Annotated in this window: 52 protein-coding genes and 3 pseudogenes (2 of these 55 cut by a window edge); 46 read left to right on the top strand and 9 right to left on the bottom strand. The window is 41.6% G+C overall.

Annotated elements, in window-relative coordinates:
- The 20 genes from gmd to DSOL_RS09720 all read left to right on the top strand — a co-directional run.
- Positions 1–313 carry the final stretch of a GDP-mannose 4,6-dehydratase gene (gmd, locus tag DSOL_RS09815; protein ID WP_075364689.1) on the top strand. 725 nt of this gene lie to the left of the window's left edge, so the window shows 313 of its 1,038 coding nt (coding positions 726–1,038); its start codon lies beyond the left edge, outside the window; the stop codon is at positions 311–313.
- Positions 313–1,089 (top strand): ABC transporter permease, encoded by a 777-nt coding sequence (locus tag DSOL_RS09810; RefSeq protein ID WP_075364688.1) that lies wholly within the window; start codon positions 313–315, stop codon positions 1,087–1,089. The genes gmd and DSOL_RS09810 overlap by 1 nt, the downstream gene beginning before the upstream one ends.
- An 11-nt stretch (positions 1,090–1,100) precedes the next feature.
- On the top strand, positions 1,101–2,360 hold the full coding sequence (locus DSOL_RS09805) for an ABC transporter ATP-binding protein (protein ID WP_075364687.1): 1,260 nt from the start codon (positions 1,101–1,103) through the stop codon (positions 2,358–2,360).
- Between the two features lie 108 nt (positions 2,361–2,468).
- Complete coding sequence (locus DSOL_RS09800; RefSeq protein ID WP_075364686.1) at positions 2,469–3,851, top strand: class I SAM-dependent methyltransferase; 1,383 nt, start codon at positions 2,469–2,471, stop codon at positions 3,849–3,851.
- The gene (locus tag DSOL_RS09795) at positions 3,848–5,065 is read left to right on the top strand and encodes a glycosyltransferase family 4 protein (RefSeq protein ID WP_075364685.1); all 1,218 of its coding nucleotides are present in this window, start codon (positions 3,848–3,850) and stop codon (positions 5,063–5,065) included. Before DSOL_RS09800 ends, DSOL_RS09795 begins: the two co-directional genes overlap by 4 nt.
- The gene (locus tag DSOL_RS09790; RefSeq protein WP_075364684.1) at positions 5,062–6,129 is read left to right on the top strand and encodes a glycosyltransferase; all 1,068 of its coding nucleotides are present in this window, start codon (positions 5,062–5,064) and stop codon (positions 6,127–6,129) included. Before DSOL_RS09795 ends, DSOL_RS09790 begins: the two co-directional genes overlap by 4 nt.
- A gap of 14 nt (positions 6,130–6,143) precedes the next feature.
- Positions 6,144–7,394, top strand: coding sequence for a glycosyltransferase family 4 protein (locus tag DSOL_RS09785; protein WP_075364683.1), 1,251 nt, complete (start codon positions 6,144–6,146; stop codon positions 7,392–7,394).
- The gene (locus DSOL_RS09780; RefSeq protein ID WP_075364682.1) at positions 7,391–8,467 is read left to right on the top strand and encodes a glycosyltransferase family 4 protein; all 1,077 of its coding nucleotides are present in this window, start codon (positions 7,391–7,393) and stop codon (positions 8,465–8,467) included. Before DSOL_RS09785 ends, DSOL_RS09780 begins: the two co-directional genes overlap by 4 nt.
- 109 nt (positions 8,468–8,576) lie before the next feature.
- Positions 8,577–9,083, top strand: coding sequence for a COG1470 family protein (locus DSOL_RS09775; RefSeq protein WP_075364681.1), 507 nt, complete (start codon positions 8,577–8,579; stop codon positions 9,081–9,083).
- An 82-nt stretch (positions 9,084–9,165) separates the two neighbouring features.
- The gene (locus DSOL_RS09770; RefSeq protein WP_075364680.1) at positions 9,166–11,382 is read left to right on the top strand and encodes a hypothetical protein; all 2,217 of its coding nucleotides are present in this window, start codon (positions 9,166–9,168) and stop codon (positions 11,380–11,382) included.
- A gap of 168 nt (positions 11,383–11,550) precedes the next feature.
- On the top strand, positions 11,551–14,028 hold the full coding sequence (locus DSOL_RS09765) for a LamG domain-containing protein (protein ID WP_075364679.1): 2,478 nt from the start codon (positions 11,551–11,553) through the stop codon (positions 14,026–14,028).
- 48 nt (positions 14,029–14,076) lie between these two features.
- A complete protein-coding gene (gene rfbF / locus DSOL_RS09760; RefSeq protein WP_075364678.1) occupies positions 14,077–14,850 on the top strand; it encodes a glucose-1-phosphate cytidylyltransferase in 774 nt (257 codons plus the stop codon).
- A gap of 10 nt (positions 14,851–14,860) precedes the next feature.
- A complete protein-coding gene (gene rfbG, locus DSOL_RS09755; RefSeq protein WP_075364677.1) occupies positions 14,861–15,910 on the top strand; it encodes a CDP-glucose 4,6-dehydratase in 1,050 nt (349 codons plus the stop codon).
- Between the two features lie 10 nt (positions 15,911–15,920).
- Positions 15,921–17,258, top strand: coding sequence for a lipopolysaccharide biosynthesis protein RfbH (gene rfbH, locus DSOL_RS09750; RefSeq protein ID WP_075364676.1), 1,338 nt, complete (start codon positions 15,921–15,923; stop codon positions 17,256–17,258).
- Positions 17,259–17,681, top strand: coding sequence for a GtrA family protein (locus DSOL_RS09745; RefSeq protein ID WP_075364675.1), 423 nt, complete (start codon positions 17,259–17,261; stop codon positions 17,679–17,681).
- 81 nt (positions 17,682–17,762) lie between these two features.
- Positions 17,763–18,728: a glycosyltransferase family 2 protein gene (locus tag DSOL_RS09740; RefSeq protein ID WP_075364674.1), complete on the top strand. Its 966-nt coding sequence runs from the start codon at positions 17,763–17,765 to the stop codon at positions 18,726–18,728.
- A gap of 229 nt (positions 18,729–18,957) precedes the next feature.
- A complete protein-coding gene (locus DSOL_RS09735) occupies positions 18,958–20,568 on the top strand; it encodes an aldolase catalytic domain-containing protein (protein WP_075364673.1) in 1,611 nt (536 codons plus the stop codon).
- 312 nt (positions 20,569–20,880) lie between these two features.
- Positions 20,881–22,686, top strand: a complete 1,806-nt coding sequence (locus DSOL_RS09730) for a thiamine pyrophosphate-binding protein (protein ID WP_075364672.1) — start codon at positions 20,881–20,883, stop codon at positions 22,684–22,686.
- Between the two features lie 4 nt (positions 22,687–22,690).
- Complete coding sequence (locus DSOL_RS09725) at positions 22,691–23,353, top strand: SDR family NAD(P)-dependent oxidoreductase (RefSeq protein WP_075364671.1); 663 nt, start codon at positions 22,691–22,693, stop codon at positions 23,351–23,353.
- The gene (locus DSOL_RS09720) at positions 23,350–24,390 is read left to right on the top strand and encodes an AroB-related putative sugar phosphate phospholyase (cyclizing) (protein ID WP_075364670.1); all 1,041 of its coding nucleotides are present in this window, start codon (positions 23,350–23,352) and stop codon (positions 24,388–24,390) included. Before DSOL_RS09725 ends, DSOL_RS09720 begins: the two co-directional genes overlap by 4 nt.
- Before the next feature lie 43 nt (positions 24,391–24,433).
- On the opposite strand, the gene DSOL_RS09715 is transcribed toward DSOL_RS09720, so the two are convergent.
- Positions 24,434–26,188, bottom strand: coding sequence for an IS1634 family transposase (locus DSOL_RS09715; protein ID WP_075364669.1), 1,755 nt, complete (start codon positions 26,186–26,188; stop codon positions 24,434–24,436).
- A 257-nt stretch (positions 26,189–26,445) separates the two neighbouring features.
- Between DSOL_RS09715 and DSOL_RS09710 the strand changes: the two genes are divergently transcribed.
- On the top strand, positions 26,446–26,904 hold the full coding sequence (locus DSOL_RS09710) for an NAD-dependent epimerase/dehydratase family protein (protein WP_075364668.1): 459 nt from the start codon (positions 26,446–26,448) through the stop codon (positions 26,902–26,904).
- Positions 26,905–26,909: 5 nt separating this feature from the next.
- Here DSOL_RS09710 and DSOL_RS29985 read toward each other — a convergent pair.
- Positions 26,910–27,122: pseudogene (locus DSOL_RS29985) on the bottom strand (IS4 family transposase); the annotation flags it as partial.
- A 5-nt stretch (positions 27,123–27,127) separates the two neighbouring features.
- Here DSOL_RS29985 and DSOL_RS09705 point away from each other — a divergent pair.
- Positions 27,128–27,589, top strand: coding sequence for an NAD-dependent epimerase/dehydratase family protein (locus DSOL_RS09705; RefSeq protein ID WP_075364667.1), 462 nt, complete (start codon positions 27,128–27,130; stop codon positions 27,587–27,589).
- Between the two features lie 360 nt (positions 27,590–27,949).
- On the opposite strand, the pseudogene DSOL_RS29980 reads toward DSOL_RS09705, so the two are convergent.
- Positions 27,950–28,287: pseudogene (locus DSOL_RS29980) on the bottom strand (IS4 family transposase); the annotation flags it as partial.
- 144 nt (positions 28,288–28,431) lie between these two features.
- Complete coding sequence (locus DSOL_RS27920) at positions 28,432–28,644, bottom strand: hypothetical protein (protein ID WP_075364666.1); 213 nt, start codon at positions 28,642–28,644, stop codon at positions 28,432–28,434.
- On the opposite strand from DSOL_RS27920, the pseudogene DSOL_RS28800 reads away from it, so the two are divergent.
- From DSOL_RS28800 to DSOL_RS09610, 18 genes and pseudogenes are all read left to right on the top strand, one after another.
- Positions 28,559–28,741: pseudogene (locus tag DSOL_RS28800) on the top strand (transposase); the annotation flags it as partial. The gene DSOL_RS27920 and the pseudogene DSOL_RS28800 sit on opposite strands and share 86 nt — an antisense overlap.
- 242 nt (positions 28,742–28,983) lie before the next feature.
- A complete protein-coding gene (locus tag DSOL_RS09690) occupies positions 28,984–30,693 on the top strand; it encodes a Wzt carbohydrate-binding domain-containing protein (protein WP_075364664.1) in 1,710 nt (569 codons plus the stop codon).
- A gap of 79 nt (positions 30,694–30,772) precedes the next feature.
- Positions 30,773–31,000, top strand: coding sequence for a hypothetical protein (locus tag DSOL_RS09685; protein WP_075364663.1), 228 nt, complete (start codon positions 30,773–30,775; stop codon positions 30,998–31,000).
- Positions 31,001–31,232: 232 nt separating this feature from the next.
- Positions 31,233–32,393, top strand: a complete 1,161-nt coding sequence (locus DSOL_RS09680) for a glycosyltransferase (RefSeq protein WP_083642409.1) — start codon at positions 31,233–31,235, stop codon at positions 32,391–32,393.
- A gap of 19 nt (positions 32,394–32,412) precedes the next feature.
- Positions 32,413–33,786 carry a sugar phosphate nucleotidyltransferase gene (locus DSOL_RS09675; protein ID WP_075364662.1) on the top strand — a complete coding sequence of 458 codons (1,374 nt, stop codon included), beginning with the start codon at positions 32,413–32,415 and terminating at the stop codon, positions 33,784–33,786.
- 61 nt (positions 33,787–33,847) lie between these two features.
- Entirely contained in the window at positions 33,848–34,396 is a 549-nt protein-coding gene (gene cysC / locus DSOL_RS09670; protein WP_083642407.1) for an adenylyl-sulfate kinase, read from the top strand.
- Positions 34,397–34,441: 45 nt separating this feature from the next.
- Positions 34,442–34,660 carry a transcriptional regulator gene (locus DSOL_RS09665; protein ID WP_075364661.1) on the top strand — a complete coding sequence of 73 codons (219 nt, stop codon included), beginning with the start codon at positions 34,442–34,444 and terminating at the stop codon, positions 34,658–34,660.
- Between the two features lie 97 nt (positions 34,661–34,757).
- Complete coding sequence (locus DSOL_RS09660; protein ID WP_235838759.1) at positions 34,758–36,614, top strand: O-antigen ligase family protein; 1,857 nt, start codon at positions 34,758–34,760, stop codon at positions 36,612–36,614.
- Positions 36,615–37,223: 609 nt separating this feature from the next.
- Positions 37,224–37,799 carry a Uma2 family endonuclease gene (locus tag DSOL_RS09655; RefSeq protein ID WP_075364660.1) on the top strand — a complete coding sequence of 192 codons (576 nt, stop codon included), beginning with the start codon at positions 37,224–37,226 and terminating at the stop codon, positions 37,797–37,799.
- 300 nt (positions 37,800–38,099) lie between these two features.
- Positions 38,100–39,575 (top strand): degradosome RNA helicase CshA, encoded by a 1,476-nt coding sequence (cshA, locus tag DSOL_RS09650; RefSeq protein ID WP_075364659.1) that lies wholly within the window; start codon positions 38,100–38,102, stop codon positions 39,573–39,575.
- A gap of 134 nt (positions 39,576–39,709) precedes the next feature.
- Positions 39,710–40,021: a M domain protein gene (locus DSOL_RS09645; RefSeq protein ID WP_075364658.1), complete on the top strand. Its 312-nt coding sequence runs from the start codon at positions 39,710–39,712 to the stop codon at positions 40,019–40,021.
- A gap of 187 nt (positions 40,022–40,208) precedes the next feature.
- On the top strand, positions 40,209–41,825 hold the full coding sequence (locus DSOL_RS09640; RefSeq protein WP_075364657.1) for a S41 family peptidase: 1,617 nt from the start codon (positions 40,209–40,211) through the stop codon (positions 41,823–41,825).
- Between the two features lie 48 nt (positions 41,826–41,873).
- A complete protein-coding gene (locus tag DSOL_RS09635; RefSeq protein WP_075364656.1) occupies positions 41,874–42,200 on the top strand; it encodes a hypothetical protein in 327 nt (108 codons plus the stop codon).
- 147 nt (positions 42,201–42,347) lie between these two features.
- Entirely contained in the window at positions 42,348–43,544 is a 1,197-nt protein-coding gene (locus DSOL_RS09630) for a TolC family protein (protein WP_075364655.1), read from the top strand.
- A 24-nt stretch (positions 43,545–43,568) separates the two neighbouring features.
- A complete protein-coding gene (locus tag DSOL_RS09625; RefSeq protein ID WP_075364654.1) occupies positions 43,569–44,723 on the top strand; it encodes a TolC family protein in 1,155 nt (384 codons plus the stop codon).
- A 190-nt stretch (positions 44,724–44,913) separates the two neighbouring features.
- Entirely contained in the window at positions 44,914–46,128 is a 1,215-nt protein-coding gene (locus DSOL_RS09620) for an efflux RND transporter periplasmic adaptor subunit (RefSeq protein WP_075364653.1), read from the top strand.
- Positions 46,125–49,265, top strand: a complete 3,141-nt coding sequence (locus DSOL_RS09615; protein WP_075364652.1) for an efflux RND transporter permease subunit — start codon at positions 46,125–46,127, stop codon at positions 49,263–49,265. The genes DSOL_RS09620 and DSOL_RS09615 overlap by 4 nt, the downstream gene beginning before the upstream one ends.
- A 50-nt stretch (positions 49,266–49,315) precedes the next feature.
- Positions 49,316–49,861, top strand: a complete 546-nt coding sequence (locus DSOL_RS09610; RefSeq protein ID WP_075364651.1) for a TetR/AcrR family transcriptional regulator — start codon at positions 49,316–49,318, stop codon at positions 49,859–49,861.
- A 79-nt stretch (positions 49,862–49,940) separates the two neighbouring features.
- Here the strand turns inward: DSOL_RS09610 and DSOL_RS09605 are convergent, their stop codons facing one another.
- A complete protein-coding gene (locus tag DSOL_RS09605; protein ID WP_075364650.1) occupies positions 49,941–50,285 on the bottom strand; it encodes a hypothetical protein in 345 nt (114 codons plus the stop codon).
- 162 nt (positions 50,286–50,447) lie between these two features.
- On the opposite strand from DSOL_RS09605, the gene DSOL_RS09600 reads away from it, so the two are divergent.
- A complete protein-coding gene (locus tag DSOL_RS09600) occupies positions 50,448–51,395 on the top strand; it encodes a cell wall hydrolase (RefSeq protein ID WP_075364649.1) in 948 nt (315 codons plus the stop codon).
- 318 nt (positions 51,396–51,713) lie between these two features.
- Here the strand turns inward: DSOL_RS09600 and DSOL_RS09595 are convergent, their stop codons facing one another.
- Positions 51,714–52,649, bottom strand: a complete 936-nt coding sequence (locus DSOL_RS09595) for a metallophosphoesterase (protein ID WP_075364648.1) — start codon at positions 52,647–52,649, stop codon at positions 51,714–51,716.
- Between the two features lie 102 nt (positions 52,650–52,751).
- Between DSOL_RS09595 and DSOL_RS09590 the strand changes: the two genes are divergently transcribed.
- The 5 genes from DSOL_RS09590 (at position 52,752) to DSOL_RS09570 (ending at position 56,278) form a co-directional block, all read left to right on the top strand.
- Positions 52,752–53,600, top strand: coding sequence for a hypothetical protein (locus DSOL_RS09590; protein WP_075364647.1), 849 nt, complete (start codon positions 52,752–52,754; stop codon positions 53,598–53,600).
- Between the two features lie 81 nt (positions 53,601–53,681).
- Entirely contained in the window at positions 53,682–53,861 is a 180-nt protein-coding gene (locus tag DSOL_RS09585) for a hypothetical protein (protein ID WP_075364646.1), read from the top strand.
- Positions 53,862–53,990: 129 nt separating this feature from the next.
- The gene (locus tag DSOL_RS09580; protein WP_083642403.1) at positions 53,991–54,806 is read left to right on the top strand and encodes a basic amino acid ABC transporter substrate-binding protein; all 816 of its coding nucleotides are present in this window, start codon (positions 53,991–53,993) and stop codon (positions 54,804–54,806) included.
- Positions 54,807–54,894: 88 nt separating this feature from the next.
- Positions 54,895–55,569 carry an amino acid ABC transporter permease gene (locus DSOL_RS09575; protein WP_075364644.1) on the top strand — a complete coding sequence of 225 codons (675 nt, stop codon included), beginning with the start codon at positions 54,895–54,897 and terminating at the stop codon, positions 55,567–55,569.
- On the top strand, positions 55,556–56,278 hold the full coding sequence (locus DSOL_RS09570; RefSeq protein ID WP_075364643.1) for an amino acid ABC transporter ATP-binding protein: 723 nt from the start codon (positions 55,556–55,558) through the stop codon (positions 56,276–56,278). Before DSOL_RS09575 ends, DSOL_RS09570 begins: the two co-directional genes overlap by 14 nt.
- Before the next feature lie 88 nt (positions 56,279–56,366).
- Here the strand turns inward: DSOL_RS09570 and DSOL_RS09565 are convergent, their stop codons facing one another.
- The 3 genes from DSOL_RS09565 to DSOL_RS09555 form a co-directional block, all read right to left on the bottom strand.
- Entirely contained in the window at positions 56,367–56,678 is a 312-nt protein-coding gene (locus tag DSOL_RS09565; RefSeq protein ID WP_075364642.1) for a hypothetical protein, read from the bottom strand.
- A complete protein-coding gene (locus tag DSOL_RS09560; protein ID WP_235838756.1) occupies positions 56,653–57,339 on the bottom strand; it encodes a hypothetical protein in 687 nt (228 codons plus the stop codon). The genes DSOL_RS09565 and DSOL_RS09560 overlap by 26 nt, the downstream gene beginning before the upstream one ends.
- Positions 57,340–57,503: 164 nt before the next feature.
- On the bottom strand, positions 57,504–57,671 hold the 3' end of the coding sequence (locus DSOL_RS09555) for a YlbF/YmcA family competence regulator (RefSeq protein WP_075364641.1). 321 nt of this gene lie beyond the right edge of the window; the window shows 168 of its 489 coding nt (coding positions 322–489); the start codon falls outside the window, past its right edge; it ends in the stop codon at positions 57,504–57,506.

Below are 57,671 nucleotides of genomic sequence, written 5' to 3'. Positions count from 1 at the left end.
ATCGGGAGAGACTCACTCGGTACGTGAATTTGTAGAACTGGCCTTTCGACATGCCGGGATTGAGCTGGAATGGAGCGGAGAGGGCATAGAGGAAAAGGGAATAGACAAGAACTCTGGGAAGACTTTGGTGGCAGTTGACCAGAGATTCTTTAGACCAGCAGAAGTGGAAATACTCCTTGGTAATCCTTCCAAAGCGCAAAGCGTTTTAAAATGGGAACGGGCTGTAGGATTTGAGGAGTTAGTTCGCATGATGACGGAGGGGGATTTAGCGCGAGTGAGCGGGGAAGTGGCTGGAAACGGAGTCGACGCCTGATGGGATCGGTTTTTAATGAAATCTATGCTTACCGGGAACTGTACAAGAATATGGTGAAGCGGGATCTGCGTACTCGCTACAAAGCTTCATTTCTTGGGTTTATGTGGACCTTTATCAATCCTTTACTACAATTGGTTGTTTATTCGGTTATGTTTTCAACAATTATGCGCATGAATATAGACAAATATCCGATGTTTTTGTTCGTAGTACTCTTGCCCTGGCTCTTTTTTGCTAATACGACACAGGAAGCAACTAATCTTATCATTAGCAATAGTAATATTGTGAAAAAAGTCTACTTTCCTCGGGAAATTCTCCCACTTGCCTCAGCTACAGCGGGATTAGTGAATCTAGGATTGAGTTATATTATTGCTTTAGCAGCATTGCTACTGTTTCGAATTCCACTTCGGCCAAGTCTTATTTCCCTCCCTTTAGTTATGGGATTAGAGTTTATCTTCACCTTGGGCGTGAGTTTCATTGTTTCTGCAGTTAATGTTTATTTCCGGGATACTGAGCACATTTGGGGTATATTACTGATGGCATGGTTCTATCTGACTCCAATTGTTTATTCGGTAAATATTATCCCAGCTCACTACTTAAAGTATATTTTTTTTAATCCTTTAGTTACCCTGACTGAGGCTTACCGAGATATTCTATATTACGGTGTATTTCCCTATTTTCCTGGTTTGTTGATGTTTGCGCTATTATCTCTCTTTGTTTTAGTCTTTGGATATCTTGTTTTTAAACGACTGGCGAAAGGCTTTGCCGAACAGATATAGGAGTAATATAGATGGAATTTGCAATTGAAGTTACGGACATATGGAAAAAGTTTAGACTGTATAATGACCGAGCTCCCACGTTAAAGGAAAAAGTTCTTTTCACCAAACGGAGCAAACATGAGGATCTATGGGTCCTAAAAGGTGTTAATCTTTGCGTTGAAAAGGGAAAAACAATTGGATTGATTGGGCAGAATGGTTCAGGCAAGAGCACTCTTTTGAAACTTATGACACGGATAATTTACCCTGACCAAGGAGGTATTCGGGTTCGAGGGAAGGTCTCAAGCCTACTTGAGTTGGGAGCTGGCTTTCATCCGGATTTTAGCGGTATGGAAAATATCTATATGAATGCTGCAATTTTTGGACTAACAAAAAAAGAGATTGATGGAAAAATAGATGAAATTATCAGCTTTTCTGAATTGGAGGAATTCATAGATAGCCCTGTTCGAACTTATTCGTCGGGTATGTACATGCGGCTTGCTTTCTCCATTGCCATTAACGTGGAGCCTGATATTCTGTTGATTGACGAGATCCTGGCCGTAGGGGATGAAAACTTTCAGAAAAAGTGCTTTAACAAGATGAAGTCTTTTAAATCCCGTGGCACAACAATCGTGATTGTTTCTCACGGTCTTGGCTCACTGGAGATGCTCTGCGACGAGATTGCATGGTTGCACGAAGGAACGTTAGTTCGCCGAGGTATTCCGGCTGAGGTAGTGGGCGAATATCGGGCGATCATGTCTGGTGAAGAGAATCAGCGGGTAGAGGCAGAGAATCATCAACAGGAGGAGCGGGTCAGTGAAGAAGGAAATGGGGAAAATCTGGTATCCACGCAGGGGGGGAATGGAAAACGCTGGGGTGATGGTTCGGTGGAGATTGTAGATGTCGTTATCTTGGACCACTTAGGCCAGCGGAAATTTACTTTTGAATGTGGTGAGTCTTGTGTTATTGAGATGCACTGTAATAAGCATCGACCAGTAGCCAGCCTAGTATTCGGTATAGCAATCTATCGTAGAGACGATCTCTGGTGCTATGGAACAAATACTTTTATCGATAGGCATACTGTTGATGTTGAAGGATTGGATGAAGAGATCATCGTTAGGGTCAGCATTGATAAATTAAACCTGATGGAGGGCGAGTACTACCTCAATGTGGCTACTCATGACGAATATGCGAGTCCTTATGACTATCAAACGAACCGAGTGAGATTTTCAATATACTCGAACATAAAGGATTCAGGAGTATGTAGACTTGAGCATCAATGGTCCATCATCTAGATGTGATAATGAGCTGGAACAAAATATGCATATAAAGTATGGACAGGATTAATTCGATTATATTCACTAGGATGCAACTACCGAAAATTATCGTTTAGGAGTGTTAACATGGACGAGAAACTTTCCATATCCGTTCCAGAATCAATTAACACAGAAGATATTATGAGAGAGATTCGTGACAGGCTGGCAAATGAGGAGACTCAATTAAAGGTTTCCTCGCTTAGTACCCTTAAGAATTTTGATCAGATTAGGGGCGCTTCATGCGAGCCCGTGGATAATAATTTAGAACTTCTTAACGAATGTGTCAGGGAGAATAATCAGAATTGGGATGTAAACCCAGTATGGCCGATCACTTCACACCGTAAGGTAATCGGTCCTATAATGGTTTTTGGTAAGCGGATTGTGAGAAAGTTGCTAAGCTGGTATGTTGCAAGACCTTGGCAACAGCAGTTTGTATTCAACTCATCTGTTACCCGCTCTATAAACGAACTGGTAAAATTGATCACTTCTTATAATTCAAAGTTAAATGATGAATCGCAGGCCTTGGATTATGAACATTTAGTTAAGCGGGTAACGGGACTGGAAATGATATTAGAGGATGAAAGAGAAGACAAAAAACTTAGTAACATTCTGGAGAAGACTGATCGATTCGAAGACGCTTTACAGGGGTTTGCTAAGGAGAAGCAGCGTCTTGGAAGTGAAGTCGTGGGTCTGAATGATGAGCTTTTATTCCTTTCCGAAAAGATCCGCCGGTTAGAGCGGTCTCTTAAAGATCAAGTTATTCCATCTATTGGGCTGGACGGGGAAAAGATAGCTTCATTTGGTGCTGTAGAGTTTGATTACTTTATGTTTGAACAACGCTTTAGGGGCTCATGCGTGGAAATAAAGGAACGTCAAAGGGTTTATCTAGACTTCTTTAAGGGTCGTCATGAAGTCTTAGATATCGGTTGCGGGCGGGGAGAATTCCTAGAATTGATGCGTGAAAACGGGATCAGGGCGACTGGGGTAGATTCCAATCCGGATATGGTGGCCTTTGCCCGCAGTCTTGGGGCAGATGTCGTGCTGGGTGAGGCCAAAACCTATCTTAAAGAAATGAATAGCGGGATTGATGGAATTTTTTCGGCACAACTTATTGAACATCTTAGTCCTGCTGAAATGCTGGATCTGATTAGAGTCTGTTACGACAAGCTTGATCAGGGGGGAGTTCTTGTTTTAGAAACAGTCAATCCAACATGCTTATCTATTTTTGCTGAGAGCTTTTACATGGATTTATCCCATATAAGACCAGTTCATCCGGCTACATTAGCCTTTGTTTTAAAGGAAGAAGGATTTGTAAACATCCAAACACTTTATTTATCGCCATTTGCTGACACGGAAAAGATACCCAACTTGCCAATTGAAGGGGCAGATGAGTTTAACGCTGGGATTGAAAGACTTAATTCTCGCTTATTTAGTTATAGAGACTACGCGATTATTGGAGTAAAGCGATGAATAAGGATTTGCGCATAGCCTTTGTAACACCTTGGTATGGCCCTGACATTCCGGGAGGGGCAGAGGCAGAGCTACGAGGATTGGCAGAAAGGTTATCACAGTATGGAGAAGGCGTAGTAATTGAAGTTCTAACAACCTGTGTTAAAGAGTTTATGAGCGATTGGAGTGAAAATTATCATAAACCAAGTAGCGAGGTTATACGGGGGGTTAAAGTAACAAGATTTCCTGTCAGAAAGCGCGATACTCTAGAATTTGACAAAGTCAATTTTAAACTAATGAGTAAGTTAACATTAACAAATATTGAAGAACAAAAATTTTTCAGTGAAATGATTCGTAGTCCAGAAATGGAGAAATATATTTCATTGAACTGTAACCACTTTGATTTATTTATTTTTATTCCATATATGTTTGGTACAACTTTTTGGGGGATTCAGGCTTGCCCTGAGCGCTCTATTATAATTCCTTGCTTACATGAAGAGTCATATGCCTATATGGGTTTGGTTAAGGAAATGTTTTCCTTGGTGAAGGGTATCGTCTTTCTTGCTCAACCTGAAAAAGAGTTGGCCCTTAAGCTTTACGATATATCGCGAACTGAAACTGAGGTCTTGGGTGGAGGCGTCGATACTAATTATAAAGGATATCCCGATGAATTTCGTAGAAAATTTGGAATTGATGGACCGATAGTTTTATACGCTGGGCGAAAAGACAAGGGTAAGAACGTTGACGGCTTACTTAAGTCCTATTATACATTTAAACAAAGGTATCCCTTTGATAACTCTCGTTTAATACTTATTGGCGGAGGAGATATTGAGGTACCTCAAGAGTTAAGAAAACATGTTGTTGATTTGGGGTTCGTATCTCAACAGGATAAGTATGATGCATATGAGGCTGCAGCAGTATTGTGTCAGCCGTCCGTGAATGAAAGTTTTTCGATTGTTATTATGGAAAGCTGGTTTTCGGGTACGCCCGTTATTGTTAATGGGAGATGCGCTGTTACAAAAGACTTTTGCACTACTGCCAATGGAGGTCTTTATTATGACAACGATTTTGAATTTTCAGAAGCCCTATGGTGGTTGCTCAATAACCAGAAGGCTGGGAAAAAACTAGGAACGCAAGGAAGAGATTTTGTTTTAGAACATTTCACATGGAATGCAATAATCAGTCGCTACCTAGAATTCTTTCGTAAAGTAAGTGACAGAGGGGATGGAGTATGACGAATGGTCGGATAATTCAGGTATTACCAACCATATCTTATGGGGATGCTGTCAGCAATCATGTCCTCCAAATCAGGGATATATGCAGGCAAAGCGGGTGGAATACAGCCATTTATGCTGAGAATATTGATCCCCGTATAGCTGAAGTGGAAAGAATAGGGAACCTGAGCCGTGACATGAGACGTCAAGACATTATTGTTTATCACATGTCTACCGGGTCAAGTGTGACGGAGTTAGTGGCATCTCTTCCGGTTGATCGGAAAGTGATGATCTATCATAATGTTACACCTACTGAATATTTTACTCGCTATAATTATAATATGGCAACCCTTGTATCCCAAGGAAGAGAGCAACTGAAAAAGGTGAGTTCCGCTTTTCGATTGGCTCTTGCAGATTCCGAATTTAATAGAGCCGAGTTAGAAGCGGCAGGATTCCGAAAAACAGGCGTATTGCCCCTTTGGCTCCATGATGACAAATATGAATCTGAGCCAGATGCGGCGATTTTAGAAAGGTACTTGGATGGTAGAACAAACATTCTCTTTGTTGGAAGAATCGTTCCGAACAAAAAACAAGAAGATCTCATTAAGTCGTTTTATTATTATAAGAAGTTATTTAATCCTTCAGCGCGACTTCTTATAGTTGGGTCTTGGAATGGGATGGAGGAGTACTTACGCGACTTACACAAATTTGCAAGCTATCTGGAGTTGGAAGATGTGGTTTTTACAGGACATGTCAGCGATAGTGAACTTTTGGCATATTATAAGGTAGCTCATATATTTTTGTCACAGAGTGAGCACGAAGGCTTTTGTGTTCCTTTGCTGGAAAGTATGCGTTTTGGTGTACCGATATTAGCTTATTCTGTTGCAGCGATACCAGACACTCTTGGAACTGCTGGACTGAAATTCTCAGAGAAGGATTATCCATCGATTGCCGCCCTAATGGACATTGTGAGTAAACGCAAAGATATTTATATCAAGTTAATTGAATCTCAAAAAGAGAGATTGAAAAGTTTCGACGAGAGTCATATTACGAACAAGTTCTGGCAGTACATAAATTCTCTTTAAGGCAAGGGTGAAGTATGAAACGGATAGCCATCGTGGTACAAAGATATGGGTTAGAGGTTAATGGGGGTTCCGAGCTCTATTGCAGGCAGATAGCGGAGCGACTAGTGAAATTTTATGAGGTAGAAGTTCTAACGACGTGTGCTATTGACTACGTTACCTGGAGAAACGAATACTCCCAAGGTGCGGAGGTTATGAACAGGGTAACTGTCAGGCGTTTTAAGACAGATCGTGAGCGCGTGCCGAGCGACTTTGACAGGTCTTCAAGGAAAATTTTCTCATCAAAGAGTATGTTTTCTGAGGGTCTTGCTTGGCAGCAAGAGCAAGGACCAGTTTCCACAGATCTGCTTCACTATCTTGAAGAACATAAGGGCTCATATTACGTGGTGATTTTCATGACATACCTTTATGCCACGACTTATTTTGGTCTGCACATTGCTCCGGAGAGGAGTATACTCATTCCAACAGCGCATGATGAGCCTCCTATTCATCTTAATATTTTCAATAGTCTCTTTCATTTACCACGAGTGATTCTTTTCCTAACCGAAGAGGAAAAAAAGTTTGTCCAGACTAAGTTTAAAAATAGTTATATTTCTTCGCTCACTGTGGGCTTAGGAGTTGAGTGTCCGTCAAAGAAAATATTGCCCAATTTCCGGAAAAAGTATGGAATTGCAGATCGTTTTGTGTTATACGTTGGACGCATCGACGAGTCAAAGGGTTGTGGTCAGCTCTTCGATTTTTTTCTTAGATACGTAAATGAAGGTAATAGAAAAGGCCTGAAGCTCGTTTTGATAGGAAAGCCCGTGTTCAAAATTCCTAAAGATCCACGAATTATCAGTCTGGGTTTTTTGAGTGATGAAGATAAGTTTGCAGCTATAGAAAGTGCTGATTTAATCGTTAACCCTTCCCAATACGAAAGTCTATCTATGATTCTTTTGGAGGCATTTTCCATGGATACTCCCGTTTTGGTTAATGGCAATTGCGAGGTTCTTAAGGGTCATTGTCTGAGGAGTAATGGTGGTCTGTTCTATGAAAATTACGTTGAGTTTTGCGAGACATTAGACTATTTACTAGATCATGATAGGATAAGGTTAGGTATGGGACAGAATGGTCGCCAATATGTTGAGCGGAACTATCAATGGGCGGTAATTGAGGATAAGTTTCGGAGTGCTATAGAGGTTGTGGGGTCGTCTGAAAATAAACGTCTTTGTCGTACTGATCGAGAAGAAGTGGGTAATGACGGTTTAGAAAGGGAAGCAGCTTTATGAAGATAGCAATTGATATGAGGGCTCTTCCTAAGTCAGGCATTGGGAACTACAGTCAGGCCCTTCTGAAAAAGCTCCCAATCATGTTCTCAGGAGTCGAGACCGCGGCGGTTTCAGATGAAGTTACTATCAGTAGACGAAAGTTCCACGGTTATTCAACGCGTTTACAACGTCTATGGTGGGAACAAGTAGATCTACCACGATTCCTTAAAGACAATAAAGTTGACATTCTACACAATCCAATGAACTTTGGATTACCAATAAGACAGGTTATAAAGTCTGTCGTTACGATTCACGACGTAATACCTTTAGTCTTTAAGGATATATATCTCGGTACGAATGTTGAACGTACCTATTACCGTTTAGCCTTGCAGATAGCCTTAAACCGATCCGCTAGAATAATTACGGATTCTATCTTCTCTAGGGATGAAATAGTAAAGTACATGTCTGTGCCCAGAGAAAAGATAAAGGTTATTTACTTGGCATGTGGAGAAGAGTTTGTACCTGTACGTGATCCGATATTACAGAGGATTCCGGCACAAAAGTTCGGACTTCACCGGCCATTTGTTTTAACAATAGGTGGCAATGAGCCCAGAAAGAATGTGGATCGACTTGTGAAGGTTTTCCAACACTTAAGCAAGAACCCGGGAGTAGATCTTGCGGTGATTGGCGGGAGTTGGAGAGGGACAAAGTTAAGTGAGAACATTAGAGGTGCCAACAATATTTTCTTTCTTGGCCCGGTTGACCAGCAGGAATTAGTCTCTCTGTACAGTATGGCTGAATTATTTGTCTTCCCTTCACTTTATGAAGGATTTGGACTCCCAGTTCTGGAAGCTATGGCCTGTGGGACTCCGGTGGCAGCTTCTAATACTTCTTCAATTCCAGAGGTTGCAGGAGATGCGGCAATGCTCTTTGACCCACAGGATGAAGAGGAAATGTCAAAGATAGTTACTGGTATTTTGGAAAGTCGCGAAACGAGGGAGGAATTAAGCCTTAAAGGACTGGAAAGAGCCAAGATGTTTACATGGGAGAATACGCTCATGAGAACTATGGAAATTTATAAAGAAGTTATGTAGGAGGAAGGCCACTAGTATGCGGAGGTAATCTGGATCATAACTCAGGTGTACGTAAATAAATTTTGTCGACAGAATAAATTGGACCGACTAGTTAAGGCGGGATCACTGAATGAATAAAAAAATTGAAGGATTAGCACTTTGGCTTTTGCCGATTATAATCCTAGCTATGTTAGTAGTTAATGCTCGGATTATGAGCGGTCATTACTTGACACTTAATGGACTTGAAAAATCAAATAAGGTGTATGGCGAACAAATTTTGATAAAAGAAGCAATGAAAACTGGCATCCATGCTACATCCGGTCAATTGCTAAAAATTGATGTTACAACGGTAAACACCGGTAATTTCATCTGGTCCCACGACGGACCAAATCCTGTGCATCTCTCGTATCAAATCCTAGATCACAATAAGCAACTGGTACGAAGTGACGGTCTGAGAACAACTCTTCCTTATGATCTACGCCCCGGACAACGGGTCACAGTGCCAATGAACCTGAAAGCGCCAGATGAGGTGGGGGATTACGTTGTACAGTTAGATATGGTTCAGGAAGGTGAGGCTTGGTTTGGAGAGAAAGGCTCAAAGCCATTAGTGTTACTATTGGAGGTTGCTAAGACCTGAATCCTTAGCTTACTAAGGCTTGATAATCGTTTTGTGTTTTAATTTTTAATTGTTCTGCTTGGTAGAAGGAGAGAAATATGTAATGCAACGGATAAAAAATAATGATAACCAAATGAATTCAGTTTTAATGTATACCAGTGCTATCCTACTAACTTTAGTCATTTTGGTTGGAGTTATGAAGTTATGGCATGCAAATTTAACAGTGCCATTTAACTACGGTGGAGATGGTATTTTTACTCAAGCGTACATCAAAGGAATTGTTGATAACGGGTGGTTTTTAAATAACCGATTTTTTGGTGCTCCTTTCGGAGCAAACATGTTTGACTACCCCAGTTCAGATGGATTAACGTTACTTTGGGTAAAATTCTTGTCCTTTTTCACCCAACAAGTTGGACTTATAGTAAACTCTTCTTTTATTCTAACGTTTATTATGACTACGATTACAAGTCTCTATGTGTTTCGGAAATTTGGTATTTCTAGGACAGTCGCAGTTGGTATTAGCCTACTTTACAGTTTTCTACCATACCATTTCTTTAGAGGCGAAGGGCATTTCTTCTTATCTTTTTATTTTCAGGTTCCGCTACTTATAATGATTGCACTTTGGATTATTAACGGTGAATTTGCGTCGTATTCCGCCATACCGATAAGAATTAGGGATTTGTGTCGACAAAGAAAGTTTGTCTTGAGTGCTCTGATCTGCCTAGTTTCATCGTGTATAGGCGTTTATTATGCTTTTTTTGCTTGCTTTTTTCTATTTGTGGCTGGATTTGATGCATTTGTTAGAGATAAGAGAATCTCTCATATTGTTGCTACAGTGATATTGCTATGTGTCATGGGTTCCGGCGTTGTATTAAATATTGCTCCTAATCTTATTTATGTTCACAACCATGGGACTAATGCAGAAGTTGCCCACAAAAGTCCGGAGGACTCGGAAATTTATGGATTGAAAATAACTCAAATGCTGTTGCCTGTGTCAGGTCATAGAATTGGCTTCTTGGCGAAGGATAAAGCTTTATATGATGCAAGTGCTCCCCTGGTTAATGAAAACGATTCTGCTACCTTAGGCGTTATTGGCAGTATTGGATTTGTTATTCTCATAGCGATGGCGATTTTCGGTAGCTTCTTGCCAGTTAGTCGAGATATTCTGGTAATAAGACAACTTGCTGTGCTAAACTTGTCAGGGATTCTACTGGCAACCATTGGCGGATTTGGAACGATGTTTGCACTGATCATTTCACCGGAAATCAGAGGGTATAACAGAATCGTTGTATTTATTGCATTCTTATCACTTTTTGCTGTAGGGGTGCTCGTTGACAAACTTGTTAACTTAGCTAGCCAATATAGAAGACTTAGATGGGTGAGGTTCATATTGCCTGTTTTCATTTTAGCAGTTGGAATATATGATCAAACGACTGTCCATTATATACCTGATTATAATGGCGTCAGATCTAGTTATGAAAATGATGCAAGATTCATTAGTCAGATCGAACATTCCGTTCCTAAGGATTCTATGATCTTTCAACTACCGTATGTTCCCTTTCCGGAAAATCCACTAGTCAATAACATGGCCGATTATGATCTGTTTCGTGGGTATTTGCACTCACAAGATCTAAGCTGGAGTTACGGAACAATGAAAGGACGGGCGGGAGATAAATGGTATAAAGATGTTAGTCAACAGCCGTTGGATGAGATGCTGAAAACGATATCCTTAAGCGGATTTAATGGCATCTACATTGACCGATATGGTTACAAGGATCAGGCAAATAAGATGATTGCTGATATCTCCCAGCACTTGGATGAACAGCCGATTTACAGTAATAATCAAAGGTTAGTGTTTTTCAATCTAATTAAATTCAATAACTCATTAAAGTTGGGCTATACACCACAACAATATGAAGTGGCGCAAGATAATGCACTTCACCCATTACTTATGTCTTGGAAAGGGGGATTTTCTGGGTTGGAAGATACTACTTCAGCCAACTGGCGTTGGTGCTCTTCTACAGGTCAATCGGAACTAAATAATCCCTCGGACAAACCTAAACAGGTTGAAATTCAGATGTCAATAGCTACAGGTTATCCGGAAAAGTCGAATCTCTACATTAGTGGAACTGATTTTTCGGATAAGTTAATAGTGAGCAACCAGTCTACATTATATACCAAGATCATCAATGTTCCACCGGGGAATTATATACTTAAATTCTCAAGTGACGCGAAGAGAGTCGATGCACCCCAAGATCCAAGATATTTGGTATTTAGGGTTGAAAATTTCAAGTCTACAATTCTTCCTCAAAAGTATTAGTTGTCGCATGGTTTACTTCTATAAATATAAGGAGCTTGTATCAGATGGGTAGGACATTACGACTCTATAGGAAATTTTATCGGGAATCTATTGCTGAAAAAGCTATTGTAAATAAATCAAGAAGCAATAAATGACGAGTTATAGTTTTTATTGAGAAGGGAAAGTGTTATGAAAATAAAAATGTATGAAGTAGTCAAACAGCATAAATACATAGTTCTTGCAACTTTATTTTTCTTAATTGTTGTTTTCCCGATGTTTATAAGTGGATATATGTTTGATGATGCTATAAATTCATATACGCTAGGAGGTATGATTGAGTCTAATCTAACATTAACGCAACATACTTTAAAATATATGAGTAGTTGGATTCACAATGGGCGATTCTTTCCGCTTGCCTTTTATGGCTATGGGTTATTCGTATTAATACAAAATCTTGTGGCTTATAAAATTTTTTTATTTCTTTTAAATCTTATAGACATCAGTCTGTTTTTATATTTAATATTTTTGTTAACAAAAAATAAAGTCATGGTAAACTTATCTTATTTAACAATACCACTATTCTACTCTTTCCATATAGGGTTTGATCCTGTATTGGGTTTTGGTGGATTATTGCAACTGGTTTTTCTATACATTTTGATTTCACTGATTTTTCTTAAATTTTATTTAGATTCTAGAAAATTTCTTTATCTTTTATTAAGTGTTCTGTTCTATTGTTTTAGTCTAGCGACTTATGAAATTACATATTTGTTTTTTCTATTCCATGCAGTGGTAATTTGGTTTAATTATAAGCAGCAACATCCCCCCAAAAAAAACACATTGCTTTATATTTCCCCTTTTCTGGGTAGTGCTGTTCTATTTGCAGGACTTTCGTTATTGTTGAGATATATTTTTAAAGTCCCGATTATTGGTTCTAATTCTCCGTATACCATAAATATCAAGATAGCTCCTATGTTAGCTACCTATGCCAAGCAACTCGTAGGTACTTTGCCATTATCATACAGAATCCTTGATCCAGACAAGCTTTTTTCTCCAAGCTATTCAATTTTTATTAAATTAATTTTACTAGCCCTTCCAATTGTATTCATATTTTTATTGGGTTTATGTAATGGTAAGAATTCCATGACTAGGGATGAGAAATTACCTTTGCAGTCTACCATCGTGTTAGGGTTATTAATGTTGATTTTGCCAGGTGTGTTAGTTTCGTTTTCAGCAAAATATCAGGGGTACATGGGGTGGGGACGACCATACCTTCCGGTATTTATACAAATTTTTGGTTTGGATTTAATTTTGATTTCTAGTGGTTTGTACTTCAGACACAGATTTGCTAAGTGGTTGAAGTTTTTGGACGATGGCTTATTCCCTAAGGCAATTCGATATCTTTCACTAGCATTGGTAGCTATACTGTGTTTTTTCACCGTTTCTTCAAATTATAGCATTGTCCAAAGGTCAAATCAGTTTTGGTTATATCCGCGAAAGACATTAGAATACGCGTTGGATAATGGATTGCTAAATGGTTTACCTTCGGATTCTGTAATTCTAGTCGATAGTAATAATCCATGGGATAGTACAGCATTTTTTCTAATGCATTCTGGAATCAAGGGACAGAAGGTACTGAGCAAAGGTAACTACGTGAGTAGTGGTAGTCTGGAACCTCAGCCGTTTAGCATTTACCAGGATTCAGAAAGTAGCAATAAATTGCCGTTTTCTACGAAACACGTCTATTATTTAAGGTATGATAGTAAGCAATTGGGAACTGGTTATGTTATCTTAGCTCCTCTTGATGACCTGAAAATTAATGACAATAGAATCATTTCGGCCTTTGCTAGTGTAGCTAAGATTTTTTATTGGTCGCCAGATTCCGCTAGTACTCTGTCGCAGGTGTCTGGTGTGATTGAATATAATGATAATAATGTGAGGCAATTTTTGCTCAAACGATCCGAGTTGAAGGATTCAAAATATGGTAATGATTTCATTATCAGTAGAGTTGAAAACTTGGGCGGAATGATCGATCTTAACTCAGTTAATGTTAATAGCATCAGTAGTTCGACGAGAAAATCCGAATATTGGAATTTAGTACCACAGAATCAGTTGTTATTTAAGGATCATCAAGTTCCTCAATTCCATGTTGGTTTTAAGAATGGGTTTGTAAAAGATGGTGCCGAGTTTTCACCTGTTGAATTAGCGAGTAGCTTTTCTGTTGAAGTATTGGTCAAGCCATACGCCACACAGGTTCCATATGCAGGGATCATTGGAAATCATCCCGGAGAGAAATATTATAGTGGTTTTGTGATTCAGCAGAACAGTCAATCGGCAAATAATTATCAGTTCGGTTTTGGTGACGGAAATAAATGGATGAAGGAAACGGATTTTAAGTTAACTCCGAACCAATGGAGCTATGTTGCTGTAATTGTTAATCAACATACGCAAGAAATTGTTGTGTATGTGAATGGTACGTTAGCAGGCAAACAAGTCCTTGAGGGACAAATTAATAATAGCCATCAACCATTATTTGTCGGGAATTTTATAGGAGGAGATCGGGCTTTTAATGGACTAATCAAAGAGGTTAAAATTACAAATGGTGTACTTACAAGGGAAGAAATTCAAATTAATAGTGAATTGGTAGAACAGAATAGAGAGGGTTTATAGGAAATGTTGAGTTGATTCTATGGAAAATAAAGAAATGAGGATAAAAAGATGAAAGTCGTAATTCTTGCCGGCGGTTTCGGCACACGAATTTCCGAAGAAAGTCATTTGAAACCAAAGCCCATGATTGAAATTGGGGAAATGCCAATTTTATGGCATATCATGAAGACTTACTCATTTTACGACTTCAATGAATTTGTTATCTGCTGCGGCTACAAAGCCTATATGATTAAGGAGTATTTTGCGGATTATTACCTACATAGAAGTGATATTACATTAGATTTTTCGGATGAAAACAAAATGGAGGTACATAATAACTTTGCTGAACCCTGGAAGGTAACCCTGGTTGACACAGGTCTTAACACGATGACTGGCGGTCGCGTGAAAAGAATTCAAAAGTACATTGGCGAGGAACCGTTTATGCTTACCTATGGCGACGGTATTTGTGACATTAATATCAATAAATTGGTTGAGTTCCATAAATCACATGGAAAAATTGCAACAATGACAGCGATTAATGTTGGTCAGCGTTTTGGCGTGCTGGATATCGACAAGGATAACACTATTCACGCCTTTCGGGAAAAACAGAAGGACGATGGCAGTGTAATTAATGGCGGTTTTATGGTTTTAGAACCTAAAATTTTTGATTATATTGAAGGCGACTGGACAGTATTCGAAAAAGAGCCGCTTGAAACTGTTGCAAAGTATGGAGAATTAAAAGCTTATAAGCACGATGGCTTCTGGCAGTGTATGGATACTCAGCGTGACAAGCACCAGCTGGAAGAATTATGGGCTAGCGGACAAGCCCCTTGGAAAATATGGTAAGGTGATAAAAATGAATTTAAGCTTTTATAAGGGCAAAAAGGTATTTGTAACAGGACACACAGGGTTTAAGGGTTCATGGTTGTGCCGCATGTTAGTAAAAGCTGGTGCGATTGTCACAGGGTATGCACTAGAGCTACCCACCATTACAAATCTCTTCTCACTTTGCGGTGTTCAGAATAAAATGACTTCTAACATTGGGGATGTACGTGATTTAGCCACCCTCAAATCCGCTTTTGAACAAGCACAACCGGAAATTGTGCTGCATCTCGCGGCGCAGCCCATTGTACGCGACAGTTATAGGGATCCTCGTAACACTTATGAAATCAACGTCATGGGTACGGTCAATATTTTGGAATGCATTAGGACATCTAACTGCGTCAAATCCTTTCTAAACGTCACCACGGACAAAGTGTACCACAATAATGAATGGGCATGGGGTTATCGGGAAAATGAGCCTTTGGACGGTTTTGATCCATATTCCAATTCGAAATCCTGCTCAGAGCTTGTAACCCATAGCTATAAGAACTCCTTTTTTGCTGACGGTCAAGTGGCCATTTCAACCGCCCGAGCTGGAAATGTTGTTGGTGGCGGTGATTTTGCGAATGACCGTATTATCCCAGACTGTATTCGAGCAGCAGAAAAAAAAGAGCCTATTATTGTTCGCAATCCCCATTCTACCCGTCCCTACCAGCATGTGCTAGAACCCCTTTATGCGTATCTGATGATCGTGGCCAGACAATTTGAGGATGGAAGATACGCGGATTATTACAATGTTGGTCCAGATGACTGTGACTGCATTACTACAGGAGCCCTTGTGGACCTATTCTGTAAAAAATGGGGAGAAGGACAAGCATGGGAAAATAAATTCGTCGGCGGTCCCCATGAGGCGAACTTCCTCAAGTTGGACTGCTCCAAGCTGAAAACCACCTTCGGTTGGCAACCACGCTGGGGCGTTGCCGATGCCATTAATAAAACTGTGGACTGGACCAAAGTATACCTAGCAAAAGGCGATATTCCCGCAATCATGGACGAACAGATTGAGGAATTTTTAGCCAGATAGGAGATAAATAATGTTTGAGAATATGACAGAGCAACAGGCGAAGGATCAGATTCTAAATATGGTTTCTAATTATTGTGATACCTACCACAATCAGAACAAGGACTTTTATGAGGGTAAGCGTATCCCATACGCATCCCGAGTTTATGACCACGAAGAGATGGTCAATCTCGTCGACAGCTCACTTGAATTCTGGCTGACTGCCGGTCGCTACACCGATGAATTCGAGCGGAATTTCGCCACGTATTTAGGTGTAAAGACTTGTGCACTGGTAAACTCGGGTTCCTCTGCCAATCTAATTGCTTTTATGGCGCTGACCTCTCCACTACTAGGCGACCGTGCGGTCAAGCGCGGTGATGAGGTTATCACAGTGGCAGCCGGTTTCCCGACGACGGTGGCACCGATTATCCAATTTGGAGCGATTCCTGTTTTTGTCGATGTGACCGTTCCGCAATATAATATTGATGTTTCCATGTTGGAAAAAGCTCTGTCAGACAAAACTAAAGCGGTTATGATTGCTCACACCCTCGGCAACCCCTTTGACTTATCAGCAGTTAAGGCCTTCTGTGACAAGCATAAGTTATGGCTGGTTGAGGACAATTGCGACGCTTTGGGTTCTATATACAGAATCAATGGGCAGGACAAACTTACAGGCTCCATCGGTGACATTGGAACCTCCAGCTTTTATCCGCCTCACCATATGACCATGGGAGAAGGCGGCGCGGTCTATTCCAATGATCCACTGCTTGGCAAAATTATTAAATCCTTCCGTGATTGGGGACGAGACTGTGTTTGCCCCTCCGGTCAAGATAACCTGTGTGGACATCGTTTTGACAAGCAGTATGGAGAGCTTCCGCTAGGCTATGACCACAAATATGTTTATTCCCACTTTGGCTATAATCTAAAGGCGACCGATATGCAGGCGGCCGTGGGCGTTGCCCAGTTGAAAAAATTCCCGTCATTTGTAGAACGCAGACGCCATAATTTTGACCGACTAAAAGCTGCTTTAGTGGAAGTTAGTGATAAACTGATACTCCCTGAGCCTTGCGAAAATTCCATTCCAAGCTGGTTCGGTTTACTGATTACGTGTAAAGCTGGCGTTAACCGTAACGCAGTGGTTCAGTACGTGGAAGATCATGGCGTCCAGACAAGAATGCTTTTTGCCGGCAATCTAATCAAGCACCCATGTTTTAATGAAATGCGCGCCACAGGTAAAGGATATCGAGTCGTAGGCGAGTTAGCCAATACAGACCGCATTATGAACGATACCTTCTGGGTTGGCGTGTATCCCGGAATGACCGATGAGATGATTGACTATATGGCTAAGACCATAAAGGGTGCTGTAAAATAGATGAACTTATTATCTAAGCTGGATATTCACAGCAAACAGGATTTTTATCGTTTTATAAAACAGTTTACCAAGTTTGGACTGGTGGGCATTTTAAATACTGCTATTTCACTCGCAATCTATTATGCCTTTGTATTTATAAACCCCGCATTATATATTGTAGGTAATACGGTCGGGTTCGTAGTAAGCGTGCTGAATTCCTATTATTGGAACAATAAATATGTTTTTCAGAAAAGTGAGAAGGGGCATTTAAAGACTATTTTAAAAACATTTATGGCTTATGGTAGTACTTTTGTGTTGGGTACAATATTATTGTTCGTGATGGTTGAGTTCCTACACATAACCAAGTATCTTGCGCCGATTTTAAACCTGATTCTTACAATACCACTGAATTTTTTGATCAATAAGTTTTGGGCGTTTAAGTGAAGAAGAGGTATCTTTGGAAGTTGAGTGATTATATTGCCCCATTTTAATGCATACAAGAAATAATGAAATGAAGGAAAAGTTATGAAAAAAGTAAGTGTGGTTGTTCCGTGTTGGAATGAGCAGGAAAATGTAATTCCTTTAACAGAAGCAATCGTAAATCAATTCCAAAGTAATCTTCCCCAATATGACTATGAAATTATCTTTATTGATAATTGCTCGCAAGATACAACAAGAGAAAAGTTAATTGGTTTATGTGTTCAAAATAAAAAGGTCAAAGCAATTTTTAACACTAAAAACTTTGGGCAGTTTAATTCGCCGTATTATGGGCTGTGCCAAACAGCGGGTGATTGTACCATTTCAATGTCTGCGGATTTTCAGGATCCTGTTGAGATGATTCCAAAATTCGTTGCTCAATGGGAGCAAGGGTTTAAAATCGTATGCGCTATAAAAAGAACCAGCAAAGAAAATAAGCTTATGTACTTTTTACGCTCCTGTTACTACAAGATGATAAAAAAGATGTCCGACGTGGAACAAATAGAGCATTTCACAGGGTTTGGTTTATATGATAAAAGTTTTATTCAGGTGTTAAGAGATTTGGATGACTCTACGCCGTTTTTGCGAGGTATTGTTGCGGAACTTGGTTCAGAACGTAAAGACATTCCATATGAGCAGGCAAAACGCCGAGCAGGCAAAACTCACAACAACTGGTACACCTTATATGATGGAGCTATGCTCAGCTTTACCTCTTACACCAAAATCGGTCTAAGATTAGCGACTATTTTGGGGTTTGTGGCTTCCGGAATTAGTATGCTGGTTGCGCTCGTTTATCTCGTTATGAAGCTTATTTTTTGGGACAGGTTTATTGCTGGAACTGCACCGATAATCATTGGCGTTTTTTTCATGGGTTCTATCCAGTTGTTTTTCATTGGACTATTAGGTGAATATATAATGAATATCAATACCAGAATCATGAACCGTCCTTTGGTTATTGAGGAAAAACGTATTAATTTTGACGATAATAAGGATGAAGCAATTGAAAAACAATAATTATTGACTAGAAATACTTATGTTATAGGTTATTGAGGCTCTTTCATATATGAAAGTTACTTCGTGTTTAAACCTTATAGCCTGAATCTAAACTTTAAATGAAGGGTGGTGTGGTGGAAGTGGCTTGAAAGAAGTTGTTGAAGTTGTTGAAGTTGTTGAAGTTGTGATAAAGAGTTTACGTTAAAAATTATAAAACAAAAATTGACAATAGAAAGGTGTGTCTATTAAGATGAGAAATGTTAAACTGGTGGATTGTACGTTGAGAGATGGTGGTTATGTTAATGACTGGGAGTTTGGGAATGATAACATTATCAACATTTTTGAGCGCCTAGTCAGCGCAAATATTGATATCGTAGAAGTTGGTTTTTTAGATGAACGTAGGATGATCGATTTAAATAGAACAATTATGCCAGATTGTAATGCAGTCAATGAGATTTATGGAGGATTGGAAAAAGGGAATTCCTTGATTGTTGGAATGATTGATTATGGAACTTGTGGTATTGAACATATTCTTCCAAGTGATAATTGTTTTTTGGACGGTATCCGTGTTATTTTCAAAAAACACATTATGGATCAAGCAATTGCCTTTTGCAGTCAAATAAAAAAGTTAGGTTACAAAGTGTTTGTACAAGCCGTATCTACCACAAGTTATTCTGACGAAGAAATGATGGCATTGCTCGAATTGGTAAATGAATTAGAACCATACGCATTTTCGTTAGTAGATACATATGGCTTATTCCATAAACATAACTTAGTGCATTATTATAATTTGGCTAATGAGTATTTAAAATATTCTATAGGTTTAGGCTATCATTCTCATAACAACTTTCAACTTGCATATGCTAATTGTGTAGAATTGCTTGATAACCCACCCGCAAATAGGATGCTTTTAGTAGATGGAACTCTGTATGGAATGGGGAAAGGTTCTGGAAATGCACCCGTTGAATTGTTAGCCATGCAAATGAATGAGCATCTTAATAAGAATTATAATCTTAATCAGTTACTGGAAGCGATTGACGTTAATATTTTAGAAATATATAGGAAAGTTCCGTGGGGTTATTCGTTAAAGTTTTTTATTGCAGCGTCCAATGATTGCCATCCGAATTATGTAACGTATTTAACTGATAAACAGACATTATCGGTAAAGTCTATTAACGAAATATTAAATGGCATTACAGAAGAAAAGAAGCTAATGTATGATAAAACATATATTGAGAGTTTATATCTCGAATATCAAAAAGAAGATTGTAATGATGAGGACGATTTAAGACAACTAAAAGAAGCTTTTCGAGGCAACAACATACTTCTGCTTGGATCAGGGAATACAGTATTGACAGAGAGGGAAAAAACTCAGAATTATATAGATACTATAAGGCCAATCATTATTGCGGTTAATTTTTTACCAGACTATGCCGTGAATTTCATCTTTATTAGTAATGCACGAAGATATGTTCAGTTATCTTCTCGAATTAATAAATTGGATCCACAAATAAAATTAATTGCAACTTCGAATGTAACAAAAAGTAAGGGAGATTTTGATTTTACACTTAAGTATAGCGCTCTCTTAGATGAAAAAGCCGAGTTTGTGGACAATCCTATGATCATGTTGATTAAACTATTAGATTATTGTGAAGTAACAGATATAGCATTGGCGGGCTTTGATGGCTACTCTAAGGCAAGAACATCCGATTATGTTAACCCTAATATGGAGTATTCTTTTACGAAGGCAAAAGCAATTGAGATTAATAATGATGCAATTGCAAGTTTAGCAAGATTAGAAAACACTGTACCAATAAGATTTATAACAAAGTCATATTATGTTGGAAAAATTAATAGCTAACGTTAAAAAATACAAGCTGGTAATCTTCGATTTGAACGGTGCGTTAACTTGGTATTGTAGAAAGGCTGTACGCAGATATATAAAATTACTGTGATGTCGGTAGGATTATAGGATTACCTGCATTTACTCAAGAACAATTAGTTTTACGATAAAAAGACGATCATGACTTGTTGAAAGCAGCACCATACGGAGACATTCATGATGGTCTTTCATGTTTTATGACCATGGAATTATCACCACATACCAGCTTTTTCAAATTGGAGTGACAGGATTAGGTATCAAATTAAATAATTTAGAAGGAAGGGATGTACTGTGAAAGTTAAAGCGTCAAAATACATAGCAGATTTTTTGGCTAATAAAGGTGTAAAGCATATATTTACGGTTACAGGTGGAGGAGCAATGCATCTAAACGATGCTTTTGGACACCATGAAACACTGCAGTGTGTTTATAACCATCATGAGCAGGCAAGTGCTATTGCTGCAGAAGGATATACCAGGTTGACAGGAAAAATTGCTGGCGTATGTGTGACCAGTGGCCCTGGTGGAACTAATGCGATTACTGGAGTTTTGGGCGGATGGTTAGATTCTATTCCTATGTTTATTGTATCTGGGCAAGTAAAACGAGAAACAACTATCTGGTCAACAGACGTTCCGCTTAGACAATTAGGTGACCAGGAATTCAACATAATTGATTGTGTAAAAACAATGACAAAATATGCATATATGATTACTGATGAGAAAGAAATTAGATATCATCTGGAAAAAGCGTGGTATTTGTCTCAAAATGGCCGCGGCGGTCCTGTTTGGTTGGATGTACCTTTAGATATCCAGGCGGCAATTGTAGAAGCTGATGATTTGGCGGGATTTGATGAAAGTGAACTGGAGAAATCTGAGAATCCAGTTTATGATAATTCACTGACTTCGGTTATTCTTGAAAAGATTAAAAATGCTAAAAAGCCAATTGTTTTTGCTGGTAGTGGAATTCGTTTGGGTAATGCACATGAGGAATTTATAAAATTGATCGAAAAATTACAGATTCCTGTTGTGACTGCTTGGAATTCACACGATATATTGTGGAATAGCCATAAATTATTTTGCGGTCGCCCAGGCACCATCGGTACGCGCGGAGGTAATTTTGTAGTCGAAAATAGTGATTTGATTTTGGTGCTTGGCTGTCGCCTTAACATACGGCAAATTAGTTATAACTATAAGGATTTTGCAAAGTCTGCATATAAAATTATCGTTGACATTGATGAAAATGAACTTAAAAAACCTACGTTGAGTCCTGACATGCCTATTCATGCAGATGTACGAGATGTAATAATTTCTCTTAATAATGCTTTAGAGGGCATAGATGTCGGGAATCATAATCAGTGGCTGACATGGTGTCGTAATACGAACCTGAGGTACCCGGCGGTTTTAGAGAAATATTATACAATGAAATCCCCTGTTAACCCTTATGTCTTCATAGAAAAGTTATTCAGTACACTTGCTGATGACGATAAGGTAATAACTGGGAATGGTTCGGCGTGTGTTATATCGTTCCAAGCAGCTGATATCAAGAAGAATCAGAGATTGTTTACGAATTCAGGTTGTGCGGCCATGGGATACGGATTTCCTGCTGCATTAGGATGCTGTGTTGCAACGGAAGGGGAGCGCATTATTTGTTTGGACGGTGATGGTAGTTTCCAAATGAATATGCAAGAGTTGCAGACTGTGGTATACAATAAACTGAACATGAAGTTATTTATCCTAAATAATAATGGGTATCATTCTATACGTCAAACACAGACAAATCTGTTTCAACCGCCACTCGTTGGCGTATGTGAGGGCAATGGGTTGAGCTTCCCTGATATGGAGAAACTATCTTATGCATATAATCTTCCTTACGTTAGGATTGATACACTTGATGGTATTGAAGACAAAATCGGACAGGTATTATTGATCGAGGGTCCTGTAATATGTGAGGTAATATTGGATTCTGCGCAGAACTTTGAACCGAAGCTATCTTCAAAGGTATTGCCAGACGGTAAAATTATGTCGCCACCAATAGATGATATGTTTCCTTTCTTAGATCGGGAAGAGTATGAATCAAATAAGTATATGGGAGAGGAATAGTTATATGAAAGTTTTGATTACAGGAGGGTCTAGAGGTATAGGAAAAGCGATTGCAAATCGGTTTGAAGCAAGTGGTTATGTTGTGGTTGCACCAAGCAGATCGGAGATGGATCTGTCTGATGCAACTTCAGTTAAACGATACATTGAAAAAAACAAGGATGAATATTTTGAAGTAATTGTAAATAATGCTGGAATAAACGATATTAATTTACTTGAAGATATTACTGATGATGAAATACAAAGAACGATGCAAATTAATCTTATAGCTCCTATTATGCTCCTTAGAGGATTCGTAGGAAAAATGAAAGAGTTTCGTTATGGAAGAATTATAAATATCGGATCAATATGGGCGGTAGTTTCGAAAGATGGGCGCTGCATATATAGTGCAACAAAGAACGGAATTCACGGAGTCACAAATACCCTAGCAGTAGAGCTTGCACCTTACAATATTTTGGTTAATACGGTTTGTCCGGGATTTACATTAACTGAATTGACTAGAAAAAACAATTCACCAGAAGCTATTTCGGAAATCTCTAAAGAAATACCAATGTGTAGAATGGCAGAGCCGGAAGAAATTGCTGAGGTAGTATTCTTTTTAGGAGATGAAAAGAATACTTACTTAACTGGACAGAAAATAACAGTTGACGGAGGATTCTCGGGAAAATGATTATTAAGTCAAATTTAAATGATTATTCTGTAACAATTGAAAGTAGCTTCGAATTTGTAACGGAACTGATTGGACTTGAAAACGCTTATTTTGTAATTGATAAGAATTTATATGATTTATATGAGAAAAGGCTTTTTAGTAATATTGCGCATGAAAAATTGACAATAGTAGAAGCATTAGAAGCAAATAAGACGATTGAAACAGTGCTACAGATTTGTGAAGCAATGACCATAATTCCGGCCAAACGGAATGCTCGGTTAGTATCGTTTGGAGGTGGAATTATTCAGGATATTACGGGATTTGCTGCTAATATTTTGTATAGAGGAATCCATTGGACATATATTCCAACTACTCTACTGGCAGCTTGCGATAGTTGTATTGGAGGAAAGACTTCTCTTAATTATAAACATTATAAAAACTTGTTAGGAACTTTCTTCCCCCCAGAAGATATTCGTATCTGCTCAGACTTTTTCAAATCACTTACTGAGCGCGACTTCCAAAGTGGTTTGGGTGAAGTTGTGAAATTTAATATTATGTATGGTGAAAGAGGGTTATCTCGCATTGAACACGATTTAGATTTGTTACTAAATCGTGATGAAAACACGTTAAATACATATTTAGAGACTTCTTTAGCATTTAAAAAGCCGTTCATAGAAGAAGATGAATTTGACAAAAACGTTCGTATCCACCTTAATTATGCGCACACTTTTGGACACGCTTTTGAAACTGCAAGTAATTATGCGATTCCGCATGGTACGGCTGTAGCTATGGGAATGATTGTAGCAAATAGAGTTTCATTACAGAGAGGTATTTTAGATGAGGAGTTGGTATTGCGTTCAGAACAAGCGCTGAAGCGTATTATCCATGTAGATTTTACTGGCATTAATTTAGATATTGATACTATTATAGATGCTATAAGGAAAGATAAAAAGCAGACAAGCTCAGACTTAACGGCTGTTTTACTATATGATGATATGAAACTGGGAATTTTTAAAGATTTAAAGCCCAAGTTTGGCGTAAAAATTTTCCAGTACTAGACGTAGCAAGGCTTTGAGGCATATATCAATAGTATTTTTGTCACTACAACGTATTTTCCAAGGATTTTGTTATCTGTTTTAATACCTTAGGTTTCAATAAGTTTTCACAGTTGAAGAGTTTTGTCCATTCTATTTGTTCCTCCGTCATTTCTGTTACTGTGAGTGAATAACCAGATGAGCCTTTGATGCCTACCTGATTTAACTGGCAACTTTTCACTTGTTTCAAAACGTCTATTGGGGATATTGAATTACCAGTCCTCTTAAGCATAACCTCCATCGTATTTACCAATAGGTAGGCCAAAATGCAAACAGTGACATGAGCCTTGACTCGCTCGGGACGCGTTAAATGAATCGGCCTCAGAGCTAACTGAGACTTCATTTCCCGAAATGCCTCTTCTATTTTATTCTTTTCTCGGTATCTCTGAATAATTTCAGTTTGAGGAATCGTCACATCATTAGTAATGAAGCAAGTCATACCATCCAATCGTCTCATTTTCGTTTCCCCAGTCTTATCAATCATCGCAGATAATTGGAAAGAATGAGCTATCCGTATCGAGCCGTCTTTTTTAGGTACTTTTACCTCGATAGGCGTAACAGTTACCTTCATTAATGACTTGAGTTTTCGCTGGGAGATTATTTTTTGAACTTCACGCTCGACAGCTTCCTTTTGTCGAGATTTCTTAGCTACAGCCAATTTTGCGTTTTGTTCGGCAATCCAAGTCATGGTTTTAGTAATTCGTCTTTCTCGGGTAGCAATATCTTCAAAAAAACGGGTAACGTCAAATGAGAAGATAAATCGTCGTTTTCCAATTCGTCCTTCTCGGGTATAAAAGAACTGATTATCGTCGGTTGGTAAGAATTCATGAAGAGCTAGGATCTGTTCATAATCCACTTTTGAGGCAGGTTCTGGTACAAACGCCTGAAATAACGAATGGCAGGCCATTTCATCTTTATCCATAGCAGACAGATAGGTAAGTCCCTTTGTTTCAAGTAAATCTAGATGATCACTAGATACCATCCCACGATCAAACACAAGATGACACGTTTTTAAACCGAATCGCTGTTTAAGATCGTTAACGACACTGGGTAAGGTGGTGATGTCCTGAGTATTTCCTTCAAGTACTTTCCAGTAAAACGGTGAACCCTGTGGGGTAACCATAAGAGCAATGACGATTTGCTCCAAGTCGGGTCGATGGTCACGGGAATACCCCAGTTTAGCAATCACACATTGGCTACCTTCCATATACGTAGAAGTAATGTCATAGAAAAATCCTTCCCCAACAGTAGGATCAAGCCGCTGAAGCTGAGTATAGAGATGGGTTTGTAAAGCGTTTTCCTGTTTGTTAATGGAATCTAATTCTCGGTATACGGCGTAATCATCAGGTAAGTTAGGAGACCCAAACACTGCTGGTAGCACGGTACTCTGCATCCATTCAACAACGTGGATTTTACTGAGTGGCTCAATACAGCGATTGAGTACCATAGCCTCTACCAATAAGCTATCTCGGAAAAAGTGATGTAACTGAAAGGTTTCCCAAAGGGAATGCAACAAAATGATGGGAAGAAATAGCCAATGCTTTGTGACTACAATATCGGAACTTTTAGCTAAAACCAGTTCGGAATCCTGTTGAGCTTTAAGGATTAATTTCATTCGCTCGGCATCAGTTTCAGACAAGACACCAAGGTTCTGAATGAGGCGGTGCTTGGGTTTCCCGTCTTTATCCCTGTAAGAAGCAACGATTTTATAGTAATTATAGGTTTTACCTTCTTGCTTAATGGTAACTTTTTTCAGAAACATTGTAGCCCTCCAATTCAAATTAGTTAGGACTACAATAAGTATACCATATAGCACGCTAAATTCATAGAATTATTGGTTCATTTTATCCGTTAATTTAGGACTACAATATTGGAGATAGTGCCCTGGAAGCCTTGATATATAAGGGCTTGGAAAAATATGTCGCCAAACTTAGGTTAAAGAAAGAAGAAATTGTGAAAGCACTAGATGCGCTTTATCAGTGCTTGAACGTAGGATTATAAACTAGGAGATAAACAAATATGAAGCGTGTAGTCATTAATGGTCCGACCGGGGCTATAGGAATAGCCCTGATTAATAAATGCATAGAAGAAAAGATAGAGGTTCTCGCTATATGTAGAAAGGGATCTAATCGAATAGCGAGAATCCCCATGTCTGAATATATTAGAGTTGTAGAATGTAGTTTATCGGACCTAGCGACCTATTCCAATAATAGCCAGTATGATGTATTCTATCACTTCGCTTGGGAGGGCACGTTTGGCGATCCAAGAAATGATATGTACTTGCAGAACAAAAATGTCCAGTACACGCTAGATGCTGTTCAATTAGCAAAGAAGCTTGGTTGCCATACATTTATAGGAGCCGGATCTCAAGCTGAATATGGACGTGTAGAAGGGACTCTTACTCCTTTAACTCCCGTGTTTCCTGAAAATGGCTATGGAATTGCAAAACTATGTGCAGGACAAATGAGTCGATTCTAACGGCATTTTTTCATAGTGTTAACCTTTTGACATTCGCTTTTGTATAAAGCATGGACACTTTTCAGTAACATTAGGGGTAACATCAACATAAGCGTGAGGATTTCTGAAGTACTGTAGCCCGCCTCTTTTTGAAAGCTAACTTGGCGGCAAAGTGTTTTAAGCTTGAACGTCTTCATAACTTCACATAAAATGTTGTTGTTAATAGTTGTGTTACCAATTAGGTATGAAACATATTTGGACCAGAATACTAAGCGTATATGGTCCGTATGATGGAGAAAAAACAATGGTAATGTCAACAATTATTAAGCTCATTAATGGAGAAGTTCCTAGGTTTACAAAAGGCGAGCAAATGTGGGACTATTTATATAGCGGAGATGCTGCTAACGCTATGTATCTTTTGGGTGAAAAAGGACATGATGGAAAGGTATATTGTCTAGGAAGCGGGGAAGCAAGGCCCTTATGTGAATATATTTACGAAATTAGGGATTTAATAGATGGAAATTCCAAAGTCGAATTAGGAGCAATTCCGTATAGCGAAAATCAAGTGATGTATTTGCGTGCTGATATTGATGCTTTGAAAGTTGATGTAGGTTTTTCACCTTCTGTAAACTTTACTGAAGGAATAAGGGGAATTATTAATTCTATATATCCTGCATTTCGTAGTCATATATTGTCTAAATGCTAATTAATTATTGAAGTTTTGCACCCATAAAACAGCCAGATTTTCAGCCTAAAAAAGAGAAAAAAACTGCAAAAATCCGCATGAACCCTACGTTTTTGGTATAATAAGATGTCAATCCAAATCAACCAAAAATGAGATGTTATCATGCGGAAACCTATCAAAGAAATTGAAAACGTGCTCCAAAATCATGGTTATTCCATGCACCACGCAAGACTCGGTACTTGACTGCTGGTTAGGCTTTATTAGGTAGGCTTCCGTAAAAGGATAGGGTTTGACAAGCTGACAAAGCAAGGATAATCCGATGGTCTGTCGGAAGTCTTACTGACTGATAGTACTCCGAGGTAGGGAGAGCTACACATGTTACCATCTGTCAACAAGGACATATTTAGCCCGAAATCCCTGTTTTAAAGCCCTTTTTAACATATTAAGACCACTCGTGATTTTGCTAACGTGGCTTCGCCCCAGCAGATTTGGGGATCCGCGGCTTTTAAAAACCGTTCTTTGCAGTGTCGAGCCTTCTTTAGTGGCTTTTCCACTTGTGGGGGTGAGGCCTAAAGGAATACCTTGGTCATCTGTTCAATTCTTCGACCTGTCTTAGCGTGAATCGTATCATCCAGAATAAAAGCTGACTTGTCCGAGACTTCGTTCGTTGAGTTCACTAATCGTTGAAACTGTTTGGTCATGACGAGCAGCAATGCTCTAAGGCGGCTATTTCAAACCGCATGTGCTCCTTGAGCTTAGCAAGGCGCAACCGACCCAATTCCGTCGACGGAGGAATTGTGGCTGACACGAAGAAAATCCTGGAACCCGCGCTGAACGGTGATCAAAGGGAACCGTTCAACCGATTACAGATTAAATTGCCTCAATTTTTTGCTTGATTCTCGAACCGTTTGAATAAACTCATAGCTGCTGAACCGATCTCCCTTGTTCCCAAGATGCCCATCGACAGCATGCTGTTGGTACGAACCCGTAGCCAAACTGGTTCGAATCGCATTGGGTGCCTTCATCATTAAGGAAAAGTAGGGCTTTTCTGGCGAAGAAACCGTACAACAAATCATGGAAAATCCCTATTTGCAATACTTCTTCGTACTGGAGGGATTTCAAATCACCCTTCCGTTTGATTCATCCAGCATGGTCCATTTTCGAAAACGCCTCGACTCAAAGATGATAGCTGAGCCAATGAAGCTTTGTGCGAGGGGAAAAAGAGTACGGGAAACCAGGATAAAAACAATTAACCACCGAGCTCAGGTTGTTTATTAGTGGTAGTAACGAGGATGAACATAGCAGTGGACAAACAACCTAACAAAACAACGGGGAACTTATCCTAGTTGCCACGTGCAACCCCACCTGATAAATTAGTTGGAGTGATAACTTTAGATCGAGAATGGTGGAAAGAAATGATTATTAATAAATACTTCTTCCTACACATACCGAAGACGGCGGGAACGTCGTTATTTACTTTGTTTAGAACTGCTTTAGGCGAGAGTAATGTGTTCGAGGTGCCATATCTAGATGTAAATATCGGCAAGAGGCGGGCTGAAGCAATTAAAGATTTTTCTTTGGTAGGTGGGCACCTTACGTTTGAACAAATGCAAACAGATTTTGAACAGGAACGATATCGCATTGTTTTTTTAAGACACCCGGTGGATAGATTTGTGTCCATGTATTACTTTAATCAATCTAGGATGGATATGGGTGATCCAACAGTGAGGCTGGCTAAGACAAAAGATTTTGATTCATTCTTAGCAGCCATTTGCGAAACGGAAGACTTTGAAGATATACGTAACATTCAGACTAGGTTTATGACTGGATCGTTTTGGACAAAACTTCTGCCTAATGAACGGATAGCCTTGGCTAAGGAGAACCTTTTAAAGATGGATTTTGTGGGGATTACAGAATACTTTGCTGATTCAATAGATCTGCTATGTTTAGATTGTCAGTGGTTACCGACTGCTGAAATTCCTAGAGAAAATATTTCAATAGGGCGACCAGAATTAAAAAAAATCGATGAAAATTTGATCAAAAAAATCATGGAGTTTTCCAGCTTAGATATGGAACTTTATTCCTACGGACTAGAACTTTACGAAGCGAAGAAGCGGGAACTACTGCGGGAGTGTGTGCGCCGTAATGCTGAAGAGTTCCGTTCGAGTTCTATACAATCAATAGATATAAATGATAGAGACAACGAACAAGCTTTTGAGGTAAACATACAGCGGGAATCAGAGCTCCAAGATACATCTTCTTCAACCGATGTAAAAAACCGGGAATTTGGGTCTAGAGAGATTGAAATTCTATCGGTCGACATTAGTGGATTGGATTCGGGTTCCTCAATCATGAAATCTGGGGAGAAAGCGGTTATCAGAGTGTTTGTCAAGTCTAAAATCGTGGAGGAGAACCTAACGGTAGGATTATGTATTGAAGATGAATTTGGGCAGATGGTATACGGCACAAATAGCTATCACTTAAGGGAAACTATATTAGTTTCTGAGGGACAAACGATCTGCGTCAGATTCGATCTGAGGATGGATCTCTGTGAAGGGGTTTATCGATTAGTAGTTGCTTTGCATACAGGAGAAGCTCATTGGGAGAAATGCTATCACTGGAAGGAACGGGCTTGTGAGTTTAGAGTGAGTGGGTTTAATGGGGCTTTTGCGCAAGGAATAATACGGTTGTATCCGAAGCAGACAGTTGAAAGCGAAGCTTTATCTGAACCTTTACCGGCCGAAGTTGCATCTGGTATTATGTTATCGGTGTCAGATTTTCTGCCAGAAGTTCGCTGTAACCAGCAATTTGACTGTCAAGTGTCAGTGATAAATCAATCAGAATATGTCTTAGCTAGCTACCCTCCCTATCCGGTGCATCTCTCATATCATTGGATCAACGCTCAAAATGGCGAAGTTGCTGTATTTGACGGGGAACGTTCGCGGTTGATACAACCGGTAGCCGCTCGTTGTGCTGGAACATATGCTATAACTATCCTGAGTCCTGAGGTTCAGGGAGAGTACATCCTAAGAATTACTCTGGTTCAGGAAGGCGTATTTTGGTTCGACGATTTGAGTAAGAGCTCTTATGTAGAGGAACAAGTAAAGGTACAATTAGTTGAATAATGGATAACAATGTCGAAGTCAGGTTTATCATAACCATGAATGCTTCATCCACGATTGGCTCACCACTATGGGGGGCGCATTGCGGGTACTCAGCATTTTGAGAGAGTTGTTTCAGAAGCATCGTCGTATGTTGCATTATATAAATAAGCTAGCAGATCACCCCGACCTTCAGCAAATCGTTATCGCCTTAATGGTTACACCGCAACGTTCTCCTTTCTACTGGAATGTGCATGAAGGTAATACGCAGGACGTTACAACTCTCCTGATTTGGACCAAAGACTTCTTCGTTGATATTTTATGTTCGTGATCTGAAAATAGAGTGTATCCATCTATAGTCATCATCAGGCACTATATTATAGGAGCGCGTTATATGTATATTAAGTCAGTTTTTTTCGATGCCCCAGTGCGCAAGATATTATTTGAACTGAATCAAGCTGGCGGCGCTTCGACCATTAAAGATTTCGGTGTGCTTGTTCAGAGTTTAGGATAAAAACCATGGGTGAAGTCTGGTTTAAAAGAACCGGTAACTGGGGGACAAGATGACTAAGAATGCAAAAGAAGTTGTGAACATGAAAAGTGAAGGATACCAACCAAAAGTTGCCATAGTCCACGAATGGTTGACCAATATGGGCGGTTCGGAACAAGTAGTGAGTGTCCTTTTGGAACTTTTTCCGGATGCCCCTGTCTATACCTCCTTATTTGAGTCAGCTAACCTTGTGCCAAGTCTGGCTGAGGCTGATGTTCGCCCGTCCTTCCTACAACGTTTACCCAAGTTCATGCGTAAACATCAAAACTTGTTGCCCTTAATGCCTTATGCCTTTGAACAATTTGATCTTAGTGATTATGATTTGGTCCTCAGTAGTTCCTCCTCCTGTGCGAAAGGAGTAATAACTGGGACTAAGACGATTCATGTCTGTTATTGTTATACACCAATGCGTTACGCTTGGGATTCATACCATTTGTATATGAAATCCTTAATAGGTCTAAAGCGTTGGCTAGTCGTTTGGCTAATGCATAGGATTCGTTTGTGGGATCGACTAAGTGCGGATAGGGTCGATCACTTTATCGCTATTTCACATGCAGTTCAAGAGCGGATACGAAAGCATTATAGGCGTGAATCACGTGTGGTCTATCCACCCGTGGATATCGACCGGTTTACGTCTAATTGTGCAAGGGAAGAGTTTTATCTGGTTGTCTCTAGATTAGTGGGGTATAAAAGGGTTGACTTAGCAATCGAGGCCTGTAATCGTTTGGGACGTCGCTTAATTGTGGTTGGTGATGGTGAGGAGCAAAAACGCTTGAAAGCCATGGATCGCGGTAAAGGGAAAACGATTAGGTTTATGGGCCGCCAGAGTGAACAGGTCGTTGTGGATTATTTAGCCCGGGCTCGGGCCTTTCTCTTTCCCGGAGAAGAGGATTTTGGCTTAACTATGGTTGAAGCCCTAGCGTCCGGTTGTCCGGTGATTGCTTATGGTCAAGGCGGCGCGGTTGATATTGTGGAAGACGGTGTAACAGGTGTATTATTTAATGAGCAGACCGTCGAGGGAATGATGGCCGGAATTTTACGCTTTGAGGAATTGAGCGGGAGCGGTCAAGGGTATTTTGAGCCCTCGTTGTTAAGGAGTAAGGCAGGGGAATTTAGCAAGGAAAATTTTAAGAAGTCTTTGATTAGTGCCTTAGAGGAATTGGGAGCACTATAGATTTTAAGGGGTGTATATGATGAAACTAATCTTACTTTCGGGTGGTTCTGGCAAACGACTGTGGCCGTTATCGAATGATGCAAGATCAAAACAATTTCTTAAAGTATTACAAAATGAGCAAGGAGAACCAGTTTCCATGGTACAACGGGTTTGGGAGCAATTGGAATCGGTGGATCTAGCTCATTCTTCTTTGGTAGCCACTAGTAAAGCGCAAGTCGATATGATTCAACGTCAATTAGGGCAAAATGTAACGATGATTGTTGAACCTGAGCGAAGGGATACTTTTCCAGCGATTGCTTTGGCCGCTTCTTATCTTTATTCCGTGGAAAAGACGGGATTAGATGAGACTGTGGTTGTCTTACCCGTCGATCCCCATGTCGAAGTTGGTTTTTTCAATAAGATTAAAGAATTGGAGAAGGTACTAGAGGAGTCCAACGCTAATTTGGCACTCATCGGAGTATCTCCAACGTTTCCTTCGGAAAAGTATGGTTATATTGTGCCTGAACCTAGCCAGGAAACCCAACTTTATTCTAGGGTTAGTTATTTTAGGGAAAAGCCCAAGGGAACTGATGCTAAGGAACTTATGCAGCAACAGGCTCTCTGGAATTGTGGCGTATTTGCTTTTAAACTTGATTATATTATTTCCCAACTTACCCAAAAAGGTCTTCCGACGGACTACGAAGAGTTGCTGCAGCAATATACCAAATTACCTAAAATTAGTTTTGATTATGAAGTGGTGGAAAAAGCCGAGCATATTGTTGTTCTCAGATACGAGGGGGATTGGAAGGACTTAGGCACCTGGAATACCTTAACGGAGGAAATGCCTAATGGTCTGGTAGGCAATGCAATCTTAAGTGAAGATTCTCTCAATACCCATGTTATTAACGAGTTGGACATTCCGGTCGTGGTTCTTGGTATCTCTGATGCGGTTGTGGCTGTAAGTCCTGATGGAATCTTAGTCACGGATAAAGACTCTAGTCCGTCGATTAAGGACTTAGTGGGTAAGTTTAACCTGCGTCCGATGTACGAGGAGAGACGATGGGGATGGTATCGGGTTTTAGACCGTACGGTGTTTGAGGGTGGCAATGAGGTTTTGACTAAGAGGCTTAGCTTAATGGCGGGCATGAATTTTAGTTATCAATATCACAATCAACGGAGTGAGGTCTGGACCATTATAAGCGGTGAGGGACTTTATGCATTTAACGGGGTAGTTTGCCGTGTTAAGCCAGGGGATGTGTTAAATATTCCGATTGGAGCTAAACACGGCTTGCGTGCTGTTACGGATTTGGAGTTTATCGAGGTCCAGATGGGTAGTGACCTTGTTGAAGAAGATATTGTTCGGATTTATATGACTTGGGAAGAGGTTGAGGAACATTGTACTTGGACTGAGTGAGAGTAAAGAAAATAGACAAATTTAAAACATGGTTCTGAAATAGCCAAGGAGAGATATGTGAATGGATAATAAACTTGGGCACAGGGGTAGAGTACTGTGGTTCAGCGGGTTATCGGGGTCAGGAAAATCGACCTTGTCCAATGCATTGGACAAGCGCTTGTATGATCTAGGGATTCGAACGTATTTACTGGATGGAGATAATATCCGTCAGGGATTAAATCGGGATTTGGGCTTTAGTAAAGCCGATCGGACGGAAAATATCCGGCGCGTTGCAGAAGTCGCTAGACTCTTTCTGGAGACGGGGATGATCGTTATCGTCGCTTTTATTTCCCCGTATCAGATCGATCGGCAGTTGGCGCGAGAAGTTATAGGAACGGATGATTTTTTGGAAATCTATGTCCGTTGTTCCCTTGAGGAATGCGAACGGCGTGATCCCAAAGGATTGTACGCCAAAGCTCGTTCTGGAGAAATCCCTAACTTTACCGGAGTTTCTGATCCCTATGAAATACCCCAAAATCCGGATATCATCGTCTCGACTGAGGAAGAAAGCGTGGAAGACGGGGTTGAACGGATTTTGACAGAATTAAAGGCAAGGAATTTGATAAAGTAATTTTCACACTCCAAACTGATCTTATTGAGGATAGGAGGGGTTACCTTGTTTTTTGGGTTGGAGTTTAAGGATAAGAAAACCGTTAAAGAACTTCGGAAAAACCAACACTTGACGGCCAAGGAACTAGCGGACAAGCTCAAATTGGATACCGTGGATATCTTGAAGATCGATGATCTAAGGCTGAAGGACATCACAGAACCGCTAAGAAGCAAACTCACACCGATTCTAAGGGGAGATTACATGGACAATATGACTTGGCTTTAAAAAGCTGTACAAACTTTTTCCTAAAAATGCTATAATAACACATATTGTTTTATTAGATCCTGCATATACTACATGGTTTGAGGAAGGTGAGGGATTTTTGATAAAGAAGGATCGTGTTATTAATTATAATTGGTATTTATTATTGCCATTGATGTTCTTGCTGGCGGTTGTGCCTTTAATAGTATATCTAAAAGTTGTACCGTTAACCGGCGCTTCCTTTGATTTTTGGACGGGTCAGAAGGAAAATCTGGACTTTTTCTCTTATTATAAGATGGTGGGGATCTTAGTTAGTAGTATCTTAGCCGTTGTTGTTTTGGCATTAGTCGTTATGTTTTACGGATTTGATAGGATAAGGGGTAGCTATTATTATATTCCAATCGCAGTTTATGCTTTCTTTGTGATTCTTTCTACGGAGTTTTCTCAGTATACGGATATCTCGTTAACGGGTTTCACCGATCGATATGAAGGGATGTACGTACTTCTAGCCTATATGGCCGTTTTATTTGTTACCATTAATCTTGTGAACAAGGAACAGCATATCAAAGTTCTTTTAGGCGCTTTATTCGCAGGGGCAGTCATTATTGCCATAATTGGTGTGTTTCAATACATAGGTTATGATATTTTCAAATCTGCATTTGGTAAAAGTCTCATTCTGCCTGCGGCTTACCAACAAATGGCGGATAAATTACAGTTTCAATTTGCCAAACACTGGATTTATTCTACCCTCTATCATATCGACTATGTGGGTAGTTATATGGCGATGCTTTTCCCCTTGACATTTACCCTGTTCGTGCTCACCAAGAGAGGTTGGCTCAAAGCACTCTTCGCTGGTCTCTCCCTTTTAATGGCGGTAAACTGGATTGGCTCTAATTCCCGAGCGGGTATGTTGGGTGGTGTTTTGGCACTCATCATTTTATTAATTATGATTAACAAATACATACTTAGGAATTGGAAGTACTTTGTTGGTGGGTTTGTGATTTTGGGTCTTGTAGTATTTGGACTAAATTATATTTCAAAGGGATATTTAGGTTCGAGGATTGGTTCCTTAGTTTCTGATGCGGCAAAGATTACGGGAACTACTGGGAAAGACGATTCCAAAGCGAAATCACTCTTGCAAGGGTTAGATATCAAAGGAAACCAGGCGACGTTAGTGACACCAACCGAGACCCTTAAGTTTTCGGTAAATAGCGGTCAACTCACGTTTATGGATAAAGACGACCATCCGATCGGCATAAAATTTGAGCAAAGTACAGGCAAGATCGATTTACAGGATAATCGGTACAAAGACTATAAGCTCACGCAGGGCAAGTTCAATACTATGAATGCTCTCCAATTAGAGAAGGGTATTCTAAAATTGAACTTTAGTCTAGCTAACAATAAGGTCGCTCTGCTAAATGGCAAAGGCCAAGTTGTCAATATCCAACCGGTAGAAAAGTGGGGATTTGAAGGTAAAGAATTGCTAGGGTCTTCTCGGGGATATATCTGGTCCAGATCCATTCCTTTACTGAAGCATACTTTATTTGTAGGGTACGGACCAGATACCTTTGCTATCTATTTCCCTCAGAATGATTTTATTGGCAAATTCTATGCTTATAATGGCGATATGTGGCAGATCATAGATAAGCCTCATGACTTATATTTGCAGGTTGGCTTAAACACTGGGATCATCTCCCTCTTGGCTCTTTTATCATTGTTTATCGCCTATTTTATCAGAAGTGCAAAGCTCTACATTAAGAATGATTATGATGATTTTGTCTCGAGAGCCGGAGTGGGAATCTTTGTGGCAGTATGTGGTTACCTTGGTGCCGCCTTTTTTAACGATAGTGTAGTTTCTGTGGCCCCAGTGTTTTGGGTACTTCTAGGGCTGGGAATTAGTATCAATTATATGTTGGAGCAGAAGAACCTGAGCCCTCAATTAGCTTTGGGGGAGCTGGGCAAGGAAAAACGAGCTTAAAGGACACTTATCAACAAGAAGAAAAACCATAAAGAACAAAAAGCAGTCGATAGAGTTAATCGACTGCTTTTTGTATCGAGAATTGGCGTAATATACCTCAAAAAAGAACCTTCGCGTCCGAAGGTAGGTATGCGCAATGCATCTTATTTCTTAGATACGTTTTTTTGACATCTTTTTGTGGGGTCCCATTTTTCTTTGCAAACCCATAAGATTCAAGGGGTATTAAGGCTCTTCTCTGTTACCCAACTACAATAAATGGTATAATAAAGGAGATATGAAATTCAAGAATAAGGATGTGATGAAATTGCTAAGGAAAACATTCATGGGGGTTGTCATCTTAGTAATGGCATTTGCACTTGCTGGACTGCGTATTTAACTCCAGTCCCCACAGGAACATCTCTAGTTGAGACTAATATGAACCTATCACAACAACTGATGAAACAGAAGGATGTAGTTGGTACTTCAACCTTTACTTATCCAAAAAAACAGATTACGACCCAAGCTATAAGTGATGGGAAGACGATAGACTCTATCACTTTCAAGCCGGAATAAACGAAGTGCATTTCATGTAAATATTTGGTATAATACGAACGGTAAGGAGGAGGTCATATGCCGTTATCACAAGAAGAAAAGAAATACACATATGCAGACTATCTAAAATTCCCAAGTGATGAACGATGGGAAATTATTAATGGAATACGCTATATGCAATCGGCTCCAACATGGCAACATCAGGCAGTTAGTATTCAATTAGCATCTCAGTTCAACGATTATTTTAAAGGTAAACCATGTAGAGTATTTGCTGCTCCATTTGACCTTTGTATTCCTGAACTTGATGAAAGCGATGAAGAAATTTCAAATATCGTCTCACAACCCGATATTGTTGTAGTTTGTGAAGAAAGCAAGCTTAGAAAAACAGGTTATTTTGGGGTACCATCACTCATAGTCGAGATATCCTCACCATCAACTGCAAGAAATGATAAGCTTTTCAAGTTTAATAAATTTGAAAAGGCTGGTGTGAAAGAATATTGGATTGTAGAGCCAGATACAAAACTTGTAAGTGTATTCACTCTACAGGACAATAACAGATATGGAAGACCTGAACTATATACTGAGACGGATAATGTAGAGGTATCGATCTTCCCAGACCTCGTAATTGAGTTAAGTACAGTGTTTGATTTTTAGTAACCTGCTCATTGCCCTTCTCATCAGCCGACTCCCTCTGGGGGTCGGCTGAATTTATTTCGGGGGAGCGAGGATGGAGCTTTGGAATGTGAAATACTAACTTTTAATCCCGGTATATTTATGGTATAATATTTTTTTGAGTACCACAAGCGTCTTTCGCCCCGTTAGCGAAACTCACGCGCGAGCGCGGATGTTCTGTTTCGGCGGTTATAGGTATAAGAACTTTTTATGCGCAGTTATAGATAGAGACGCAATTGGAGAACTTAATAAGTATAACAAACAAAAAGGAGAATGAACGTATTGGCAACATTTACAGACTTAGGATTAAGTGAACCCGTTATTCGAGCAATTATCAACATGGGGTTTGAGGAAATGACCCCTATTCAAGAGAAGACGATTCCTACCACGATGGAGGGAAAAGATCTGATTGGACAGGCCCAGACCGGAACGGGCAAGACGGCTGCTTACGGAATTCCCTTGGTGGAACGAATTATGCCACAAGCCGAGCAGATTCAGGGCATAGTCCTTGCGCCCACGCGAGAATTAGCGGTCCAGGTTGCTGAAGAGTTAAACAAGATTGGGCAGTTTAAAAGGATTCACGCCTTGCCTATTTACGGTGGACAAGGGATCGATTGGCAGATCAGGGCCCTGAGAAAAAGGCCCCATATTATTGTAGCAACTCCAGGACGTTTAATGGATCACATGAGGAGGAGAACGATTCGCCTCAATGACATTAAAATTGTTGTTTTGGATGAAGCCGATGAGATGCTGAACATGGGCTTTTTGGAAGATATCGAAACGATTCTCAAGGAAATTCCAGAAGAACGTCAGACCTTGCTCTTTTCCGCCACCATGCCTAGGCAAATTCAAAATATTGCTCAGCGGTTTATGAAGGAGCCGGAGCTGATTAGTATTAAGTCGACAGGAGTCACGGTTTCCGATACTGAGCAACATTATGTGGAAGTGACGGAACGACTGAAATTTGATGTCTTATCACGCCTTCTTGACATTCAATCACCGGATTTGTCGATTGTTTTTGCGCGAACCAAACGGCGGGTGGATGAACTATCTGAGGCTTTGAGTAAACGTGGCTATTCGGCCGAAGGAATTCACGGTGACTTGACTCAAAATAAGAGAGACAGTGTCTTGCGACAGTTTAAAGACGGCACCATCGAAGTTTTGGTGGCTACTGATGTGGCTGCACGGGGTCTGGATATTAGCGGAGTGACCCACGTCTTTAACTTTGATATTCCTCAAGATCCAGAGAGTTACGTCCATCGGGTGGGGCGTACCGGTCGAGCAGGCAAAACAGGCTTGGCGATTACATTAGTCACACCACGGGAGATCGGTATGCTAAGACTCATTGAATCCGTTATTAAGCGGAGAATCGTTCGCAAGCCTATTCCAACTATCATAGAGGCTGTGGAAGGTCAACAACGCTTAACGATGAATGAGATTTTGAGAGTCATTTCTGAAGAAGATATTGAGAAATATAAAGGAGTCGCTGAAGAGTTACTGGCTGAAAATGACTCGATAACTCTTTTGTCGGCTGCCCTGAAGATTATTACGAAGGAGCCTGAAGCCGTCGAGGTTCGATTGACAGAAGCGGCGCCTATGCGAGGGAGAAGCATGGGAAATCCCAGACCTCCTCAGGGGAATTACAACAGAAACGCCTATGCACCAAAGACAGATACTTGGGCCCGGAGAAAAGGCAACGATGTTCGCGGAGGCGCTGCCGGAGCTCAAAGGGGTAGAGATAACAAGAGAAACGGCTAGTGGCGGGTTAATTATTGGATAAAAAGTAGGATTTAGGAAAAGGTTGTTGGTGACCTTTTCCTTTTCTGTTGAACAGATTATCTTGATGGGGTATCACAGTAATGGTATAATTTAGAAAGAGAGGTGGTGGAACGATGGAGAATGAGATTAAAGAAATGCTCGGGCTTATACTCAACAAACTGGATGGGTTAGAGTCAAGAATTGATAGCTTAGAGTCAAGAATGGAATCAAGAATGGATAGACTAGAATCAAGAATGGATAGACTAGAATCAAGAATGGATAGACTGGAATCTAGACAAGACGAAATATATTGGGTTGTTAAGGCTATAGAGCATAGTAATCAGGTACATGGAGCGGAAATCGATAATCTCAAGTTTAAGGTAAGCCATATGGAAGGTACGATTAATGCCGTAGGAGATGTCATTACAACACGGAAGGCGATATAAGTGAAGCATATGGATAATATAATGAGTCAGACCTATAAAAATACCTTCTTAAAGTCGCGATAACTTTAGAAGGTATTTTCATATGCTTGGAAAGAACTTTTTAAGCAAGGCCGAAGGTAAATCCAATAACGCGTCGAATCTATAATCCAGAGTGGCTTTAGAACTCTGGAGGGAGATTATAGAAACTATGCTAGCAAGATTTTTACGGAAGAAAGCAGTTGGACACTTAGTCTTATACTTAATGCTCGTCTTAACCCTACTTCTGAGTAATTCAACGTCGGTTCTGGCTTCGAATGTTGATGTTTTGCCAGAAATTCGTGCATTGCTTCAAAATCAGTATGTGGATCCTGTTTCAGCTGATGTCTTAAATGCTCCGACCGTGGATGAGACGCTGAAACGTTTGGGAGATCCGCACACGATGTATTTCTCCCCAGTGGATTACCAGGGCTTTGTGGGAAGTATTAATATGAGCTTTTATGGGATCGGGGTACATATTAACATGGAAGCTGAAGGGGTAAGAGTGGTCTCTGTCATTTCTGGTTCCCCTGCGGAAGAGGTCGGCTTGAAAGCTGGGGACTTGATTGTCAGTGCGGCTGGGCAATCCTTGGCCGGGTTATCCTCCGACCAGGCAGTGAGATTACTGCGAGGGATCGAGGGAAGCACAGTACAAATCAGTGTGAGGCAAGGGACTGTGACAAAGGATTTGAATGTAACGCGCAGGGCGATCACTGAACCCACAGTGACGGGTTCTTTACTTGATGGACATATCGGTTATCTTGGCCTGAAATCGTTTGGCAGCAACACACCGAAGGAATTTGAAAGGGCAGTTATGCAATTAAGCAATCAAAGTGTCGACAGTTGGATTGTTGATTTAAGAGACAATGGGGGAGGGTACTTAAGTTCGGCAATTGACCTTGCGGGCTATTTCATTGGACCCCATGTTGCAATTCAAGTTAAAGACCGCACGGGGGTTATTCGCTTATACCAAGCCCCGGAGCAAGCGTTTACTTTGAACCAACCCATACTTTTTCTGACGAACGAAAACAGCGCCAGTGCCTCCGAAATTCTAACTGCGGCGGTCAAAGATTACCATAAAGCGACCATCGTCGGGACAACGACGTATGGTAAGGGGAGCGTACAGAGTATGTTCACTCTTTCGAACGGTGGAGTTTTTAAGATGACAGTGGATCACTTCTATTCCCCGTTTGGGCATCAAATTGACAAAGTAGGGGTTACTCCTGATGTGGCAATACAGCAAGCGGATTCACTCAAGGCGGCGGAACTGCTGCTGTCTGATAAAACGGTCGCCCTCACCAAGGCTAGGACACCAGACTATTGGGAAGCTTGGGGAGAACTTTCGAACTCGGTGGCTACTCAGGAGAAATCTGCGAGTTATTCCCTCTATTATCCCGATTATCGTAAAGTCAGTGAATTATCAGGAATTCCACTGGACAAAAAGTTTACTGTGCATTTTGACGGGGCGATTAACTGGCAAAGTGTGAACGATTCGAGTATCGAGCTCATTGACAGTCTGACCGGAGAGAGGACCCTTACGACGTTTAATACGCTTGGACCCTCCGATGTGCAAGTGATTCCAGAGAAAGCGTTATCCCCTGATGCGACGTATTGGTTGGTCATCCATCCCACAATCCGGGATGTAGCGGGTCAGACGTTGCATGAAGGAACTGTAGAGGTTGTGCATACGCTGCAAGGGTCGGGAACGCCGGAGAAGGCGAAGATTCAGTCCTTTGGAAAACCTCTTGACTATGGTTGGGCCATATGGGACTTGGGTGAAAAACAATAGAATAAACGGCAGTGATCAAATTTGAGGATGATAAGTGGAGGGGAATCTATGGTCTATGAGGTGTGTGCTCTTGTAGCTACCATTATTCTGGGAGTGCTCGGCCTTGAGTTAACGTTTTGGATTCGTTCAATCCGGAAACTCACGGATGAGGCGAAGCAAACAATTCAGGATTTAAACACTCATTTGCCGTATATGCTTGAGGATGTGCAGGCTGTGACCAACCTTGTGAGACAGACAAGTGATCAGGTGGGAGGCACGGTGAGCCAAGTGGCCGTCAGTCTGGAGGAGATGAGAAAGAATCCTATTCGCTTGGTTGCCGTTTTCATGGAGGCAGTGAAACAAGTTCGGGAATTATGGAGAGAGGTTCGAAAGTAAAATGATTCGCAAAATTATTGTTTCGTGGGCGTGCTTAAGGGATTGATTTCTCATGAAATTTGACGTATAAATAATAGGGTGACCGAACGGTCGGTTCTGAATAATATCACTATCGAAGTAATGAGTTATGAGTAAAGGAGGATTTATGTGAAAAAAATAATTTCCATTTTAATGGTCGCTTTGATGCTGCTTGTTTCAACGAACACTGTTATGGCTGCGGATGATGCTCTTGACATAGAAAAAGTTGCCATACAGTCTTTGAAAAATTCTCAAGACGTTCAGTCTGTCAATAGACAGGTAACGCTAATGCAGAAAAATTATGCTGATATAACAGCAGCAGTTAATGGTGTACGAAATGGTTTGCGCTATATGAATTCTTATCAAGCCGTTGAATTCATTATTCTTAAACCCATGGAAGTCCAAAATAGCTTAACAACATTTACGAATTTGCAACTCGTTACAACCAATGCAGTTCGATTATCGTCATATAAAGCCTATATCGGTCTTTTGAAAGCGAATTATGCTTTGACTATTCAAAAGGGTCTTATGGATAGCTTAGATGCCGATTACAAAAAAGCTCAGCAGCAGTTGTCGTTAGGCATGATATCCCAATCTCAACTTAGATTGAGTGAAATTGCTTACCTTAAATCTCAATATAGACACGATAGTTCTCAAAAAAGTGTTAACTCGGCTTCCCTGTTAATCAGTAATATGATGGGTGAAGATTTAGCAAAGCAATATACTCTGCAAGATAATAACATAATTCCTGCAGCCCAGATTAAATCCTTAAATGACTATGTCAACATTGCCTTAGGCAACCGAGCGGAAATAGTTAATGCTCAGAGCACGCTCGATACCAAAAAGAAGGAATATGACTATGGCAAGGCTGAATTGCCGACGGATTTTCAATTTTATGTCCAGAAGCAGCAGTATGCTATCGATAGTGCTCAGAACGATTTAGATCTGGCAAAAATAAATGTTCAGCTGGATATCACAAATAATTACAAGGCCTTGGAATATGCGATGAAGACCATGGAAGCTATGAAATATCTGGATGATCAGGCAAACTTTAATTATCAAACAGCACAAGTTCAATATGATAATTCCCAGATCACTTTAAAAGAACTTGGGGATGCAAAAGTGGCCAAAGCGACAGCCGATGTGAATTATAAAAATGCAGAATTAGATGCCTGGCTGGCCCAAACTATGATGGATACGGCATGTGGCAGTGGTTTTCAACCTTCAAACATTTTAAGCTCTTTGAGCAGCTCTTTAAATAGCAGCTCCAGTTCTAAAAATAATGTGAATCCGACTGAAAAATTTAATCGAGCAAATCGAAATTAGCTAATAAGAACGGAGGGGTTTTGTTTGAAAAAGAGTTATTTGACGTTATTTGCTCTAGTTCTTTCAACTTCAATTGTATTTTTTACTCATAGTACCTTGGCAGTAGACAGTGTCGCTCAACCAACGTCTGGTACTCCTTCAACGAGTACTGCCAAACCGGCTACACCACCAACCGATAATTCGACGTTAAATCTTTCGCTTGAGGACGCCTTGAAGTCTATGGAAGCAAGCAACAGTACGTTGAAATTAGCAGACGGCAAAATTTCGATCTATGAAAAACAAAATGAACAGGCTTTGGCAAGGCATAATGCAAATATACCAGTTGCTGATGAAGATAGTAAGAAAGATTTAAGTCTAAACTATAAACGAACTCAATGGACCTTAGACAATGCTAAGCACGACAGAGATACTCAGTTAAAGGCACTTAAGGTGCAGATTACGAATGAATATGAAAACATTTTGACACTTCAGCAGCAAGCGGAGAACACAAAAAAGCAGTTGGCTAATCTTCAGACCATTATAGATCAGGTTAACCTGCAGATAAAACTTGGCTTAAAGGTACCTTCCGAGATCTATTCTTACAATGCACAGAAAACTAAGCTTGAAGCAGGCGTGAAGGCTATCACGAATACTGTAAATTCTTCCATGATTACGCTAAAAGAAGACGTGGGACTTGATATCAATCGGAATGTCATCCTGACATCAAACCCAATTGAGTATACTAAATTTGATGAGAAGGACATCTATGGCAGGATTACCAAGGCAACTCAAGACAATTATGATTTGAAACGGTATAAGGAAGACATTGACATTTCGCAGATTGAGTATGATATCGATTTTTATTATGATGATACGCTAGCAGCAGACCAAGTCCAATTGGGGATTGAAGATAAGAAGGGTAAACTTGAAACGTTACCAATTAATCAAGAAGTTCAATTAAAAACGGCCTATAATGGTTTAAAATCTTTAGAAAACACAATTGAAGCCGATAAATTGGCCGTGGAAGCCGATCAAATCAATGTCAATGTGATGCAGAAAACGATAGATGTTGGCAAGTCGAGTAGCCTTGACATCATTTCGCTTCAAAACACACTTTTAAATGATCAGTATACCTTGCAACAGGATATTAATGCGTACATGACAGCAGCCGCAAATTTCCAAAACAGCTTAGATAATTAATCCGCATCTAAGACATTTTTATGGAATTAAAAAGCCGGTTTTCCTGCTAAGGATTACCGGCTTTTTGTGCTATTGGACGATTATAGGGATTGATTTCCAGTAAAATATCATATATAACTAGAAGGTGACCGAATGGTCGGTTTTGGTTTGAGGGCTCTATTAAGTAAGTAATAAGGTGGGGGAGAAAGCTATGGAGAGGAAAATTGGGAAAACAGGAAAAAAGACTCTGATCATACTTGGGGTACTCGTTGTGCTGGTTTTTGTGGGACGTGGGCTCACAAGTAAGCCCGTAGCGGCAGTGGTGGCTGATAAATACATACCGGTACAAGTGGAAGCAGCAGGAAAGAAAACGCTCACTAATACAGCAATTTTGAGCGGGAAAGTGACTTCCGATACGGATGTTTCAGTGATTCCGAAGGTGCCGGGTAAAGTGGAGTCGGTCTTAGTGAACGTGGGGGACCCCGTTAAAAAGGGGGATGTCCTTTTCACCCTTGATGCCACGGATTTTAGGGATGCATATCAGTTGGCGGATGCCAGATATCAGAACAGCAAGGAACTTTGGAGTGCAGCTAAAGCATCCCTTGATCGTACGCAGACTCTCGCATCAGCCAAGATCGCAGATGCACAACAGAACTTGGCGAATACGAAGGCCCTTTTTGAGGCCGGAGCAGTCTCGCAGGTGCAGTTGGATCAAGCTAAGCTTGGGGTCAAGGAATTAGAAGCGTCCTACGCCAGTCAGATTGAACAATTGCAAGTGCAAGCTTCGGACAGCAGTCTTCAACTGGCTCAGGTCCAACTCACCCAAGCACGTGAGGCTTTGGACAATGCGACTGTGACCTCACCTGTTGAGGGAACCGTTTCACAGGTTAATGTTCAAGTGGGAAACATGGCTACGAGTGCTCAAGCGGCAATTGGGCTTACGAATACCCAGAGTGTCTACAGTTCGCTCAGTGTTGCGGAGAATTTGGTGAACCGCCTCACAAAAGATCAAGCAGTGAAGGTCACGGTTCCTTCAGTATCTGAGAATAGTTTTGTCGGGAAAATCGATACTATCAGCCCTTCTTCCGATCCAAAAACCCAGCTTTATCCTCTTAAAATATCACTGAACAATCCCGAAGGCTTGATCAAACCAGGCATGTTTGCCAAGGTAGAACTCACAACGGATCAGAAGGCAGATGTCATGGCCACTAAAAGTGAGGCGGTCGTTCTTAAAAACGGTAAGACCATCGTTTATGTTGTGGTAGGAGATAAAGCTGTCTCTAAAGAGGTTGTCACAGGTCTCGACACTGGCGTGGATATTGAAATTCTCAAAGGGTTAAACCTCAATGATAAGGTGATCATTAAAGGGCAGACCCTAGTCGACGAAGGAAGCAAAGTCAAGATTGTGGGAGGGGACGCGTCTTGAAGTTAGCGGAAGTCTCTGTCAAGCGCCCAGTCACTATCATTATGGTGATGCTAATCATCATTCTTTTAGGGAGCATCTCTCTTTCCCGTTTGCCAGTCGATCTCTTGCCCAAAATGGATATTCCGGTGGCCATTGTGGTGACCGATTATACAGGGGTGGGCCCCCAAGAAATCGAGAAGATTATTACCAATCCCCTAGAAGGGGCTGTCTCCACCATAGAAAATATCGATAAGGTCAACTCCACAACGACGGAGGGGCGTTCGATTGTTATCGCTCAGTTCAAAAATGGGACAGACATGAACTTTGCGACTCTTCAAATGCGGGAAAAGATTGATCTGGTTAAGCGTAATTTCCCCTCCGATGTAGGGGCGCCGATGGTCATGAAAATTGATTTAGGCATGATGCCGGTTGTTCAATTATCCCTTTCCGCTAAAAATGCGGATCTTGCTAAGCTGCAGTCCATTGCTGAGGATACGCTTAAACCCCAGCTTGAACGTGTTGCAGGGGCGGCTTCGGTCACGGTGGCCGGGGGGTATGTGAATCAGGTAGAGATTCAAACGCATCAAGAAAAAATGAAAGGGTATGGGCTAACCATTAGTTCTCTAGCCCAGATTATTGGAGCGGAAAATCTCAATTCTCCTGGGGGGCAGGTTCAAAAAGGAACCCAAAAGTTAACGATTCGGACGACCGGAGAATTCCAGTCTGTCGATGAAATTAAAGAGCTGTTGATTCCCTTGGCCTCAGGAGGGCAAATCCGACTGAAGGATGTAGCGGATGTCAGCTTAAACCATAAAGAAATCACCGCCATTTCCAAAACTAACGGGGAACCAAGTATCAGTATTTCGATTCAAAAACAATCTGGAACGAATACGGTCCAAGTCGCCAATGATGTCAGTCTCGCTGTGCAAAAATTCAAGAAGGATTATCCGGATCTAAAAATAGATACCGTCATGGATCAGTCCACCTCCATTAAGCAATCCATTAAAACCGTGGAAAACGAGGCACTTTTGGGCGGACTCTTAGCGATCGTGGTGCTCTTCCTCTTCTTCCACAACATTCGAACGACCTTCATCACGGCCACGGCCATTCCGATCGCCATGATGGCGACCTTTGCCGTCCTTTATTTTACGGGTATAACGATTAACATGATGACCCTAGGGGGGCTCTCTTTAGCCATGGGGCGTCTGGTCGACGATAATATCGTGGCCTTGGAAAATATCCATCGCCATCGGAAGGCCGGCTATTCCAAGGTGGAGGCAGCGACTAAAGGGGTGTCAGAGGTCGGGATGGCCATTTTCGCTTCGACCTTGACCACGGTTTCCGTCTTTCTCCCCATCGTCTTTGTCCAAGGGGTTGTGGCTACGATTTTCAGGGAGTTGGCTCTGACTGTGAGTATATCTCTAGGGGCTTCCCTCCTTGTTTCACTGACCTTAGTACCGGCACTTTCGGCCAAGATCTTGAAAGCGGAGGGGATCCCCGAAGGTCGTAGAGGGGTTATTGGAGTGGTTGACCGCTTTAGTCGGTGGTTTGACCAGCTTTTTGGGCGGGTGGAAGCAAGTTATCGAAAATTTCTTCATTACGGACTCCACCATCGCAAGATTGTCGTTGGGATCTCTATTCTGATCTTTGTTCTCTCGGGGGCCTCCACACTTAAGTTAGGGGCAGAATTTATGCCTGTTACCGATGTCGGGCAATTAAGTGTTAAGGTAACCCTTCCGGACGGAGCGAAACTTCAAGATACCGACAGCACGGTGGTGCAAATCGAGAAGAAGCTTGAAGGGATTAAAGAGGTTAAAAGCGTCTTTACCCAAATCGGAACCAGTGGGGGTTTATCGATTGGGGGGGACAACCCGAATAACGCGACGATCAACGTTCAATTGACGGATCTAAAGTCCCGGCAACGAAGCGTCGGTCAGGTAGCCGATGAGATCCGTACCCTCACTAAAGATCTCGCAGGTGCTGAGATCAGTGTGACAGTGACAGATACCATGTCCATGGGTGGTGCCACAACTCCGATTGACATTGCGGTTAAGGGAGACGATCTCACTCAGCTGAAAAAGATAGGGCTGGATTTCCAGAGTAGTGTGGCCTCGGTCGATGGGACCCGTGAAGTTAAGACAAGCATGAGTGAAGGGATACCTGAAGTTCTAATTCAGATTAACCGTCCTAATGCTGCGCAATTCGGATTGACAGCCGGTCAGATTTCTCAGGCGGTTAAGGCGACCATTTCGGGAACCACTGCGACGAGCTATCGTTATGAAGGCAAAGAAATTGACGTCGTGTTGAGTGGAGACGAGACGTTTAAGACGAGTCTGGCCAACTTAGAACAGACTCCCATTCCCACGTCCTTAGGGATTACCGTTCCGCTCAGTCAAGTGGCTAAGGTCTCGCTCGACCGCGGTCCAGTGATGATTGACCGCACGGAGCAGACTCGCGTGGTCCACATTACCAGTCAGATCATGAATCGAGATCTAAAAAGTGTCACGACAGATATTGAGAGTAAATTAAAAGGGTATTCTATGCCCGCGGGGTATACGTATGAGATGGGAGGGCAAAATAAACAACAGGTGGATTCGTTTAAGGACTTAGGCCTTGCGATGGTTCTGGCCATTCTGCTCGTCTATATGATCCTGGCTTCTCAGTTTGAATCCTTGTTACACCCCTTTACCATTATCTTATCGTTGCCCATGGGATTCTCAGGGGGCATGCTGGGACTCTTTATCACCCACAAGACACTGAGTGTACCTTCGATTATTGGGTTAATTCTCTTAATCGGGATTGTCGTGAGTAATGCCATTGTCCTGGTGGATTACATCAATAAACGACGAGAACGGGGAGAGGAACGGGAAGAGGCCATCGAAAACGCTGGGCCTATTCGCTTGCGACCGATTGTTATGACCTCCCTGGCAACCGTGTTAGGGCTTATTCCGATGGCCTTAGGATTTGGTGAAGGTTCAGAAACCATGGCTCCGATGGCGATGGTGGTTATTTTTGGACTTTCGCTCTCCACGGTGTCGACCTTGTTACTTGTACCAGTTATTTATACGATTTTTGAAGACATCAGGGATTCGAGGAAGAAAAAGCGAGGGGCTAAAAGGGAGCAAAAGCTGACCAACTCGAAGACACATTCTGTTTAAATTAAAGGAGATGAAGGGCCACGGGGACCCGAGAGGAAAAATGGACTGACATCATTAACGCTGCGATTCGGGTTTTTTCGAAGCATGGCGTCGATGGCGCGAAGATGGAGTATATCGCCAAAGAAGCCGGGATTGGCAAGGGTACGATTTACGAGTACTTTGCAAGCAAGGAGCGGCTCTTTGAAGAAATGCTTAAGTTCAGTATGGAGGAATTTCGCCTTGGACTGAAGGAAGCAATGGACCAAGGGAAGACCATTACGGATAAGCTCTTGAACTGCTCACACTATAACGCGGAGTTTCTGATCGACCATATGGATATCGTTCAAATAGCAATGCAGATCAATCTGCTTTCTGAAGAGCTGCGTGTTCACTTTCTGGCAGGACAAGAGGCGATCAGAGGGCATTACGACTTGATGGTTAAAGCTGCTCAAGCCCAAGGGGAGTTACGAGCTGACCTTGATGACGAGCTAGCCACCTTTTGTATTATGGGTACCCTCGATGAGTTCTGTAAGCAACGGGTATTTGTTGATCAGCGCCCCTTGGCGGAAATCGATCATCAGGGTATCGTAGATGTCGTAATGAAAGGCTTAAAATGATGAAAGGCTTGAATGATGAAAGAAAGACCAAACACTTTAACGAGTGTTTGGTCTTTCGCTAGGTTTATGAATGGGTTGTTTAGTTGGGAGATATTAATTGAGGGGTTTCTGAAGAGGGAATTTCGGCAGTTTGGGGGAAGAAAGCCTTATAGAAGGCATGGCTCTGAAGCTGGGGGGATTCTTCCCTGATGCCCTGAAGTAAGCGGTAACGTCTATTAAGTAAGCTATACTGAGTCTCTAAAACGAGGATCTCAAGAACGGTGATTTCAACGTACTCTGGGGCTGCGTCATCAAGACGGCTCCAAGCGTATTCCATTTTTTCCTTGGCTTCTTCAATTTCTGCGATCAAGCGTTCCGCTTCGCTGAGCAGCGGTTTTTCGGGGGGAGAGAGTGTTGATAAAAAGTTTCTGAATAAATCTTTCATAGAAATCAGCTCACCTCACTTACCGCACAATTATTTTTGCTCATTTACAAGAAATATATGTGCTCATGAGTGTGGATATGAGTGGTTTAAAGTAAAGTTGTTATAAAACTCACCTCAATTGGGAAAGACTAGAAATAGTCTAAACTTTAAGAGGTGATTTTTTTGCCACACCGACGATGTCGGAAATCCTTGGCGATATTCCTGAGTGGGATGATGTGCTTGTTTTTGTGGCAAGCCAGCATTTATCCTGTTCTGGGACAAGGGAGCGACAATGAGGCGAACACAAATTCAGGGACCATCAAGATTGTGGTTAAACGAGGAGAAAGCCTTTGGAGTCTGGCCCAAATATACCATACGACGGTAGAGCATCTTGTAGAGCTCAACCAAGTGAAAACCCCTAATCAAATTAGGGAAGGGGAATCCCTATGGGTTCCGGACGGAGACGATTCAGGGAAAGTGATAAAAACTGTGATCGGAGCGGTTGACAACACGCTTGATACGCTCGATGTGCCGTGGTGGGTTAGTATTTTGCGAAGTGTGCCGACGTTAGCCACCATTAATAATCAGAGGTTAAGTGTATCTCGTTCGAGCAATGCTCAATTGGCACAGCCGAAAATTCCTACGTATGAAATAATCGTCAATGAAGATACAGAGTTGATGGATAAATCTCAAACGACGGCAACAGTCCCAGTCCCAGTCCCGGTCCCGGTAGAAACGGAAGGAGAAATTCTTTCTCGGGGTCTAGGGCGTTTGGTATCCAAGGAGGAAGTCGAACTTTTAACCCGTGTTATCTATGGTGAAGCTCGGGGAGAAGACTTTGAAGGGCAAGTAGCTGTTGGGGCGGTTGTGCTTAATCGTCTGAAAGATCCTCGTTTTCCTAAAACAATGCGGGCTATTATTTACCAGTCGGGTGCTTTCACAGCGGTAAAAGACAAGCAAATCCATCTCGAACCGGATGATCAGGCTTACAAGGCAGCAGAAGCTGCACTTTCCGGCCTGGATCCGACGAACGGGGCAATATATTACTATAATCCACGTATCGCCACAGACCGCTGGATTAAGAGTCGGCCCGTGATTAAGCGAATTGGTAACCATACGTTTAGTATTTAGAGGGGACTTGTGGGACACAGCGCTCGGTGTTACGACGCAGAGCAAACTAACCGTGTAAGCTCCCGGCTTTGGGGAGCGGGGTTCCCGCCAAATGCGCCGTCCTTGGCGCAGTTGGCGGCAGCGCACTGGCACGGGGAAGCGAAGGGACGGTTCTCATGCTTCCTTGGCTTGGGTCGGAGAATGGGGACAAGGGTCGTTTGGGGTGGACGGCACATTTCATGTGCACCGTCTGGCGTGCAAGAGTAAGGGACGGTTCTTGGTTTGCATTTTCAAATGCAAGTTCAAGAACCGTCCCCTACTTGCACTTGCGTGCTTGCACTAGCTCACTTTGTGTCTTGGTGAAGAGGTGCCTCGGTGTAAGGTGAAGAAGGTGATTTCGGGGGGGACGTTAAAGCGCAAGGGAATAAGGCTCTCCCCTAGGCCGCGGCTGATATAGAGTGGAACTCCGTTAATGACATGATATCCTTCATAAAATCCGTGATCTCCTAGATAGGTGTTGGTGATCAGGGGTTGGAATCCGGGAAATCTAATTTGTCCGCCATGGGTATGTCCGGTGAGAAGTAGGTCTGCTCCGTATTCCGCTACGTCGTCGAGGCAATCTGTGGAATGGGCTAAGACGAGGCGGAAGGGGGGAGTTGGTGGTTTCTGCGAAGCAACAACGGTTTGATAGGCCTGCCCTACATCGTCATGTGCGGTGGCTGGATCATCGACTCCGATGACCCAGAGATTAAGGTTCGGTAAATTGGAGGCTTGGTTTAGTAAGGGTGTCCACCCTAAGCGTTGAAATTGCTGGAGATAGTGTTTGAAAAGAGTGCGGGAAAGGTGGGCGTAGTCGTTATTTCCCATAACTACAAATTTCCCGTAAGTGGCTGTGAGCCCTGCTAAATAGCTATCTAATTTATCTAAATCCGTTCGGGTGGAAATGATATCTCCGGTGATGACGAGTAGGTCTGGTTTTTGGGCCATTACAACTTGGGCAATGTGCTCTGGGGTGATCCGCAAGGTTTCCAGATGCAAATCGCTGAGTTGGCAGATTGTTTTACCTTCTAAAGCGGTCGGCAGATTGGGGTAAAACAAATCCCATTGTTCGCGTTTTACCGCTAGGGTGTCGCGTTCTGCCCAGCCGAGGACGCCTGCGCTGCCAAGGGGTATGCTAGATAGTAGCCAATGGTGCGTGAGAAAACTGCCGATGCGAGAGAGAAAGTCGCGACGGGATATGGTGTTCGAAAGTGGGGGCGTAAGTTTTTCGGGCATGGTCTCCTCCTCAAGAAAACTTCTATGAGTATTCAGAACCCTTCCATTTGTCATATCATATCATGTTATGAAGTTACATTGAATTAAATAAAGGAGGGGAGCATGGTGAAGTTTGGTGGAGATCCGGGATACTCCCCAGGTTCGATCCGCAATACGCTGGGCTCAGGACTTAAAGCGAGTGGGTTTTTTCAAAAAGATGGTCAAATCCAGAATTCGCGGGGGGGCTTTATAGGAGCAAAGCAACAGCTTCCTCAGCTTCCTCATAGTTCCCCACAACAAGGTGGGGGATATTTTCAGGGTGGTCTCAATCAAGGTATGGGATACACGCCAGAACAGGGGTATGATCAAGGCATGGCTAACAATCAAGACTATTATCGAGGATATAATCAAGGTGGGTATGGCCAGGGTCAAGTCTATAATCAAGGGCAAGCGCGTCAGCTGATTTTACAGCCCGCGCAAGAAGGGATTAACGGAAATGGTGCAGCTACGATTTCGCCGGATAATGTTTTTTTGCTGATTGCCAATCTACCGGCACCGCAAGCGTTTCTTAGGCAAGGACAACCAGGAGTGTATGCTGCTTATTTAGTGGATGATAAGGGGAAGACTGGATTTTTGGTGGGCGTTTTGCGGTCCGTTGGGAATGGAGTTTATCGGGCGCATTTCCAAAGCCCGGTTCCGCTTCTTTATTACAGCCGCGTCGTGGTTTCGGTGGAGAATCCAGCTCAGCTTAGCCAGGCGCCCAATGGCCCGATCATATTAAAAGTTAAAGAGCCTATGGGTATGATGGCCTTTCTCAATCCAGTAAAGAATACCGCTACCACTGTTTGGGGGAAGCTTTCAGGTTTGATCAGTGGTAGGAAAAATCCGCCGCTAAGTCCGGAATCCGTTCCAGTGAATCCCGAACTGCTTCAATCTCTGAATCCGCCAATCCCTCCGATCTCCCAGCCTTAATTCTAGGATGGAAATTGTCATCTGAAGAATAATAATCATTATAAATACAAGAGTATAAAGTATAAGAGGTTCTCAGAACGAGTGTGGAAAAGGCAGCTAACCATTTTGCCGTGGGTAAAGCTTTCTTCACTACTCGTTTTTATGGGTGTGCTCTTAGTTTTGATGGCGTTTATTCCGGATATGCGTTTCACCCTTGGAGTTGGGTCGGCTTGGATCCTGCTGCTCTATCTGGGATATCGCATGAAGGTCTCTCTAACATAATACTGTATACCTAACATAGAACGGAGGAATTCGTCTCATCCCTGTCGAATATATAAAAGCTGTGGATTTAGAGAATATTTTCAAAGAAAAGCAGAGAATACTAAAAATAGTATTGGGGAGGGACTGAATTTGCGTAAATGGAGTTCTTTGGTCGCGAGTACTTTAGTTTTAGGGCTATTATTAACAGGGTGTGGTGCAGCAAACCAACCCTCAAATTCTTCCGCTACGGGTGGATCGAGCACAGGGTCAGCAAGTGCCCAATCCATTAAACTTGGAGCGGACGTCACTTTTCCACCCTTTGAGCAGATGCAAAACGGTAAAGTCACAGGTTTCGATATTGATATCATTACGGCGATTGCGAAAGAAGCTAACCTTAAAATCGATGGAGATATTAAAACCATGGACTTTCAAGGGTTAATTCCGGCAATTCAAACAGGATCACTAGATGTAGCGGTTGCTGGGATTACGATTAAACCAGAACGCGCTCAGCAGGTTAATTTCTCCAAACCCTATTATAAATCCGGACTTTCCTTACTAGTTAAAAAGGATAGTACGATTACAGGAGTACCGGATCTGAAGGGGAAAACAGTGGCTGTAAAATTAGGCACCACGGGAGATCTCATGATGAGCAAAGAGCAAGGCGTGACCGTTAAACGTTTCAATAACATTGATGAGGCTTATCGTGAATTACAAAACTCGGGCGCGGATGCTGTCATTTTTGATAATCCCGTTCACCAGAACTACATCAATACAGGTCATGATAACGTAAAAGTCGTCGGGAGTCTTTTAACCGGTGAAGATTATGGTATCGCTGTGACGAAGAAGGATGCTCAACTCGTGAACAAGATCAATGATGGTCTTGATAAAATTATTAAAAGCGGAGAGTATGAAAAAATCTATCATAAATATTTTAAAGATAATTATGGGTTAGTCAATAAAAAGTAAGTGTAAGGGTTTGGTGATTTATTAGCATGAGCGCAGCCCCAGGCTGCGCTCTTTCGACTCTGTTGAATTTTAGAGGAGAGGTGAAAGGATGAACTTTTGGCCGATTGTTATGGATGCCATGCCTCAACTTCTTGAAGGGGCTAAGCTCACAATTCTCTATTCGATTGCAGCCGTCTTTTTTGCAACAATCTTAGGTTTAGCTTTTGCTCTATTTAAATTATCGTCAGTCTCCATCCTTCGGAGAATTGGGCAGGGGTACGTCCATATTTTTAGGGGCTTACCTCTTCTTGTTCTCATCTTTTATATATATTTTGCCTTACCTTCCTTGTTCCCTCTCCAAGTCTGGTTTGGAAATAATTACGTGATTATGGCAGGGATTACTGCTTTAGCCCTCAACGAAGGGGCTTACATTACGGAAATTATTCGTGCAGGGATCTTATCGATTGATCGGGGACAGACAGAAGCGGCGATGAGCATTGGTATGACCAGCTTTCAAACGATGCGTTTCATTATTCTCCCGCAAGCCTTTAAACGGATGGTTCCTCCATTAGTTAACCAGTTTATTCAAACCATTAAGGATACCTCCTTGCTTTCCGCAATTTCGGTAGCTGAACTGACGAGGCGGGGACAGATGATTATTTCTGTTAACTTCGCGGGTTTGCAAATCTGGACTGCGATTGCTATCGTATATCTGGTGATTATCCTTAGTTTGACAGCACTTTCCAGTTATATCGAAAGTAGGTGGCAAGTTGATCAGCGTTAAAAACATTACGAAGTATTTTGGCCACCATGAGGTACTCAAGGAGATCTCTGTGGAAATCGCTCCGCAGGAAGTGGTTGTTATTATTGGTCCTTCGGGTTCAGGGAAAAGCACTTTTTTACGCTGTATGAATGGTCTGGAAAGCGTTTCTAAGGGCGAAATCTTTGTTAATCAGACCGAAATCACCCACAATAAAACCAATCTGAGTTTAGTTCGTAAGGAAGTCGGGATGGTCTTTCAACGTTTTAATCTATTCCAACATTTGACTGTCCTCGAAAATATAACCATTGGGCAGGTACAAGTCCTTAAGAAAAGTAAGGAAGAAGCAGAAAAGAGAGCCTATGAGCTTTTGAATAAAGTTGGGCTTCACGATAAAGACAAGGCATGTCCGGAACAACTTTCCGGCGGACAGCAACAGCGGGTTGCGATTGCGCGGGCCTTGGCAATGAACCCAATTGTCATGCTTTTTGATGAACCGACTTCAGCACTCGACCCAGAAATGGTCGGAGAAGTCTTGGCGGTCATGAAAGATCTGGCCAGAGAAGGGATGACCATGGTTGTAGTCACCCACGAAATGGGGTTTGCGCGCGAAGTTGGGGATCGCGTTCTCTTTTTAGATGAAGGCCGGGTTGTTGAGCAAGGAACACCAGAACAGATCTTTAGCCATGCTCAAGAAGAACGGACCCAATTATTCTTAAGTAAAATACTCTAAATAGACAGAGGACAGGAAACTGTCCTCTGTCTATTTAGAGTATATGAAAAGGTTTTTTTCAACGGGATATTTAGGATACTCTCGAATCTTAAAAAAGAAAGAGGATGAGTACAACCAACGCCAGTATCCCAAACGTGCTTAAGGTCACAGCGATGCCGAGTGTGGTTAAGGAAATTTGGGCTAAAAGTACATTTGAGAAAAAGGCTATAAAGAAAAAAAAGGTTATAGCCAAAATACCCGCTCCAACGGGCGGGGACTGTAGAAATGGTACAAGGCGCTTGAACCCATAATCCCAAGTTTCTGGAGTCTTCCCCTTTGAACTGCTATTCGGAGGGGAAGGGGGGATCTGCGGTGAAAGCGAAGGAAAGGCTGGATTATAGGGACGGGTTAGCGTTGGCATAGTTGATTCCTCCATTCAGGAACCGTACTTGGTTAATTTTCGAGGAGGATGCACTATTATTTGTGTTGCTATTGTTAGTTCCGTTGGGAGTTCCTATTCCGGTTCGTTCGATCAAGAACTGAGCAATCATTAAGCCGAGAGCGATGATCAGATTGCCGGGTGCTCCTGGGATTTCGAATAATGGAACGTTGAACGATGTATCTGGGCTCCCGTCAAACGGGGCAAAAGGAGCTGAGACAATCAAGGCGACACTCAAATTATCGGGAAAAAGCGGTTCATCCAACCCTACGGGCCCAAAGCCTTGCCCAGGAACAGGTTGAACAGGTTGAACAGGTTGAAGAGGTTGCATTTGTTGCCCATTGATTGCCGAGTGTATTAGTTGGGTGAGTTGCGGAAAGGTCAGGGTCACAGGATAAAGGTCCGGGTTCGGCCGGGATAGATTTGGGGGATGCACTAAGGAGCGTTTTAAGAGAAAGGCCATGAGTACATCCAAGCCAACGACAATCATGGAGGCATATTGAAGTTCCGTTGATGCCAATGGAAATATCATCGCACTAACTGGGCTAAATCGTAAATCCCTCCGAATGGGGCTACTCACTAGAATGGAAAAAGAGAAAGGAGTTGCCGGCAACGGGGGGGGACATTCATTGCGGTTGATCACGGCGCTCCTCCTTTCTTATCCTTAAAACCACGTGCGAATCGTTACCCATCCCCCTAACAGGATGACAAGCAGGAAGGCGATTAAAGTCATAGGATGTGTGATATCGTTTATGAAATGGGGGCCGTGATAACCGTCGAGTCGCACGACTTATTTACCCTTCTTTCTTATTGTTTGTGAGTAATATCGAGTGGAAGTTTAAGGCCTTTCAACATTTCCGGCGAGATTTGCATTTTTTCCATGCCGCCCGCGCCACCTATTTTATCAAGAATTTGTTGGGCCATGCCTTTTAACTCTTCCGGAATGGGAAGGTCATTGGCCGAGGGCATGCCATG

The sequence above is a fragment of the Desulfosporosinus metallidurans genome (assembly GCF_001936615.1).
GTDB classification, from domain to species: Bacteria; Bacillota; Desulfitobacteriia; order Desulfitobacteriales; family Desulfitobacteriaceae; genus Desulfosporosinus; species Desulfosporosinus metallidurans.
Note: the sequence above shows the minus strand (reverse complement) of the source record. Positions and strands in the feature narration are given on the sequence as shown.

Excerpts from the sequence above, each read along its gene's own strand:
- DSOL_RS09810 (WP_075364688.1), top strand. The coding sequence starts at position 313 with ATGGGATCGGTTTTTAATGAAATCTATGCTTACCGGGAACTGTACAAG.
- DSOL_RS09805 (WP_075364687.1), top strand. The coding sequence starts at position 1,101 with ATGGAATTTGCAATTGAAGTTACGGACATATGGAAAAAGTTTAGACTG.
- DSOL_RS09800 (WP_075364686.1), top strand. The coding sequence starts at position 2,469 with ATGGACGAGAAACTTTCCATATCCGTTCCAGAATCAATTAACACAGAA.
- DSOL_RS09795 (WP_075364685.1), top strand. The coding sequence starts at position 3,848 with ATGAATAAGGATTTGCGCATAGCCTTTGTAACACCTTGGTATGGCCCT.
- DSOL_RS09790 (WP_075364684.1), top strand. The coding sequence starts at position 5,062 with ATGACGAATGGTCGGATAATTCAGGTATTACCAACCATATCTTATGGG.
- DSOL_RS09785 (WP_075364683.1), top strand. The coding sequence starts at position 6,144 with ATGAAACGGATAGCCATCGTGGTACAAAGATATGGGTTAGAGGTTAAT.
- DSOL_RS09780 (WP_075364682.1), top strand. The coding sequence starts at position 7,391 with ATGAAGATAGCAATTGATATGAGGGCTCTTCCTAAGTCAGGCATTGGG.
- DSOL_RS09775 (WP_075364681.1), top strand. The coding sequence starts at position 8,577 with ATGAATAAAAAAATTGAAGGATTAGCACTTTGGCTTTTGCCGATTATA.
- DSOL_RS09770 (WP_075364680.1), top strand. The coding sequence starts at position 9,166 with ATGCAACGGATAAAAAATAATGATAACCAAATGAATTCAGTTTTAATG.
- DSOL_RS09765 (WP_075364679.1), top strand. The coding sequence starts at position 11,551 with ATGAAAATAAAAATGTATGAAGTAGTCAAACAGCATAAATACATAGTT.
- rfbF (WP_075364678.1), top strand. The coding sequence starts at position 14,077 with ATGAAAGTCGTAATTCTTGCCGGCGGTTTCGGCACACGAATTTCCGAA.
- rfbG (WP_075364677.1), top strand. The coding sequence starts at position 14,861 with ATGAATTTAAGCTTTTATAAGGGCAAAAAGGTATTTGTAACAGGACAC.
- rfbH (WP_075364676.1), top strand. The coding sequence starts at position 15,921 with ATGTTTGAGAATATGACAGAGCAACAGGCGAAGGATCAGATTCTAAAT.
- DSOL_RS09745 (WP_075364675.1), top strand. The coding sequence starts at position 17,259 with ATGAACTTATTATCTAAGCTGGATATTCACAGCAAACAGGATTTTTAT.
- DSOL_RS09740 (WP_075364674.1), top strand. The coding sequence starts at position 17,763 with ATGAAAAAAGTAAGTGTGGTTGTTCCGTGTTGGAATGAGCAGGAAAAT.
- DSOL_RS09735 (WP_075364673.1), top strand. The coding sequence starts at position 18,958 with ATGAGAAATGTTAAACTGGTGGATTGTACGTTGAGAGATGGTGGTTAT.
- DSOL_RS09725 (WP_075364671.1), top strand. The coding sequence starts at position 22,691 with ATGAAAGTTTTGATTACAGGAGGGTCTAGAGGTATAGGAAAAGCGATT.
- DSOL_RS09720 (WP_075364670.1), top strand. The coding sequence starts at position 23,350 with ATGATTATTAAGTCAAATTTAAATGATTATTCTGTAACAATTGAAAGT.
- DSOL_RS09715 (WP_075364669.1), bottom strand. The coding sequence starts at position 26,188 with ATGTTTCTGAAAAAAGTTACCATTAAGCAAGAAGGTAAAACCTATAAT.
- DSOL_RS09710 (WP_075364668.1), top strand. The coding sequence starts at position 26,446 with ATGAAGCGTGTAGTCATTAATGGTCCGACCGGGGCTATAGGAATAGCC.
- DSOL_RS09705 (WP_075364667.1), top strand. The coding sequence starts at position 27,128 with ATGAAACATATTTGGACCAGAATACTAAGCGTATATGGTCCGTATGAT.
- DSOL_RS27920 (WP_075364666.1), bottom strand. The coding sequence starts at position 28,644 with ATGATTTGTTGTACGGTTTCTTCGCCAGAAAAGCCCTACTTTTCCTTA.
- DSOL_RS09690 (WP_075364664.1), top strand. The coding sequence starts at position 28,984 with ATGATTATTAATAAATACTTCTTCCTACACATACCGAAGACGGCGGGA.
- DSOL_RS09680 (WP_083642409.1), top strand. The coding sequence starts at position 31,233 with ATGACTAAGAATGCAAAAGAAGTTGTGAACATGAAAAGTGAAGGATAC.
- DSOL_RS09675 (WP_075364662.1), top strand. The coding sequence starts at position 32,413 with ATGAAACTAATCTTACTTTCGGGTGGTTCTGGCAAACGACTGTGGCCG.
- cysC (WP_083642407.1), top strand. The coding sequence starts at position 33,848 with ATGGATAATAAACTTGGGCACAGGGGTAGAGTACTGTGGTTCAGCGGG.
- DSOL_RS09655 (WP_075364660.1), top strand. The coding sequence starts at position 37,224 with ATGCCGTTATCACAAGAAGAAAAGAAATACACATATGCAGACTATCTA.
- DSOL_RS09645 (WP_075364658.1), top strand. The coding sequence starts at position 39,710 with ATGGAGAATGAGATTAAAGAAATGCTCGGGCTTATACTCAACAAACTG.
- DSOL_RS09640 (WP_075364657.1), top strand. The coding sequence starts at position 40,209 with ATGCTAGCAAGATTTTTACGGAAGAAAGCAGTTGGACACTTAGTCTTA.
- DSOL_RS09635 (WP_075364656.1), top strand. The coding sequence starts at position 41,874 with ATGGTCTATGAGGTGTGTGCTCTTGTAGCTACCATTATTCTGGGAGTG.
- DSOL_RS09620 (WP_075364653.1), top strand. The coding sequence starts at position 44,914 with ATGGAGAGGAAAATTGGGAAAACAGGAAAAAAGACTCTGATCATACTT.
- DSOL_RS09605 (WP_075364650.1), bottom strand. The coding sequence starts at position 50,285 with ATGAAAGATTTATTCAGAAACTTTTTATCAACACTCTCTCCCCCCGAA.
- DSOL_RS09595 (WP_075364648.1), bottom strand. The coding sequence starts at position 52,649 with ATGCCCGAAAAACTTACGCCCCCACTTTCGAACACCATATCCCGTCGC.
- DSOL_RS09590 (WP_075364647.1), top strand. The coding sequence starts at position 52,752 with ATGGTGAAGTTTGGTGGAGATCCGGGATACTCCCCAGGTTCGATCCGC.
- DSOL_RS09575 (WP_075364644.1), top strand. The coding sequence starts at position 54,895 with ATGAACTTTTGGCCGATTGTTATGGATGCCATGCCTCAACTTCTTGAA.
- DSOL_RS09565 (WP_075364642.1), bottom strand. The coding sequence starts at position 56,678 with ATGCCAACGCTAACCCGTCCCTATAATCCAGCCTTTCCTTCGCTTTCA.